Consider the following 57671-nt stretch of genomic DNA (forward strand, 5'->3'; position numbering starts at 1 on the left):
CGCGGAAATATTACTCAGATTACCTGCCGCTCAGAAACGAAACACAGTGCAACTCTGAAAATAAGGAACTCGTGAAATGGCTGTATATGACACCAACCGCACCGCCCCTGAATCGGCCATCTTGTTCGGTCGCATCGGCGCGGCAATCTGCACTGTTATCAGTGCAGTTTCTGTTTGGAACGACGCGCGCATCACCCGCAACGCTCTGTCCGCACTCAGCGATCGCGAGCTTGAGGATATTGGCCTCAACCGCGGCGAAATCGATCTGATTGCACACCGCAAAGGGTCGTTCTAACACCCTGCTCTCTCTTTCTCTCGGAGTTGGACAAAAACGCCGCGTGGGCCCCTGCCCCGCGGCGTTTTTCTATTCCGGACTGGCCCAACCCGCCTGCGGGGTTCCGGCTCAGCGCATCAGGTCCGATATCTGTGCGGCCAGCACCCTGGTCACCGGGTCAACCTGCATCAACCATGCGCCCATCGCCTCGACCGGAGTGCCAGCTTGCAGCCGCGCCACCCGCTCCTCATAGGTCACGCCGCCGACGCTGACGAACAGCAGCGCCTTGAAGACAACGAACAGCACCACAATCAGAATCAACAGGCGTGCGGGCCAGCTTCGCCGACGCCGTATAGGCGCAGCGACAAGCAACCCGTCCGGGCGCTGAACGATATCGTGGCCGCGCGACATAGCGTTGTGCTTGCGGTCAAGCCGGTCAACGCGCCGACTGAAATTCAGATCGTGTTGGGCCATGATACCCTCCGGAACGTCTGGCCCCCACCAGACTACAGGGCAAAGATCCGGCTGAATTGTGGCAGAAATGGGGCAGACGCCTCAAATGCCCCTAAAACCCGCCGCATTTACGCCTTTTTCCGAAGCAGAAGTGTCGTCCAGTCACCAATTTCTTCGCTTTTCACAAGATTGACGCCGGAACGTGCATAAACCTCGATCACGTCAGCGGCTTGTTCATTGAGAAGCCCGGACAGAATCGCATAGCCCTCCGGACGCAGATGCGCGGCCAGATCGGGGGCTAGCGCCACCAGCGGTCCTTTCAGGATATTGGCAAAGATCAGATCATAGGGCGCCAGCGCCGCAAGCTCGGGATGGTCAAATCCCGCCGCCTCGACGCAGCGCACACGCCCCTCCATGCCATTGGCGCTCAGATTGGCCTCGGCCACATCCACCGCCACCTGATCGATGTCGCTTGCTATGAAGCTGCCATCCCAGACCCGCGCCGCGGCCATCGCCAGAACGGCGGTGCCGCAACCGATATCCGCGACCTTTCCGGCCTCAAACCCGTCTTCGATCAGCCGATCCAGCGCCCGCAGGCAGCCCAGCGTGGTGCCGTGATGCCCGGTGCCAAAGGCCAGCGCCGCCTCGACCAACAGCGGGATACGATCCGCCGGAACCTTGTCGGCATCATGGCTGCCATAGACAAAGAAACGCCCGGCCTCGACCGGGGCCAACGCGCGGCGCACATGCGCCACCCAATCGGTTTCCGGCAATTGCGAGGTGACGAAATCCCCCGCCCCGAACGCCGCCGCCAACAGCGCCAGCGCGGCGGCATCGGGACAATCAGAGAAATAGCCGCCGACCTCCCACACATCAGAGCCATCATCGACCTCGAACACCCCCACACCGGTGGGGGCCGGCTCCAGCCGCTCCATCGCCTCGCCCAGCGCCTCGGCCTGGGCTTTTCCGGTCAGCGTGGTCAGTGCGGTGAATGTGGGCATCAAAGATCTCCTGCAAAGCTGCGTCCGCCCGTAGGACCCCGGCGCGGCAAGGTCAAGCGTGCCCTATTGGGCCGGGGCCGGGACAAAGCGCGCCAGAACGGTCTCGTTGCCCGGTTCCGGGTGGCGCGGGATCAGCAGCGCCAGACACAGCGAGATCATCGCCATCCCGGCGGCCAGACCGAACACCGCGCCGGGCGCAACCATCCAGAGATAACCCAGCGCCGCCGGAAGAACCACCGCGGCAATGTGGTTGATGGTAAAGGCGACAGCGGCGGTGGGCGCGATATCGGCGGGATCGGCGATCTTTTGAAAATAGGTCTTCAGCGCCAGCGCCATGGCAAAGAACATGTGGTCGATCACATACAGCGTTGCCGCCAGCACCACCCCCCAGCCGAAAAAGTAGATGCCGCCATAGGCCAAGAACACCAGAACCAGCCCGCCATATTCGAACAGCAGCGCCCGACGTTCGCCAAAGACTCCCACGGCGCGCCCCACCAAGGGGGCGAACACCATATTGGCAACCAGGTTGATCAGGAACAGCGCCGTGACCTCATGCACGTCAAAGCCGAATTTCTCGACCATCATGAACCCTGCGAACACGGTAAAGATCTGCCGCCGCGCCCCGGCCATGAATTGCAGCGCGTAGTACAGCCAATAGCGTCGGCGCAGCACCATCTTCTTGTTCTGTACGGTTTCGGACTGAAACTGGGGATACAGGAAAAACGCCAGCGCAGCGACCAGCGCGGTAAACCCGCCCGCAAAGGCATAGACCACACCATAGGTCAGGCCCAGCGGCTCCCACAACAGAACGATCAGCCCATAGGACACCAACGTCGCCCCCGACCCGGCCGCCAACAGCCACCCCAACATGCGCGGCGCGTGTTCTTTGGGCAGCCATTGCAACTGCAGCGACTGGTTCACCGTCTCGTAATAGTGAAACCCGATCGAGCTGAGCATGGTGATGGTCAGGATGCCGCCCAGCGACGGAAACTGCGCGGTCAGTGCCGTCGCCACCCCCAGCAGCACCAGCGCGACCAACCCCAGCACCTGTTCACGCATCACCATCAACACCGCGATCACCCCGATCGCGAGAAACCCCGGGATCTCGCGCACAGTGTGCAGCCAGCCGATGTCGTGGCCGTCGAACTGCGCCACCTCGATGACAAAATTGTTGAGCAGCGCCGACCAGGTGGCAAAGGCCACCGGCATGGCCACGGCCATCAGGAACAACAGCGCGACAGGGCGGCGCCAGACCGGCAGATGCCGGGCCTCGGGCAGGGGGACAATACGGCTCATGGGGAAGGCTCTTACGCCGCTTTTTCGGCCTTGGCGAGAGATCAAGCGCGTCGATCACCTGATGTGCATCAATGCAAAATGGCCGCCGATTGTGTAAAATACCGGTCGCGAACAAGGTGGAGGACGCGGTGATGGACTTGGTGGCAGTCGTGGAACGCATTGGCGAGGCGCCGACAGCGGCGCTGTTCGGGCTGATCACCGGCATCGTGTTCGGCATCGCGGCGCAACGCTCGCGCTTTTGCCTGCGCGCGGCGACGGTGGAATTTGCCCGCGGCGAAATGGGCGACAAGGTGGCGGTCTGGCTGCTGACCTTCTCGACCGCCGTGGTCTGGGTGCAGGCGGCGCAGCTATCGGGCCTGATGGACAGCGCCGACGCGCGCATGATGGCGGTGCCCGGCAGCTGGTCCGGGGCCATCGTCGGCGGGCTGATCTTCGGCGCCGGCATGGTGCTGGCGCGCGGCTGTTCGGGGCGGCTTCTGGTGCTGGCCGCCACCGGCAACCTGCGCTCGGTTGTCTCTGGGCTGATCTTTGCCGTGGTGGCGCAGATGAGCCTTTCAGGGCTGCTGTCCCCGCTGCGTGACCGTATCGCCGCGCTCTGGATCACCGAGGGCGGGCGCAACATGAACCTGTTGGCCAGCCTCGGCCTGCCCGAGTATGGCGGTCTGCTGCTGGGGGTGGGGATCGCCGTTGTCGCGCTGGTGCTGTCGCGCCGCAACCGGATCGGCGTGCAGCGGCTGATCTTTGCCTCCGGCGTCGGCTTCTCGGTGGCGCTGGGATGGGTGCTGACCTATTCGCTGGCCCAGGTCGCCTTCGAGCCGCTGCAAATCGAAAGCGCCACCTTCACCGGCCCCTCAGCGCATACGCTGATGTTCTTTCTGGAACGCAACGCGGTGCTGGAATTCGACGTCGGGCTGGTGCCCGGTGTGTTCATCGGCGCGATGATCGCGGCGAGCCTTGCCGGCGAGATGAAGCTGCAGGCGTTCGACGGCCCGGCCACCATGCGCAAGGCGATGATCGGGGCGGCGATGATGGGCTTTGGCGGCATGCTGGCGGGCGGCTGCGCCATCGGCGCAGGCGTCACCGGCGGGTCGATCTTTGCCGGCACCGCCTGGGCGGCGCTGTTCTTCATGTGGGTGGGCGCGGTGGTCACCGATTTTCTAGTCGATCAACGCGGCAGCCCGGTCCCCGCCTGACCGCGCCCGGGCCAAAGCGCCCCGCTCTTTTTCTGGCCGGAAATACTCCCGCCGGAGGCTCCTGCCCGCTGTTCCGGGCGCGACACAGGCCACGCCATCGCCGCCTGAATGGAAAACTTTAAAGAAAACTCTGCGGGTCGATATCCACGCTCAACCGCAGATCGCCCTTCAACCGCAGCGGCGCCAGCCAACGCGCCAGCGCCCCTTGCAGCGGCGCGCCCTTGGCTGCCTTGACCAAAAGCCGCACCCGGTGGCGGCCGCGAATGCGCGCAATCGGCGCGGCGGCGGGGCCAAAGACCTGCGCGCCGATTGCCCGCAACGCCCCATCATTGCGCGCCAGAACCGTGCCCAGATCAAACACCGCAGCGGCATCCGTCCCCGACAGGATAATCCCGGCCATGCGGCCATAGGGCGGCACACCGGCGGCTTGGCGTTCCGCCGCCTCGGCGCGCCAAAACCCCTCTTCGTCGCCGGCCAGAATCGCCCGGATCACCGGGTGTTCGGGCTGAAAGGTCTGCAACAGCGCCAACCCCGGCCGTTCCGCCCGCCCGGCGCGCCCGGCGACCTGTCGCATCAATTGAAAGGTACGCTCTGCCGCCCGCAGATCCGAGCCCTGCAGCCCGAGATCGGCGTCGATCACCCCCACCAGCGTCAGCTTGGGGAAATTGTGCCCCTTGGCCACCAGTTGCGTGCCAATGATGATGTCGGCCCCGCCGGCCCCGATCTCGACGATCTTTTCCTTCAACGCCCGCGCGCTGGCGAACAGATCCGAACTCAGCACCGCGATCCGCGCCTCGGGGAACAGCGCCGCCGTTTCCTCGGCCAGCCGCTCGATCCCCGGCCCCACCGGCGAAAGCTTGCCCTCGACCCCACAGGAGGGGCAGGCCTCGGGCATCGGCTTGGTCTCGCCGCATTGATGGCACATCAGCCGCTTCTGAAACCGATGCTCGACCATGCGCGCATCGCAGTGATCGCAGGCAAACTGATAGCCGCAGGCCCGGCAGATCGTCACCGGCGCATAGCCGCGCCGGTTGAGAAACAGCAACGCCTGTTCCCCCGCCTCCATCCGCGCCCGCACCGCGCCGCGCAAAGTGGGCGAGATCCATGTGCCCGGGTCCAGCTTTTCCGCACGCATGTCGATCGCGCGCATCTCTGGCAGCACCGCATCACCAAAGCGGGCGGTCAGATCCAGCCGGTCGTATTTCCCCGCCTCGGCATTGGCCCAACTTTCAAGGCTGGGCGTGGCGCTGGCCAGAACCACCCGCGCCCCCGCCATCGCCGCGCGCAACACCGCCATGTCGCGGGCATTGTACAGCACCCCATCCTCTTGCTTGTACGAGGTGTCGTGTTCCTCATCGACGATGATCAGCCCCAGATCGCGAAACGGCAGGAACAGCGCCGAGCGCGCGCCGACCACCAGTTGCGCGCCGCCCTGCCCGACCATGCGCCAGATTCGCCGCCGCTCGGTCATGGTGGCGCCGGAATGCCACTCGGCGGGTTTGGCCCCGAACCGGGCCTCGACCCGGGTCAGGAATTCGGCTGTCAGCGCGATCTCGGGCAACAGAACCAGGGCTTGGCGCCCCAGCGTCAGACATTCCGCCACCGCCTCGAGATAGACCTCGGTCTTGCCGGATCCGGTCACCCCCTTCAGCAGCGTGGTGCCATATTTTCGACTGCGCAGATGTTCGCGCAGCACCGCCGCCGCCGTCGCCTGATCCTCGGTCAAGGGCTTGCCGGGGCGTGCCGGATCCATCACCGGAAACGGCAGATCGCGCGGACTGTCCTCCTCGCGCACGGCCCCGTGTTTCACCAGCCCCTTGACCACCGAGGCGGTGACGCCCGCCATCTCGGCCAGTTCCTTGAGCGTAAAGGCCAGCCCGCCATAGGACTCCAGCGCGTCCAGCACCCGGCGGCGGGCCTCGGTCATCCGCTCCGGCTCGCCGGTGCCCCGGCGATAGATCTTGCGCATCGAGGGCGGATCGCCCAGCCCCGGCGCCCGCATCGCCAGCCGCAGCATCGCCGGCATCGGGGTCAGCGTGTAATCTGCCGCCTTGGTGAGAAAGGCGCGCATCTCGTCGCGCATCGGGGCGACATCCAGCACCCGGATCACCGAACGGATCTTTGAGCGGTCGAAATCGCCCAGCCCCGGCCCCCAGATCACGCCGGGCACCTTGCGCGGGCCCAGCGGCACCTCGACGAAATCGCCCAGCACACAGCCGCCCTGTGGCGCGCGATAATCCAGCGTCCGGTCCAGCGGCTGGGTGCTGCGCACCGCCACCAGATCGCCTTCGTCGAACATCCCCGCCCCGCTGTGATCCCGCTTGCCCGCCATACCGCTCTTTGCTGCCCTCCGGTGATCTGCGGGGGGTTCCCGCCCTTCCTCCCATGAGGTAAAGCCAACCCCGAGCAAGGCCAACCCATCAAAGGATGCCCCCATGAAATTCTTCGTAGATACTGCCGAGATCGACGCCATCGCTGAACTGAACGATCTGGGCATGGTCGACGGCGTCACCACCAACCCCTCGCTGATTATGAAATCCGGCCGCGACATCCTCGAAGTCACCAAGGAAATCTGCGATCTGGTCGACGGCCCGGTCTCGGCCGAGGTGGTCGCCATGGAGGCCGAGGCGATGATCGCCGAGGGCCGCAAACTGGCCGCGATCGCCGACAACATCGCCGTCAAGGTGCCGCTGACCTGGGACGGGCTCAAGGCCTGTAAGGTGCTCTCGGGCGAGGGCCGCATGGTCAACGTAACGCTGTGCTTTTCCGCCAATCAGGCGCTGCTGGCGGCCAAGGCGGGCGCGACCTTCATCTCGCCCTTCATCGGGCGGCTCGATGACATCAATCTCGACGGGATGGAATTGATCGAAGATATCCGCACGATCTATGACAATTACGGCTTCGAAACCCAGATCCTCGCCGCCTCGATCCGCACCGTGAACCACATCACCGACGCCGCCCGCATCGGTGCCGACGTGATCACCGCGCCGCCCGCCGTGATCAAGGCGATGGCAAACCACCCGCTGACCGACAAGGGGCTCGAGACCTTCATGAAGGATTGGGCCAAAACCGGCCAAAAAATCCTCTGACCGAACCCATCCGGCCCCCAAACAACAGGAATTTCGCGCAATTGCCGGTTTTTCAGCCCAATTGCGCGAAACCCGTGATATAAAGCGCGCAAGACCATAAGAGGCGGACATGAGCAGCAGCCCTAAACTGGAACACGACCTGCGCGCGGCGATCATCGCCAAACCCGACGCCATTCTCGAAGATCGCGATGTGATGCATGCGCTGATCGCGGCGAATGAGCGCTCGATGGGCGGCAATATCGTCGATCTGCGCGGCATCGCGATGGACCGTCTCGAGGCCCGGCTTGACCGGCTCGAGGATACCCACCGCAGCGTCATCGCGGCCGCCTATGAAAATCTGGCCGGCACCAATCAGGTGCACCGCGCCATCCTGCGCATGCTGGACCCGACCGAGTTCGAGGTGTTCCTGCGCGACCTTGGCGGCGAGGTGGCCGAAATCCTGCGGGTCGACTCGATCCGGCTGGTGCTGGAAACCGCGCAAAACGGCGAGGATCCCGCGATCCGCCGCCTCGAAGGGGTGCTGGCGCTGGCCGAACCCGGCTTTGTCGAAAGCTTCCTGACCCAGGGGCGCAACGGCCAGCCGCGCCAGGTCACCCTGCGCCAATTGCAGAAAGGCTCCGAGCGAATCTATGGCACCACGGCCGAATACATCCGCTCCGAAGCCTGCCTGCGACTCGATTTCGGCAGCGGGCGGCTGCCCGGCCTGCTGGTGATGGGGTCCGAGGATCCGCACCAGTTCACCCCGCAACACGGCACCGACCTTTTGGCCTTTTTCGCCGGCGTATTCGAACGCACGATGCGCCACTGGCTCAAGTGAGCCTGCAGATCTCGGCCGCCTGCCGCGATGCGCTGCAGGACTGGCTGAACCGGAAAAGCGCGCTGGCCGATTCCTCGGACCATACCATCGCGGCCTATCGCGCCGATGTGGCGGGCTTCCTTGCCTTCATGGCCGAGCATCGCGGCGGGCCACAGGGGCTGGCGGCGCTGGACAAGATCACCGTCACCGAAATGCGCGCCTGGATGGCGCAGGCGCGCAGCACCGGGCTTTCGTCGCGCTCGCTGGCGCGTCGGCTGTCGGCGGTGAAAAGCTTTTACCGCTGGCTGGCCGAACGTGAAGGCTTTGCCGCCACCGCCGTGCTTGCCGCGCGATCGCCCAAGTTCCAGAAGAAGCTGCCGCGCCCGCTCGATCCCGACGCCGCCCGCGCGGTGATCGACACGGTCGAATTGCAATCGCAAACGCCCTGGGTGGCGGCGCGCGACGTGGCGGTGATCACCCTGCTCTATGGCTGCGGGCTGCGGATCTCCGAGGCGCTGGGATTGAAAGGCGCCGACGCGCCGCTGCGGGCCAGCCTGCGCATCCTTGGCAAGGGCCAAAAGGAGCGCATCGTGCCGGTCCTGCCGGCCGCGCGCGATGCGGTGGATGCCTATCTGCGCCTCTGCCCGCACCCGCAAGAACACGATGCGCCGCTGTTTCGCGGCGTGCGCGGCGGCGCGCTGAACCCGCGCCTGATCCAGGGCGCGATGGCGCAGGTGCGCATGCAACTGGGTCTGCCGGCCTCGGCCACGCCGCACGCGCTGCGCCACAGCTTTGCCACCCACCTGTTGGAGGCGGGCGGCGATCTGCGCAGCATTCAGGAATTGCTCGGCCATGCCTCGCTCGCGACCACGCAGGCCTATACGGCGGTGGATACGGCGCGGCTGATGGAAGTCTACGCCCGCAGCCACCCCAAGGCGTGACGCGCGCGCCTGACCCGCACCCCCGAGTCCGACAGCCCCCCGCTGAAAAGCAAGGCCCAACCCACCCGCTTCTTCTTGGCAAAAATACTCCCGCCGGAGGCTCCGACCTCAATTCCGGCGCCAATTCCAGCGTCAATTCCGACAGTTTTCGCGCTTACAGCATTTGCGATTTGCCACAAATTGCGCCATGACGAGACCATGACACTTCAAATGCGCGCCCTCGCCGTCCATCTCTTTACCGCCACCGGAGCGATCTTTGCCATGTTGGCCATGCTCGCCGCGGTTGACCAGAAATGGAGCCTGATGTTCCTGTGGCTGGTCGTGGCCTTTGTGGTCGATGGCATCGATGGCCCGCTTGCCCGGCGTCATCACGTCAAACATTACGCCCCGGAATTCGATGGCGTCCTGCTCGACCTGATCATCGACTATCTCACCTATGTGTTCATCCCCGCCTTTGCGCTGTTCAAATCCGGGCTGATGGATGGCTGGACCGGCTGGGTGTCGATCTTTGTCATCACCTTCGCCAGCGCGATGTATTTCGCCGACACCCGGATGAAGACGCTGGACAACTCCTTCAAGGGGTTTCCCGGCTGCTGGAACATGGCGGTGCTGGTGTTTTTCGCGCTTCAGCCGAATTTCTGGGTGATCCTCGGCTTTGTCACGGCGCTGGCGGTGACGATGTTCCTGCCGCTGAAATTCGTCCACCCGGTGCGCACCGAGCGCTGGCGCGCCGTGACCTTACCGATGGCGCTGGCCTGGACCTTTTTCGCCGGCTGGGCCGCTTGGGTCGATTTTCACCCCGAAAGCTGGGCCCATTGGGGCTTGGTCGTGACCACCTTCTACCTGCTGTTTGCCGGCATCGCGCAACAGGTGTTCCCAGCCCGCGACGCGCGGGCCGAGGAATAGCGCGTTCAGATCAGAACACGTCGTCGATTTCGATATCCTTGCCCTGAAAGCTAAAGCTGTCGCCCGCCTTCAGACCGGCCATCGCCTTGTAGATCGGGCTTTCGGACGAGATCCCCATATAGGTCGTCCCGTCCACGTCGAACCGCGCGGTCGAGACGGCGACGATGAAATGGCGCCCATCAAAACACACCGCGGCACCGGGCTGCACCGTATCGGTCAGCTCGATATCCAGATTCTCGATCACATCCACCTTGGCATGGTGGGTCATGACCGGATGATGAAAGGCGGCGGCAAGGCCGACCTCGCCCGTCGAGGCGGCGAGATCACCGGAATCATGGCCCTGACGGTCATCCAGAACGGACTCCTTCATATGCGCCTCGTAATGTGAAAGCGCGGTCGCCAGTTCCCCGGACTCCAGTGACAACAGCTTGTCATACACGGACTTTTTAAGCGCGGCCCGGTCTTGTGAATTGCTCATCTTCCCTGTCCTCCAATCGGTGTTACGCCCAAAGTGGGGGGCCGCTGCGGCAAATGCAATCGGCTTTTGCCGCTCCCGCCCCCGCGTCTGCACGACCGCTCAGATCAGAAAGCCGCCCGCCCCTTCGTGGCGCAGCAGCGCAAGTTTGGTTTCCACCCCGGTGCCACCGGAAAACCCGGTCAGCTTTCCGCCCGCCCCCATCACCCGATGACAGGGGATCAGGATCGGGATCGGGTTGCCGCCACAGGCCCGCCCCACCGCCTGCGCCGACTGCCCCAGCGCGCGGGCAATCTCGCCATAGGTGCGGGTCTCGCCATGGGGAATCTCGCGCATCGCGTCACAGACCGCCTGCTGAAACGGCGAGCCGATAACCCGCAACGGCAGGTCGAACGCCTGCCCCTCTCCCGCGGCATAGGCCTGCAGCTGCGCCTTTGCCGCCAGCAACAGCGCGGTGGGCTCCCCGTCAGCGGTATCGCCCCATGTCAGACGGGTGATCGCCCCGTCCTGCTCGGTCACGGCCAACTGGCCAAATTGGGTGTCTATGATCAGGGTCGCCATGGCCACAGGGTGACGCAGCGCCGCGCATCAGGCAACCCGGAACCTGCGCATCGCACAAAGCGGCACAGACGCACACACGGGCGCGCGCGCCCCGGATCATCTCCGGGGCGCGGTTTGCTTTAGACCTCAGCCCAGCGCCTCGTCACAGCGGTGACAGACCCCCGGGTGCGGGTGCTGGCCGACATCGGGCAGGATCTTCCAGCAGCGCTGGCATTTCTGCCCCTCGGCCTTCTCAAACAGAACGCCGACGCCCGGCACATCGGGCAGGCGGAACGCCTCGTTCGGGCTGGGATCGCCGGTCAGGACGATATCCGAGGTGATGCAGATATCCTCGAAATCGACCGAGCGCAGCGCGCCCAGCACATCGGCATCGGACACATGCACCACCGGCGCCGCCTCAAGGCTGGCCCCGATCACCTTGTCACGGCGCTGGATCTCCAACGCAGCGGTGACGGCCCGGCGCATCTGCCGGATGCTGGCCCATTTCGCCGCCAGCCCCTCGTCCAGCCACTCGGCCGGGGTTTCGGGGAAGTCGACCAGATGAACCGAACTGTCCTCGCCCGGGAACCGCTCCAGCCAGACCTCTTCCATGGTAAAGACCAGGATCGGCGCCAGCCAAGTCGTCAGGCGGTGGAACAGGATGTCCAGCACGCTGCGCGCGGCGCGCCGCCGCGCGGTGTCGCCGTCGCAATACAGCGCATCCTTGCGGATATCGAAGTAGAACGCGCTCAACTCCACCGTGGCGAAATTGAACAGTTGCTGGAACACGCCCTGGAAATCATAGGCGGCATAGCCGTCGCGCACGATCCCGTCCAACTCGGCCAGACGATGCAGCACCCAGCGTTCCAGCTCGGGCATCTCTGCCGGTGCAACGCGGTCGGTTTCCGAGAAGTCATTCAGCGACCCCAGCATGAACCGCATGGTGTTGCGCAGACGGCGATAGCTGTCGGCAACCCCCTTGAGGATCTCCGGCCCGATGCGCTGGTCGGCGGTATAATCGGTCTGCGCCACCCAAAGCCGCAGGATATCGGCGCCGTATTGCTTGACGACCTCTTCCGGCACGATGGTGTTGCCAAGCGATTTGGACATCTTGATGCCCTTCGCGTCCAGCGTGAACCCATGCGTCAGCACCCCGCGATAGGGCGCGCGCCCCTTGGTGCCACAGGCCTGCAACATCGAGGAATGGAACCAGCCGCGATGCTGGTCGGTGCCCTCAAGATACAGATCCGCGATGCCATCGGGCGATCCGTCCGCCCGGTCGCGCAGCACAAAGGCATGGGTCGAGCCGCTGTCGAACCACACGTCGAGAATGTCGAACACCTGGACATAGTCCTCGGGATCATAGGCATCGCCCAGGAACCGCGCCTTGGCACCGTCCTTGTACCAGGCATCCGCGCCCTCGGCCTCGAACGCCTCGGTGATGCGCGCATTGACCGCCGCGTCGCGCAGCAGGAAATCGGGATCGGTGGGCAGCCGGTCCTTTTTCACGAAACAGCTCAGCGGAACGCCCCAGGCGCGCTGGCGGCTCAACACCCAGTCCGGGCGGCTTTCGATCATCGAATACAGCCGGTTGCGCCCGGTCTGCGGCGTGAAGGTCACCAGTTCGTCGATCGAGGTCAGCGCCCGTTCGCGGATGGTCTTACCATAGGTGTCCAGCCCGTCATCGACAACGCGGTCGATCGCGGCGAACCACTGCGGCGTGTTGCGATAGATCACCGGCGCCTTAGAGCGCCAGCTGTGCGGATAGCTGTGCTTGATCTTGCCACGCGCCAGCAGGCCGCCAACCTCGACCAGCTTGTCGATCACCGCCTTGTTGGCATCGCCCTCCTTGCCGTTCGGCTTGAGGATCATCTTGCCGCCAAAGAAGGGGAGATCGGCGCGGAACGATCCGTCTTCCATCACGTTATAGGTGATGACCTGCTCAAGCATCCCGGCATCGCGGTACAGCTCGAATTCTTCCATCCCGTGGCTCGGCGCGCAATGGACAAACCCGGTGCCCTCGTCCTCAGTGACGAAATCCGCGGCGCGGAAATCGCGCAGATCGTCCCATTCGCCGTCGGACCCTTCGGCACCGGCAAGCGGGTGGGTCAGGCTCAGCCCGGCCAGCTCGTCCACCGTCACGTCGCGGACGCGGGTATACATCCCGTCTTCCAGCCGCGCGCGGCTCATCACGTCGCCAGCCAGCTTGTCGGCCAAGATGTATCTGTCGCCGACATTGGCCCAGCTTTCGTCCGGCGTGCCGGTGACCTCATACAGGCCATAGGCAAAGTCCTTGCCGTAAACCACGGCCTTGTTCGACGGGATGGTCCAGGCGGTGGTGGTCCAGATCACCACATAGGCCCCGGCCAGATCGGCGTCGGCGGGATCAGCCACGCGGAACTTCACCCAGATGGTAAAGCTTTCCTTGTCGTGATACTCGACCTCGGCCTCGGCCAGCGCGGTCTTTTCGATCGGCGACCACATCACCGGTTTCGAGCCCTGATACAGCGTGCCGTTCATCAGGAACTTCATGAATTCCTCGGCGATCACCCGCTCGGAATGGAAATCCATCGTCAGATAGGGGTCGTCCCACTTGCCGGTGACGCCCAGCCGCTTGAACTCTTCGCGCTGGATATCGACCCAGCCGGCGGCAAAGTTGCGGCATTCCTGACGGAAATCATTGACCGGCACCTGGTCCTTGTCGAGCCCCTTGGCGCGGTACTGTTCCTCGATCTTCCACTCGATCGGCAGACCGTGACAATCCCAGCCCGGCACATAGCGCGCGTCGCGCCCGGTCATCTGCTGCGAACGCACGATGAAATCCTTGAGGATCTTGTTCAGCGCGTGGCCGATATGCAGATGGCCGTTCGCATAGGGCGGGCCGTCATGCAGGATAAAGGGCTCGCGCCCCTCGGCCGAGGCCCGCTGGCGGTCGTACACGCCAAGATTTTCCCAACGCGACAGCCACTCGGGCTCGCGCTTGGGCAAGCCCGCGCGCATCGGAAAATCGGTTTTCGGCAGGTTCAGGGTGGCTTTGTATTCGGGAGTGTCGGCGCACATTTGCGGCGTCCTTCGGAAATGTCATGTCGGAATGATGGGTTGCGGCGGTGCGAGGGCTCAACACCTGTGCCCGGCGTCTCCTCTGGATCAGAGCGCCGGGGTCGTAATTCGAATGAGGATGACGCGCGGATGGGTCATGCCCGCCTTATAGGCGGGGCCGCAGGCCGGGTAAAGTGGGCGTGAACGCATAGGTCAGACACCCCATCCATCGCCCTGCAAGCGCCTCTCACATATGGAACATCGAGCCGACGACATAGGCCAGCGCCGCCGCCACCCCGCCAATCGCCAGGGTCTCCAGCCCCGAGCGCCACCACGGCGACAGCGACCAGCGGCTTTTGAGCGCGCCAATGGCAAAGAACACCGCCGCCGTCATCCAGATCGACAGGGTAAAGGCCCCCTCCACCCCCAGTACGAAGGGCATCAAGGGCACCATGCCCGCCACCAGAAAGGCCGCAAAGGTGGCCAGCGCGGCGCGCATCGGGTGCGGATCGACCGTCGCCAACCCGTATTCCCCCTCCATCATCAGCGTGATCCAGTTTTCCCGGTCGCTGCAAATCTCGTCCGAGGCCTCCTCCAGCACCCGACCCGACAAGCCCTTGCGCGCCAGAATCTCGCGCACCTCTTGTCGCTCGCCCTCGGGAAAGCGGGCGATGTGGCGCTCCTCGACCTTGCGCAGCCGGTGCATGTCGTCCAGTTCAGCCTTGGTGCCGGAATAATTCCCCGCCGCCATGGAAAACCCATCGGCCAGCACGTTGGCCAAGCCCAGCGCCACGATGATAAGGGGCGACAGCCCAGCCCCCGCCACCCCCGCGACGATGGCGAAGGTGGTGACCGATCCGTCGATGGCGCCATAGACCACGTCGCGCAGCACCCCGCGCCCCGGCGGCGCGCCGATGCGGCGGGTGATCTCGTCCTTGCTGTGGCCATGTTCCCGCATGCTCGCTCCTCATTCCTCGCGCACAGGGCTCAGATTAGGCGCATGCCTGTGTCCCGCCTTTGCGCCAAATCAAGCCGACCCGTCACGCGAAAACACCCCGGTCAGCGCGCGGCGGACCAGCCCCCGCACCGACGGCCGGTGACGCGGCGAGAACGGCAGCGGGCGGCACACCTCCATCGCGGCCACGCCAACCCGCGCGCTCAGCGCACCATTGACCAGCCCCTCGCCGAATCGTCGCGACAGTTTGGCCAGAATGGACCCGCCCAGCACAGGCTCCAGCAGATCGTCGCCCACCGCCACCGCGCCCGTGGCCACCAGATGGGTGAACACCGCCCGGGTCAGACGCCAGCTTCCCAACAGGCCCGAGCGCCCGCCATAGATCTCGGCCACCCGCCGGATCATGCGCAGATTGAAGGTCAGCGCGGCAAACACATCGGCCAGCGCCAGTGGCACCAGCGCGGTCACCGCCGCCACTTGCCGCGCCGCCGCCTCGACCTCGCGCGCGGCAGCCTGATCAAGCGGGGCGAGCAACTCGTCCTCGACCAGCGCCAGCGCCGCCTCGGCATCAAATTGCTCCTCCACCCGGCCCTCAAGCCGCGCACGTCCCCAACGGGTCTCTTCCCGGCCCGCGTAGAAGGCGATCAGCCGCCCGGCAACGGCCCGCGCCGCCACCAGATCCGCCTCGGCCAGCGCTACATCGGCGGCCCGGCGCAGCCCATCGATCCGGCCCAACCGGCCAATCGCCGCCAGTTCGCGCACCGCCAACAGCGCCAACACCGCAAGCAAGGCCACGACCAGCGCGCTGACCACCCAGCCCAGCAGCGGCGCGCGCGCCAGCAACCCCATCACGAAATCCCAAGCCGCGACCGAGATCACCGCGCCCAGCACCGCGCCCGCCAGCCCCCAAGCCCAGCGCGCCAACCGCGAGGGCCGCCCCGCCGCCAGCCGCACCGCCCGTGCCATCGCGCCGCCCGCGCCCGCCGTATCCAACATTTCGGGGTCGACATCAGGCACCGGCGCGGCCCGCGCCACATCGGGGGTCGGCTCGCCGCTCTCCTCCAGATCGATCAGCACCGGGTGATTGGTCATCATGTTCCCTCTCTCTGCCAGAGCATGGTGATGTCCGGCAGGTTCTCGTCATTCTCCGCCCCGTCGCTGCGCGCGACCTCGACGAACCCGTTGCGGCGATAGAACCGCTGCGCGCCGCTGTTGTACTCCATCACCTTGAGCCAGAGCCGATCGCGCCCCTGTTTGGCCGCGTCGAGCAGGATCTGCCCCAGCCCCGCACCGCGCAGATCGGGCACGACATAGAGCGCACAAACCTCTGCGCCGTCACGCGCCAGAAACCCGACCACACGGCCCGCCTTCTCGGCCATGGTGACCCAGTCGTTCTCGATCATCTCGCCGCAATAGGCGATCGTCTCGGCCCCCGACCACATCCTCGGCGCCTTGTGCACTTCGACCTGAAAACTGTACAGGATATCCCCCATCGCACTGGCATCGAGCGGCCGGGCGGGACGCAGATGGACGCTCACAGCCGGTCCCCGATCAGGAACTGCGCGGCGCGATCCAGCCGAATATGCGGCGGCCCGTCCCCCGGCACGAGGCTGAGCCGTGGCGGCGCAAAGCGCATCACCCCATAGTCCGCATCCAGCCATGTCTCGGCCCCGGCATGAGCCGGCCCCAACAGGCGCGCCGGATCCTCGGGCAACTCACCGGGATAGAACGCCGCCTGCCGCCCATCCTCCAACAGCCGCCCGCGCACGCAAGACAGCTCGCGCCCCGCATGCTGGCGAACCTCTTCCGTGGTGGCGCGCAAGGACGCGATCGCCATCGCCGCCGTCTCGGCCCCGGCAAACTGCGCCCGATCGCGCGCCCCCCGGGTCAGCGCCGACATGATCGCGGTCAGGCGGGCGTGCTGGCTATGGTGCAGATGGTCCGCCTTGGTGGCGGCGAACAGAACCCGATCGACCCGTTTGCCGTGCCACAACTGGCTGAGAAACGCGTTTCGCCCCGGTCGGAACGCCGACAGGATATCGCTCATCGCCTTGGACAGATCCTCGACCGCGCGCGGCCCCTTGTGGATCGCGCCCAGCGCATCGACCAATACAACCTGCCGGTCGATGCGGGCAAAATGGTCACGGAAAAACGGCTTGATCACCTTGGACTTATAGGCGTCGAACCGGCGCTCCATCTCGCGATGCAGCGTGCCCCGCCGCGCAGATCCCTCTACCGGAACCGGCGCAAAGGTCAGCACCGGAGAGCCCTGCAGATCGCCCGGCAACACAAACCGCCCCGGCGGGATGCAATCATAGGCGCCGCTGTCACGCGCGCCGTGCAGATAGGCGGTGAAACGGCGCGCCAGATCCTGCGCCACCGCCTCGTCGTGGGGGGCGTCGGGATCGGCGGCGCGGGCGCGCTCGACAAACCCTTGGGCGTCAGCGCGATGCTCCAGCCGGTTCAGCGTGTCCTGCGCCCAGGACTGATAGCTTTTGTCCAGCAGCCCCAGATCCAACAGCCATTCGCCGGGATAGTCGACAATATCCAGATGCACCGTACGCGGCCCCTGCAACCCCGCCAGCAACCCCGACGGGCGGACCCGCAGCGACAGGCGCAGCTCGGAAATCATCCGCGTGCTGTCGGGCCAATGCGGCTCCGGTCCGCTCAGCGCGCCCAGATGCCTCTCGAAATCAAACCGCGGCACTGTCATGTCCGGCTGCGGTTGTAGGAACGCGGCCTCGATCCGCCCCTCCTGCTGCGCCACCAGACCGGGCATGCGCCCCCGGTCCAACAGGTTCGCCACCAGCGAGGTGATGAACACCGTCTTGCCCGCGCGCGACAGCCCGGTCACCCCCAGCCGGATCACCGGCTCGAACAGGGTTTCAGAAATTCGGTCGCCAACGGTTTCGACCCCGCGCACAATTCCGTCTGCCAGTGATGCGATGACCAATTCGGTCTCCTGCCGTTGCCTCGCCCTCAAGATAGGCGCGCGCGACCCCGAGGCCAAGCAGGTCTTGCCGATCCGCGCGGCGCGCGCTAACAGCCGGCCATGCCGCGTTATGCTTTGAAAATCGAATATCATGGAGCCCCCTTTGCCGGCTGGCAAAGGCAAAGGGACCAGCCCTCGGTCCAGAACGCGATCGAGACGGCATTGGCGCGGCTGGAACCGGGGCCGCATATCGTCAGCGCAGCCGGACGCACCGATGCGGGGGTGCATGCGCTGGGACAGGTGGCGCATTGCGATCTGACCAAGAACTGGGCGCCCTATCGCCTGGCCGAGGCGCTGAACTTTCACCTCAAGCCCGCGCCGGTGGCGATCGTTGCAGTGGCCCGGGTGGCCGACGACTGGCATGCGCGGTTCACGGCCACCGAGAGGCAATACCTGTTCCGCATCCTGATGCGCCGCGCCCCCGCCACCGTTGACCGAGGCCAGGTCTGGCAAGTCTCGCGACCGCTGGATGTCGCCGCGATGCAGGCGGGTGCAGACCTGTTGGTGGGGCGGCACGATTTCACCACCTTCCGCTCCACGGTCTGCCAGGCGGCAAGCCCGGTCAAAACGCTGGACTCGCTTCAGGTGGAACAGGTCGAGGGCAGCACCGGCCCCGAAATCCACTTTCACGTCCGCGCCCGCTCCTTCCTGCACAATCAGGTGCGCAGCTTTGTCGGCACGTTGGAACGCGTCGGCACCGGGTCGTGGTCGCCCGAAGATGTCCGCACCGCGCTGGAGGCCCGCAGCCGCGACGCCTGCGGCCCGGTCTGCCCGCCACAGGGGCTGTATCTGGCGCGCGTCGGCTACCCCGAAGACCCGTTCGCGCAAGCCTGAACCGGCGACGCCCCGACCTTCCTGGCCCCCGACCTTTTTCAGACCCCAATCTTTTTCTGGCTAGAAATACTCCGGGGTGCTCGAGGGGTTGGCCCCTCGATCCCCGGCCCGCCCCCCTCACCGACGCAAAAGGCTCCCCGAACCGATCACATCAATTCAAGCAGCCGCGCGGCGTTGGTCTTGATGATATCCTCGCGCAACTCGTCCTTGATCGCGATCTTCTCGAAATCGGCCAGCCAGCGCTCCGGCGTGAGCATCGGCCAGTCAGAGCCGAACAGCACTTTCTTGCGCAGGATCGAATTGCAGTATTTCACCAGAATCGGCGGGAAGTATTTCGGCGACCAGCCGGAAAGGTCAATATAGACATTGGGCTTGTGCTGGGCGACAGACAGCGCCTCTTCCTGCCACGGGAACGAGGGGTGGGCGAGGATGATCTTGAGATCGGGGAAATCCACCGCCACATCGTCGATCACCATCGGGTTGGAATATTTCAACCGCATCCCGTTGCCGCCCGGCATGCCGGAGCCAACCCCGGTCTGGCCGGTGTGAAACAGCGCGATGCCGCCCTCTTCCGCGATTGCCTCATACAGCGGATAGGCCATGCGGTCGTTGGGCCAGAACCCCTGCATGGTAGGATGGAACTTGAACCCCTTGATGCCGAAATCACGGATCAGGCGGCGCGCCTCGCGCACCCCCATCTTGCCCTTCCACGGATCGATCGAGGCGAAGGGGATCAGCACATCTGAATTCTCGGCGGCCAGTTCTGCCACCTCTTCGTTCTTGTAGCGCCGATAGCCGGTCTCGCGCTCGGCATCGACGGGAAAGATCACCGCCGCGATGTTCTGCGCGCGGTAATGCGCGGCGGTCTGCTGTACCGTGGGCGGATGGCTCCACGGGGCGCCGAAATAGCCGGCCATGGTGGATTGCAGGTCGTCATAGCCATCATCGGCATGGCAACCGCAGGGTTCCTCGGCATGGGTGTGGATGTCGATGGCGCGGATTTTTGACAGATCGATCATTCGGTGTCCTCTTCAGCTCAAACAGGAGTGGGCAGGGGCCGGGCGAAACACCGGCCCCCTCGGGCGCTCAAATCCGCGCCACGCAGGGATCTTGCGGCGCATAGAGCCGCTCCAACAGCTCCGCGCGGCGGCTCAGCACCTTGCGAAAGTTCAGGTTGCCCTTGGCCGTCATCTCGCCCTCGGGCATCGAGGGCGGTTCGGCCAGAACCATGGCGCGGGCGATGCGCGACGAACTGCCCGACATCGCGCGCGCGCGCTCGGCCAGACAGCGGTGGATCGCCGCCAACAGCTTAGGATCCTGCAACGCCCCTTCCTGTTCCGCAGTCTCGTATCCTGCGACCTCAAGCGCGGCCAGATCGGGAAAGATCATCACCCCGATTTCGTCCCGGTCGGCCCCGGTGATCACCAGATCGCTAGCCAGCGGCCCCAGACAGGCCAAGACCTCAAGTCGCAACTGCCCGGCCCGCACCCATGTGCCCGAGGTCAGCTTGAAATCCTCGGAAATGCGGCCCTCGAACCTCATGCCCATGTTGGCGTCGTCTGGTGCGACAAAGCTCATGGCGTCGCCGGTGATGAAGAAGCCCTCGTCGTCAAAGGCTTCTGCGGTCTTTTCCGGCGCGCGGAAATAACCCGGCATGATATTTGGGCCTTTGACCCGCACCTCGAACCGGGCGTCCTCCTCGGGCACCAGCTTGACCGTCACACCGGCCATCGGCACACCCACCACGCCAGAACGCTCGGTCGGTTCCTGCTGGATCATGGTCGCGGGCGCGGTTTCCGTCAGGCCCCAGGACGAAGTCATCAAAGGCACTTCGCCACGGGTCTCCATCGCCATCTGTTCAAACCCAGACCAGACCTCCTGAGGCAGCGAGGCGCCGGCGTAAAACAGCATGTCGAGATCCGACAACACCATCTTGCGCAGGTGATCGTCCTTGCGCATCGCCTCAAGCATCATCGAAAAGCCCACAGGCACGTTGAACAGCGCGGTCCCCGAAATCAGCCCCAGATTTTCAACCGTGCGGCCAAACAGCCCCTTCACCGGCTTGCCGTCGTCGATATACAGCGATCCACCATTGGCCAGCATCATGTTGAAGTTGTGCGAGCCGCCGAACACATGGTTCCACGGCAGCCAATCGACGATCCGCGGCGGGCGATCGCGCAGGAACGGCAACGACTCGGCCAGCATCGCCTGATTGGCGCACATCATCCGCTGCGTCGTCATCACCCCCTTGGGGCTGGAGGTGGAGCCCGAGGTCATCAGGATCTTGACCACCGACTCCGGCGTAACCGCAGCAAAGGCGGCCTCGACATCCACACCCCCCGCGCCCTTCAGCAGGTCAGAGAACGGCGTCGCGCCCGAACGGCCCGGGCGGGACGATACGATCTCGACCCCCTCGAAGACATCCAGCGCCAGCGCCTCGCCATAGGGACCGGCATCGACCGTATAAGCCAGCTTTGGCCCGATCAACTCCATCGCGTGGCGCAGGCGGCCATGGGCTCCGGGGATCAACGCATATTGTTCCGCCACCGGCACCACCGGGATCCCGGCATATTGCCCGGCCAGCGACAGAATGCCGTGGTCCGCCCCGTTGCCCGACAGGATCATGATCGGCGTCTGCGGCCCCAATCCACGGCCCAGCAGCGCGGCGGCCACGGCGCGAACCTTTTGCAACACCGTGCGATAGCTCAGCTCGCGCCAACCGGGACCGCTGCGTTCGGCCAGAAACACCCGCTCGGGCGCCGCCTCTGCCCACTGGTGCAACCAGTCGCCGGTGCGGTCGGCAACCGGCCCCAGCGCATCGCCCGAGCGTAGCAGGATGGTGCCGTCCGCCCGCTGTTCGCGCAAAACGTTATGCGGGCGATACCGCGATAGTGCTGTCATCGTCATGGTTCATCCTCCCCTCGAACCTCCCTCAGAGCCACGCCGGATCCGGCTCATCGCCCGGATCACGACCTGTTTCGTCTCCTCCTCCATCCCGTTCAGCATCCGCGCTTCATGACCGCGCACCGCCTCCAAGGCGCGTTCATACAGATGCCGCCCCGCCGGTGTCGGGTTCAGCGCATAGGCGCGCCGGTCACTCGGCACCCGGTCACGGCTGATCAGATCGCGACGCTCCAACTCGTCCACGATCACCACCAGATTGGCGCGCTCCACATCCAGCGCCGCGGCCAGCTGTGACTGGCGCAGGCCGGGATTGTCCACGATCAGCACCAGCGCCGAATAGGTCACCATGCGCAGCCCCAAGGGCTTTAGCGTCTGGTTCAGATCGGCCTGCACCACGTTGAAGGCGCGCTTCATGTGATAGCCGATAAAGCCGCACAGCGTGGCGTCCGAGACCTGCGGGCTCTCCTCCCCTTGCGCCACTGCGGCGATGTTCGGCGTGGGTTTCCCGGCCCCGCTGCGGCTCACTTGCCCGATCCAAAGCTGGGCGCACGTTTTTCAAGAAAGGCGGCCAGCCCTTCCACCGCATCCGGGCTGGTCTGGGTCAGCGCCGCGCACAGGCTTTCGGTAAACAGCCCCCCGGCCTTGTCCATATCCTCGATCCGGCTGAGTGCTTGGATCATCACATAGTTCGACAGCGGCGCATTGGCGGCAATCTTGGCAGCCAGATCCATCGCCATCGCCAAAGCCTCGCCCGCGCCGACCGCGTAATGCGCAAGGCCCAGCGCGACCCCCTCGTCGGCGCTGTATTTGCGCCCGGTCAGCATCATCTCGATCATGCGGTCGCCCCCCAGAATGCGCCCCACCCGGACAGAGGCGCCGCCGCCGACATAGATCCCGCGCCGCCCCTCGGGCAGTTGAAAGATGGTCGAGGGTTCCGCGATGCGCACATGGGTTGCGGTGGCCAGTTCCAGCCCGCCCCCGATCACCGCGCCCGCCAGCGCAGACACCACCGGCAGCCCGCCGTATTGGATGCGATCCATCACCGCGTGCCAGTTGCGCGAATGGCGCATGGTGCCCTCAGCATCGCGGGCGACATGTTCGCCAAGATCAAGCCCCGAGCAATAATGCCCGCCCGCCCCGGTCAGAACCGCCACCTTGGCCGCCTCGGGCGGGTGCGAGAAAAAGGCGTCGATCTCTTCCAGCAACTGGTCGCACATGGCGTTGCGTTTGTCTGGACGGTTCAGGGTCAACACGGCAATCGCGCCCTGAAGGTCGATCGAAAGCATGGGCTGGGTCATGGTATCCTCCCCGGTTGCGGCCCATCCGTGGACAGCAATGGTATATAACTGTTGTTCTTTATAACTAATAATTCGCAGAGTCGTAAAGCAAATTCACAACAAGGCGCCGCCCTCGAACAGAACGGGCCAAAAGAAAAGGCGGCCCAAGGTTTCCCCGGGCCGCCCTCTATCTGGTCTGAAACTGCTCAGAGGGTCTCGTTCGACACCGCCCCCAACGCGACCGGCGCATCGCCATCGCAGGCCCGCATCTGATGCGACGATGCAATGGCCACCGCCAAAATCCTGTTGCGCCTAGTCCGCCGGGCCGATCTTCAACGCGATCGGGTCCAGACCGTCGATACCGCCGGTGATCACATCGCCCGCCACAACCGGACCAACGCCCGCCGGCGTGCCGGTCATAATCAGATCGCCCGGCATCAGGTGATAATATTTCGACAGGTCGGCCACGACAGCGCCCACGCTGTGGATCAGCTCATGCAGATGCGCGTCCTGCTTGACCACGCCATTGACCTCCAGATGGATGCGCTGCGGGCCGATCTCGCCCAGGTCAGCCGCCTTGCTCAAAGGCGCGAACACGGCCGAGCCCTCGACATCCTTGCCCAGATCCCAAGGTCGCCGTTTGTCCTTCCCGACCTGCTGCAGATCACGCCGGGTCATGTCCAGCCCGCAGCCATAGCCATAGATCGCCGCCGCAGCCTGTTCGGCATTGGCGCGGAACACCGGGGCACCAATCACCAGAACCAGTTCCATCTCGTAATGGAAATTCTCGGTGCCCGGCGGATAGGGCAGCGTCTCGCCGCTCGCCAGTGCCGCCTGCGGCGATTTGGTGAAATAGAACGGCGCCTCGCGGTCTGGCTCTCCCCCCATCTCGATGGCATGGGCGGCATAGTTGCGCCCGACGCAAAAGATGCGCCCCACCGGGTACTGCGCCGCCTCGCCCTTGACCGGGACGGATTTCACCTTGGGCGGTTCAAACAGATATTGGGTCATGTCGCGCGTTCCTCGCAAAATTCATGTTGTTTCAGCAGCGGAGGATCCCAGACAGGATCAGGAACCCCCCCGCCCTTGTCCTTGCCCACGTCTCAGCCCAGCAGCACCGCTATCCGCCGCAGCGCCAGCTCATATCCCTGCACCCCGAACCCGGCAATAACCCCTTCGGCACGCAGCGACACATAGGAGTGATGGCGAAAGCTCTCACGCTTGTGCACGTTCGAGATATGCACCTCCAGCACCGGCCCCTCAAAGGCGTTCAGCGCATCCAGAATCGCAACCGAGGTATGGGTATAGGCCGCCGGATTGATGATGATCCCCGACGCCGCCTCGCGCGCACGGTGGATCATCTCGACAATCTCACCCTCGTGATTCGACTGATACAGCGCGGTCTCCAGCCCCAGCGCATCGCCCAACGTGGCACAGCTCTGCGCCACATCCTCCAGCGTATCGCGCCCGTAAATCTCGGGTTCCCGCTTGCCCAGCAGGTTCAGGTTGGGTCCGTTGAGGATATGGATCATCCGCGCCATGGCTGCGTCCTGTGATATGGGTCGGGGCAGACTAGGCAGGGCCGCACCAAGGCGCAACCACCCGCCTCACCCGATCAGCGCCCGCACCAGATCGCTGTCAGGCCGGGCCAGTTCCGCCACGACGGTAAAATGGTTGTGGCCCGGATCATAGTGGTCACGCACCCGCGCCCCGCCCTCACCCCAGATCTCGGCAATCATGCGGGTCTGGCGCAGGAACTCCGGACGCTCTGCCGCCCCGACCCAGAACAACGTGTCCAAATCCATGCGCGGAGCCAAAAGCGCAGCACTTTCTGCCGCCGCCTCGGCCTCGCTCAGCCGCAGAATATCGTTCATCTTGGAGCCCAACAGCGGACGCAGATCGTGCAGCCCGCTGAGCGAGACCACCCGCTCCAGCCGCGCCGCCACGTCCGCGCGCAACGGTGCATTCTCGCAGGCCATGCGCGACACCAGATGCCCACCGGCGGAATGGCCGATCAGGCGCACCGGCCCCGCCACCTCCTCCGCCGCTGCCGTGATCGCCTGCGCCATCTCGCCGGTCATCTGCGCCACCCGCCCCTCGGGCGCCAAGGTATAGCTCGGCATCGCCACCGCCCAGCCCTGCGCCAGCGGTCCGGCAGCCAGATGCGACCAGGCGCTCTTGTCGAACTTGTGCCAATAGCCGCCGTGAACAAATACGACGAGCCCGGCCGCAGCCCCCGCCGGGCGGAACAGATCGAACCGGTTGCGCACGCCAGAGCCATAGGGCAGATCCAGCTCGGCCCGCGCCGCGCTGCGCAGCACCGCCGCCTCCCCGGCCCAACGCGCCGCCATCGCCGCCGCCTCCGGCACATGGCCGGCATTGTCAAAGGCTTCGTCCCAATCAATCGGCCAAGCCGTCTGCGCCTTGATCACCCTACACCCTCACCCTGATTTTCCGCGCCACCCTAGGCGCGCAGCAATTCCCGAACAAGCGTAGCCGCGCCACTTTTTCTGGCCGGAAATACTCCGGGGAGCTTGAGGGGCTAGCCCCTCAATTCCCACTCACGTCCAACTCAACGCCGCGCATCGACCAGATGGGTCAACGCCGCACCGGTCTCGAAAAACGCCTGCCGCAGGCCAGTACATGGCTCCCCATATGCGTCCACCACGGGCACCGGCAGGCCACTGTCACCGCCGCTCAGAAGCGCCTGCGCCAGTTCGCGCCCGAACAAGGTGCCCGGCCCGATCCCGCGTCCGGAATAGCCGAACACGCTCAGCGCGCCGGGACCCAACCGCACCACCTTAGGCACATGATCCGAGGTCATGGCGATGCGCCCGCACCACTCGACCTCCAAGGGCTGCCCCGCCAGCGCCGGGAACAACCGCGCCAGCTTGCGCCGGGCCCATCCGCGATGCAGCGCCGCACCGGGGTGCCCCAGATCACCCATCGCCCCGATCACCATCCGCCCCGCAGCGTCCATCCGGAACGAGGACATGATCCGCCCGGTATCCCAGCCGCCCTCGCCCCCGGGCAGAATATCGCCCCGCAGCGCCTCAGGCAGCGGCGCGGTGGCAAGCTGAAAGAAATGCACGGCTGTAAAGGCCGGGGCCGGCATCCCGACGCCGCCCTGATGATAGGCATTGCTCGCCATCAGCAGCGCCCGCGCGCGGATCGTGCCGCCCGGCGTTTCCACCAGCCACCCGCCCTGCGCAGGACGCACCGTGCGCGCCGGGCTCTGCCCATGCAGATGCGCCCCCGCCGCGACCGCCGCCCGCGCCAACCCGCGCGCATAGGCCAGCGGCTGCAACGTGCCCGCGCGCGGATCGAACAGCGCCCCGTGAAAGGCCGCTGATCCCAGCCGGGCCCCTGCCTGCGCCGGCTGCAACAGCTCCACCGGCGCACCACTGGCCACAAGCTGCGCGTGGCGCCGCCGCAGATCGGCCATCCCGGAGCGGGAATGGGCGCAATGCAGCGTCCCGGCGCGCACCGGCTCGCAGGCGATGCCATGCTGCACGATCAGCGAGAACACCAGATCAGGCGCCCCGGCCAGCGCCGCAGTCAACCGATCCCCCGCCGCCTGCCCCATCTGGGCGCGGATATCGGCGGGTGGCAGCCACAGCCCGGCGTTGACCAGCCCCACATTGCGGCCCGATCCGCCGTGGCCGATCTCCTTGGCCTCGAGCAGCCGCACCTCGGCCCCCGCCTGCGCCGCATGCAGCGCCGCCGAGACGCCGGTAAACCCGCCGCCGATCACCACCAGATCCGCCTGCGCATCGCCCTGCAGCGGCGGCGCCTGCACCGCCTCGCCGCAGGTCTGCGCCCAAAGCCCCTGCTCCGCCGCGCTCATACCCCCCGCCCCGCAAGGTTCACCGCCGCAGCGACGATGTCCTCACGGCTGGGTAGCGGCGCGGCATAGGCCGGGCCGGTGGCGATGAAACTGTCCTGCGCCGTCAGCCGTGCCGCCGAAATGCCCTGTTCTGCAAACAGCGTCATCAGCGCCTCTGATACATTGCCCGACTTGCGGCATTCATCCACCACCAGCACCTGCGCGCATCCCGCCACCGCCGCCAGCAGCGCCGCCTCGGGCAGGGGCGCCAGCCAGCGCAGGTCGATCACCCGCACCGCCAGCCCCGCCGCCGCGATCTCCGGCAGCGCTTGGCGCGACAGGAAATGCCCGTTGCCATAGGTGACGATGGCCAGATCGGCCCCCTCACCATGCACGCCGACCTCGCCCAATGCGATCCGCGCATCCGGCGCCGGATAACGGCTCAGCCAGCCACCGTCCCCCGGCTCATGCAGATCCCGCATCGGATACAGCGCGATCGGCTCCAGAAACACCACCACGCGGTTTTCCTCCCGCGCCAGCCGCACGGATTCGCGCAACATCATCGCCGCCTCGGCCCCGGTGGAGGGGCAGGCAAGGATCAGCCCAGGAATATCGCGCAGCACCGCCAGCGAGTTGTCATTGTGGAAATGCCCGCCAAAACCTTTCTGATAGCCCAGCCCGGCGATGCGCAGCACCATCGGGTTGCTGAACTGCCCATTGGAGAAAAACGGCAGCGTCGCCGCCTCGCCGCGGATCTGGTCTTCGGCATTGTGCAGATAGGCCAGAAACTGGATCTCGGGCAGCGGCAGAAACCCATTATGGGCCATCCCGATCGACAGCCCCAGAATCGATTGCTCGTCCAGCAGCGTGTCGATCACCCGGTCCGACCCGAACCGCGTCTGCAACTTCTGCGTCACCCCATAGACCCCGCCCTTGCGGCCCACGTCTTCGCCCATCAGCACGACGTCGCCATGTTCCAGCATCAGATCGGCCAGCGCCCAGTTGATCAGGCGCGACAGGATCTGCGGCTCGTCCTGCGCCTTCAGATCGCTGCCGAACACCGCCGCGCGTGCCTGCGCCGAGGGCCCGTTGGTGGCCGCGCAAGCGCGCGACGGCGGGACAATGCTCGCCATCACCTCGGCGGCGGTTTGCAGATGCGGCCGCGTCACCGCCTCGCGCGCGCGCGCCTCGACCAGCGCACAGCTGTCTTCATAGATCGCCAAGGCCTGATCGGGCTGCAACGCCCCGGCCTGCGCCAGCAACCGCACCGAATGAAGCAGCGGATCATTGGCCTCATCCGCCTCGACCTCGGCCTTGCTCAGATAGGTTGTCGGCACATCCGCCCCGGCATGGCCATAAAGCCGCACGGTGCGCAGATGCAAAAACGCTGGCTTGCGACGGCGGCGCACATACTCGGCCGCCTCCCGCGCCACCGCATGGGCTTCATACAGATCCAGCCCATCCGCCTTGAAATACCGAATCCCGGGTCGATGACCCATCGACGCCTCGATCCAGCCCGTCGGCGTCTTGACCGAGATGCCGATGCCATTGTCCTCGCACACGAACAGCAGCGGCAGCGGCCCCCCCTGCACCGAGGTCCAGCCAGCGGTGTTGATCGCCCCCTGCGCAGTGGAGTGGTTGGCCGAGGCATCGCCAAAGGAACACATGGCGATGCCGTCCACGGCCAGCTCCCGATGCTCCGGCGGCCGCCGCCGCGCCAATCCCAGCGCATAGGCCGCCCCCACCGCCTTGGGCAGATGACTGGCAATGGTCGAGGTCTGCGGCGGGATCATCAACGCCTTGGAGCCCAACACCTTGTGCCGCCCGCCCGAGATCGGATCCTCAGACGAACAGGCAAAGGACAACAGCATGTCCCAGACCATATCCTGCCCCGGAACCTGATCCGCCCGCGCAAGCTGGAACGCCGCATCGCGGTAATGCAGGAACGCGATGTCATCTGGGCGCAGCGCATGCGCCACCGCCGCCATCCCCTCATGCCCGGAAGAGCCGATGGTATAAAATCCCTGACCGGCCCGCTGCATCGCCCGGCTGGTGCGGTCAAGCGCCCGGCTCAGGCATTGCGCCCGAAACAGCGACACCGCCGCCTCACCCGACAGCCCCGCCCGCGGGGACGGCCCCTCGGGGAAATCCTGTGCCGCCACGCGGGACAGGAAATTGCGATGAACGATCTCGGCGCGATCCATGCGGGCCCCTCTGCTTTTCCCATTCTTGCACCGGGCACATCAGCACAAGTTCAGCGGAGATAAAAGCGCAGAGAAAAGCACAGAGAAAGGCGGCGAAGTCGGGCAGCCGCCTGCGCGCCCCGCGAAACCGGCCGCCCCCCATGCTTCTTCTTGGCAAAAATACTCCCGCCGGAGGCTCCGGCAACAGCCAAGCCGGGCTCACACGTCGAGCGAACGCGCGATCAACTCCTTCATGATCTCGTTGGTGCCACCATAGATCATCTGCACCCGGCTGTCGGCATAGAGCCGCGCAATGGGGTATTCCATCATGTAGCCATAGCCACCGAACAGCTGCAGGCATTCATGCACCACCTCGTTCTGGGTCTGGCTGCCCCAGTATTTCGCCATCGATGCGGTGGCGGCGTCCAGCTCGCCGACCTCCAGCCTTGTGATGCAATCATTGACGAAACTGCGCAACAGTTCGGCCTTGGTCTTCATCTCGGCCAGCTTGAACCGGGTGTTCTGGAAATCCATCACGCGTTGGCCAAAGGCCTTGCGCTCCTGCACGTATTTCACCGTTTCGGCAATGGCGAAATCGATCACCCCCAAAGCAGTCAGTGCGATCAGCAACCGCTCCCACGGCAGTTGTTTCATCAGCTGATAAAACCCCTGCCCTTCCTCATTGCCCAGCAGGTTGGTCATCGGCACCTTGACGTCCTCAAAGAACAGCTCGGCGGTGTCGTTGGCCTTCATCCCCAGTTTTTTCAGGTTGCGCCCCCGACGGAACCCCTCGGCCCCCTCGGTTTCCAGCGCGATCAGCGACACCCCCTTGGCGCCCGCCCCCTTGGCGGTCTTGGCCACCACGATGATCAGATCGGCGGTATGCCCATTGGTGATAAAGGTCTTGGAGCCGTTCAGCCGATAGGAATTGCCATCCTTCTCCGCTGTTGTCCGCACCGCCTGCAGGTCGGACCCAGTGCCCGGCTCGGTCATGGCGATGGCCGCCACCATCTCGCCGGTGACCAGTTTCGGCAGCCAACGCGCCTTTTGCTCCTCGGTGGCGAAACTCACCAGATAGTGCATCACGATGGACTGGATCGAAAACCCCCAGCCGCTGTCGCCGCGCGCGCCCTGTTCATAAACGGCGATGGCATCAAAGCCGATCCCGCCACCCGAGCCGCCAAATTCCTCGGCGATCGCACCGCCCATGATCCCGGCCTCTCCGGCCTTGGTCCAAAAGGCGCGATCGACCAGACCCTGTTCGACCCAGCGATCAATATTGGGCACCAGTTCGGCGTCATAGAACCGGCCAACGCTGTCGGCGAACATGCCGTGTTCGTCCTGCGCCCAGCCAGACGTTTTGGTGATAAGGCTCATCAGCCGCTCCTCCCAGAATGCGATTTCAACCCCGATCCTAGGCGGTGGCCGAGCAAAGGCAATCCGCCCGCACCGCCCGCTACGCAACGTCCCGGAGAGTCTGCCGCCGCGTCAGTGTGGGCGCAGCGCCGCCTCGACCCCGGCGGCACAGAAGGTCACCAGATCCTCGGCCACTGCGGTCGCCTCCTGCTCCCCGGCCAGCGCAGCGATCCGCCAGCCAGAGGTCACATGCGCCAGCATCGCCGCGACGGAATAGACGAACCCGGTGGCGACAGCCCGGCGCGGCACACCGGGGTGCAGCGCCGCTATCTCGTCGATGAACCGCCCCATGGTCGGATCGAACCACTCTGCCGCCAGCCCCCGCCAGCGCGGATCGGCCGAAACATGGGCCACCAGCCGCGCATAGGCCAGCCATTGCGGCCCGCCCTCGCGCGCCATGCGGACATAGGGCTCAAGGAAACAGCAAACCACATCGCGCAGCGCCATCGGCCCCGCCGCCTTGCGCGTTGCCAAGGCCTCCAGCCGCAGCTGCGACAACTCTTGCGCGCGACGCGCCACGGTACGGTGAAACAGCTCTTCCTTGCCGCCACCGTGGTGATGCACCAACCCCGCCGGCACCCCTGCTTCTGCCGCGATGTCGCGAATCGTCGCACCATCGAAGCCGTGCTGGGAAAAGACCCGTTCCGCGGCGTCAAGAATGCGGGTCTTGGTCTGCAAGGATCGCTGCGAAGGCGCCCTTTTCCGTTGTTTTTCCACGCGAATTCTCCGGTGTGCAGAGGCATATTGCTTTATTTTGGTCACATGTTCAATATAACAACCAGCACGGGAGGAAACATGACAGGAACACGCGACAGGTTCGCCCTTATCGGGGCCGGGCCAATGGGGCTGGCTGCCGCCAAGGTACTGGCCGAACAGGGCATCCCGTTTCAGGGGTTCGAAGTGCATTCAGATGTCGGCGGGCTCTGGGACATCACCGGGCCGAAATCGACGATGTATGATTCCGCACATCTGATTTCATCCAAAACGATGACGGAATTCACCGATTTCCCGATGCGTGAGGGGGTGGCCGATTACCCCTCGCATCGCGAACTGAAGCAATATTTTCAGGACTTCGCGCGGGAATTCGACCTCTATCGCCGCTATTATTTCGGCGCCGAGGTGCGCGAGGTTACGCCGCTCGGCGGTCCCGGCGATGGCTGGCGCATCAGCTGGCACGATGACGAGGGGGCGCACAGCGATACCTTCGCGGGCGTGCTGATCGCCAATGGCACCCTGTCGGAACCCAACATGCCCGACTTCCCCGGCCAGTTCGACGGCGAGCTGATCCATTCCTCGGCCTATCACAGCGCCAGCCAGTTCGACGGCAAGCGGGTGCTGATCATCGGCGCCGGCAACTCGGGCTGCGACATCGCGGTGGATGCGATCCATCACGGGGAAAGCTGCGATCTGTCGATGCGGCGCGGCTATTACTTCGTGCCGAAATACGTCTTTGGCAAACCCGCCGACACCATGGGCGGGCTGATCAAGCTGCCGATGTGGCTCAAGCGGCGGATCGACGGGCTGATCCTGAAATGGTTCGTCGGCGATCCCCAACGCTATGGCTTTCCGAAACCCGACTACCAGCTTTATGAGAGTCACCCCGTGGTCAATTCGCTGGTGCTGCACCACGCCGGTCACGGAGATCTTTCGATCCGCCCCGACATTGCACGATTTGATGGCAAAACCGTACAGTTCAAAGACGGCAGCGCCCATGACTACGACATGATCGTCGCCGCCACCGGCTACAAGCTGCACTATCCCTTCATCGACAAGGCGCTGCTGAACTGGCAAGGCGACGCGCCGCATCTTTTCCTCAACACCATGCACCCCACCCGCGACGACCTGTTCGTGCTGGGCATGGTCGAGGCCTCGGGCCTTGGCTGGCAAGGACGCCATGAGCAGGCCGAGATGGTGGCTAGCTATCTTGCCGGGCTGCGCGACGGCAGTGCCGAGGCCCGCGCGCTGCAGGCGGAAAAGGCGGCCGGGTTCGACCGGGCGACCGGCGGCATGGCCTATCTCGATCTACCGCGCATGGCCTATTACGTGGACAAGGCCACCTATCGCAAGGCGGTCACCGGCTGGATCGCGCGGCTGCGCCGTGGTCAGGGGCAGGGACGGGGGCAGGGACGGGCGGCATGAGTGGCATCGACGAGATCACGCTGAATTTCAGCCCCGCTTCGCTGACGCTGTTGAACGCCATCCTTGCGGTGGTGATGTTCTCGATCGCCATCGACCTGAAGCCAGAGGATTTTCACCGCCTGCGCCGTGCGCCCAAGGCCTTGATCATAGGTCTGTTTTCGCAATTCATCGTGTTGCCGGTGCTGACCTTCCTGATGGTTCTGGCGATTCAGCCGCGCCCCTCGATCGCACTGGGGCTAATTCTGGTCGCGGCCTGCCCGGGCGGCAATATCTCCAACTTCATCACCCATCGCGCCGGCGGCAATACCGCCCTCTCGGTGTCGATGACCGCAGTCGCCACCGTGGGCGCGATCCTGCTGACGCCGGTCAACATCGCGCTTTGGGGCGGGCTTTACGGCCCTACCCGCGACATCCTGCGCGAAATCGCGATCGACCCGGTTCAGGTGGCGCTCACCGTCGGCCTGATGCTGGTGCTGCCGCTGGTGCTGGGGGTGCAGTTGAACATGCGCCACCCGGCGCTCGCGGCCCGGTTGCACCGCCCGCTTCAGGCCCTGTCGATGGCAATTTTCATCGCCTTTATCGTGCTGGCGCTGGCGGCGAACTGGGCGTTCTTCCTTGGCTATGCCGGGGCGGTTGTGGGTCTTGTGGTCCTGCACAACGCGCTGGCATTGGCGGGCGGCTGGAGCGTGGCCACATTGGCCCGCCTGTCCCCCTATGATCGTCGCGCCGTGACCTTTGAGACCGGGATTCAGAATTCCGGTCTGGGTCTGGTGCTGATCTTTGCCTTTTTCGGCGGCTTGGGCGGCATGGCGGTGGTGGCCGCGCTCTGGGGGATCTGGCACGCGATCTCGGGCATCGTGCTGGCCGCGCTGATGGCGCGCAGCGAGGCAGCGCGATGACCCGAATCCTGATCACCGGTGCCGGCGGCATGGTGGGCCGCACCCTGCTGTCCGAACTGGCGGGCACTGCGCATGAGATCATCGCAACCGATCTGAGCGCCCCGGCAGAGCTGCCGGAAAATGCACGCTTCACCCGCATGGATGTCACCGGCGATGATCCGGCGCAGGTGATCGGTGCTGAGCGGCCCGAGGTCATTCTTCACCTCGCCTCCATCGTCACCCCGCCCCCCGGCGCCGGGCGCGCACTCGCCTATCAGGTGGATGTGGAAGGCACGCGCAAGGTGCTTGCCGCCGCAGTAGCGGCTGGCACGCGGCGGTTGGTGGTCACCTCTTCCGGAGCCGCCTATGGCTATCACGCCGACGCCCCCGCCTGGCTGCGCGAAAGCGATCCGCTGCGCGGCAACCCGGAGTTCCCCTATTCCGATCACAAGCGACAGGTCGAAGAGATGCTGGCAAAGGCCCGCCGCGACCAGCCGCAGTTGGAACAGGTGGTGCTGCGCGTCGGCACGGTGCTGGGGACCGGCACCGACAACCAGATCACCGCGCTGTTTCGCAAACCCCGGCTGCTGGCCATCGCCGGCTGCGACAGCCCCTTTGTCTTTATCTGGACACCGGATCTGGCCCGCATCCTGCTGCGCGCCGCCACCGACGGGCCGCCGGGGATCTACAACGTGGCGGGTGACGGCGCGTTGAGCATATCCGACATCGCCCGTCGCCTTGGCAAGCCGGTGCTGCGCCTGCCCGCCTGGAGCCTGAAGGTGGCGCTGACCATCGCCCATCCGCTGCGGCTTTCGCGCTATGGCCCGGAACAGGTGCGGTTCCTGCAATATCGCCCCGTGCTGGCCAATGACGCGCTAAAACAAGACTTCGGCTATATCCCGGAAAAGACCAGCGCCGAGACCTTCGAGGTCTGGAAGTCATGGGCCGGGCTATGAGATACGCGGTGATCTCGGGCGGGGCCGGCGGGCTGGGCCGCGCATTGGCGGCGCAATTGCAGGCCGAAGGCTGGGCCGTCGCCCTGCTCGACCTCACGACCGAGGGGCTGGAGCAGACTCCGCAACAGCTTCCCCTCGCCTGCGACCTGACCGAGCCCGTCAGCCTGTCGGCGGCCATGACGCGGGTGATCGACTGGAGCGGCGGCGCGGTCGATCTTGCAATCTACAACGCCGGGGTGACCCAGATCGGCGGGTTCGCCGAAAGCGATGCCGACAGCCATCGGCGGGTGTTCGAGATCAACTATTTCGCCGCCGTCGCAATGGCCCGCGCCCTGCTGACCCCGGTGCGCGCGGCGCGGGGCACGCATCTGGCTATCTCCTCGGTCGCCGGGTTTTCGCCGCTGTATCATCGCACCGCTTATGCCGCCTCGAAACATGCGCTCAACGGGTTCTTCAGCTCGCTGAGGTCCGAAGAGCGGGTCCACGGCGTTCATGTCGCCATCGCGGCCCCGTCGTTCGTCGCAACCAATATCGGCAACGAGCAGCGCCGCGCTGATGGCATTGCGCGGCCCGGATCAGCCACAGACGGCATGGATTACATGACCCCGGACCGGGCCGCCGTGGACATCCTGCACGGGCTTGAACGGCGCCGCGACTTCATCCCCGTGGGCCGGGTCGCGCGGCTCGCGTGGTGGATCAACCGGCTATCGCCGCGCCTGTTCCAGCGGCTGATGGAGCGCAACATCGGCGGCACCTGATGCCCCGCCGCCGGTGGACATGAGTATTTGCAACAAGAAGAAGCGGGGACGGCCTTCTTCTTGGCCAAAATACTCCCGCCGGAGGCCTCGTGGCGGGCGCAGACCGCCGCGATCGCCGCCCTCAAGGCCGGGCTTTCCGATCGCCATAGGGGCCGCTAAGGTCGCGGCGAACGGGCGCGGCCCGGCAAAGAACGAAGCGAAAGGATTAGAGAATGGCAAAGATTGCGTTTCTGGGGCTGGGCGTGATGGGCTATCCGATGGCCGGGCATCTGCAAAAGGCCGGGCATGAGGTGACGGTCTATAACCGGACCAAAGCCAAGGCCGACAAATGGGCGGCCGAACAGGGCGGCACAGCGGCCCCGACCCCGCGCGAGGCCGCTGCGGGTGCCGATTTCGTGATGGCCTGTGTTGGCAATGACGACGATTTGCGGGCGGTCTGTACCGGCGCGGACGGGGCCTTTGCCGGGATGAAACCGGGGGCCATTTTCGTCGATCACACCACGGTATCGTCCAAAGTCACCACCGAAATGTACGCTTTGGCCAAGGCCGCCGGGCTGGGTTTCGTCGACGCGCCGGTCTCGGGCGGTCAGGCGGGGGCCGAAAACGGCGTGCTGTCGATCATGTGCGGCGGCGAGGCGGCGCAGTATGGTGCCGCCGAACCGGTGATGCAGGCCTATGGCCGCACCATCAAGCGGCTGGGCGAGAGCGGCGCCGGGCAGCTGACCAAGATGGTCAACCAGATCTGCATTGCGGGTCTGGTGCAGGCGCTGAGCGAGGGGATCAATTTCGCCGAAAAGGCCGGGCTTGATGGCCGCGCGGTGATCGATGTGATCGCCGGCGGGGCCGCCGGATCGTGGCAGATGGCGAACCGGCACGAGACCATGCTGGACGACAAGTTCGAGCATGGCTTTGCGGTGGACTGGATGCGCAAGGATCTGGGTATCTGTCTGGCCACTGCAGATGAGATCGGGGCCAGCCTGCCGGTCACCGCGCTGGTCGATCAATTCTATAAGGACGTGCAAGCCATGGGCGGCAACCGTTGGGACACCTCCAGCCTGATCAAACGGCTAAAATAGACCCGCCACCAAGGCCCTTCGAAAACGGAAATGCCCGGGCAATCGCCCGGGCATTTTTGCATTCAGCGTTTCGATCAGTCCTTGAACACCCGATAGATCGCCGGGATCACCAGCACCGTCAGCAAGGTCGAGCTGAGCAGCCCGAACAGCAGCGAGATCGCCAGCCCCTGAAAGATCGGGTCAGCCAGGATCACCACCGCCCCGATCATCGCCGCGATCGCGGTCAGCAGGATCGGTTTGAACCGGATCGCACCGGCGGCGATCAGGGTTTCGACCAGCGGCGTATCGGGGCCGCCTTCGTGGCGAATGAAGTCCACCAGCAGGATCGAGTTGCGCACGATGATCCCGGCCAGCGCGATGAAACCAATCATCGAGGTCGCCGAGAACGGCGCCGAGAACAGCCAGTGACCGCCGATGATGCCAAGGAAGGTCAGCGGGATCGGCGTCAGGATCACCAGCGGCAGCCGGAACGAGCCGAACTGCGCCACCACCAGAATATAGATCGCCAGCAGCGCCACCGCAAAGGCCGCCCCCATATCGCGGAAGGTGACCCAGGTGACCTCCCACTCGCCATCCCAAAGCAGGGTGACGTGGCTTTCGTCCTCGGGTTGGCCATGCAGCGACACCGTGGGCTTGGTGCCCTCGGCCCAGTCCTGCCGGTCCAGCGCCTCGTCCACCGCCAGCATGCCGTAAAGCGGGGCCTCGAAACTGCCGGCAAGCTCGCCCAGCACCATTTCGGCGGCGCGTCCGTTGTGACGGTAGATCGGGAAAGACGCCCGCTCTTCGCGGATCGAGACCACATCACCCAGTTCGACCACCCCGCGGGCGCCGGGCAACACATTGGCCGGGATCGGTGTGGTGAGGAACCGCTCGTCCACCACCCGGTCCGCCTTGTCGCGCTCCACCCGGATCGGGATCGGGCGGCGCCCCTCGCCGCGATGGGAATAGCCCACCGTGGTACCACCGTTCAGGATCGCGACGGTCGAGAACACATCCGATTCCTGAACCCCAAAGAACTCCATCTGGTCAGAGTTGATGGTGACGCGCAGCCGCCGGCTCTGTTCGCCAAAGCTGTCATCCACATCGACGATGAACGGCACCTCTTCAAAGGCGGTGCGGATCTGGCGGGCGGCCTTGCGCCGGGTGTCCGCATCGGGGCCATAGACCTCGGCCAGCAGGGTCGCCATCACCGGCGGGCCGGGGGGCGGTTCAACCGTCTTCAGGCTGGTGCCCGCCGGTACGTCCAGCGCAGTGATCCGCGCGCGGATGTCCAGCGCGATGTCGTGGCTGGTGCGGTCCCGGTCGCCCTTGGGCAGCAGGTTGATCTGCACGTCGCCCAACTCGGCACGTTCGCGCAGGTAATAGTGGCGCACCAGCCCGTTGAAGTTGAACGGCGCCGTGGCCCCCGCATGGGTCTGGATCGAAATCACCTCGGGCAGCTCCAGCACCGCGCGCGCAACATCCTGCGCCACCGCGTCGGTTGCCTCGACCGAGGCGCCCTCGGGCAGGTCGATCATCACCGCCAGTTCCGACTTGTTGTCGAACGGCAGCAGCTTGACCGTCACGTCCTTGGTATAGAACGCCACCATCGAGCCAAAGCTGAGCCCGGCCGTGATCAGCAGGAACAGCCCAGAGCGCATCCGGGTCTTCAGCAGCGGTCGCGCAACCGCGGTATAGATCTTGCCCAACCGGCCGCCGGGGCTGCCCGCCGCGTCGTGATGGACCGGCGCACCGCCGGCGATCTTGAGCATCAGCCAAGGCGTGATGATCACCGCGACGAAGAAGGAAAAGATCATCGCCGCCGAGGCATTGGCGGGGATCGGGCTCATGTAGGGGCCCATCATGCCGGACACGAACAACATCGGCAGCAACGCCGCGACCACGGTCATCGTGGCGACGATGGTGGGGTTGCCCACCTCGGCCACGGCGCGGATCGCCTTGGTGGCGCGGTCGGCCTTGTCGGGCATGCCCCAGTGGCGCGAGATATTCTCGATCATCACGATGGCATCATCCACAAGGATCCCGATCGAGAAGATCAGCGCAAACAGCGACACCCGGTTCAGGGTATAGCCCATGATCCACGCCGCAAACAGCGTCAGCAGGATGGTGACGGGGATCACCACGGCGACCACGATGCTTTCGCGCCAGCCGATCGCGAACAGCACCAGCGCCACGATCGAGACCGTCGCCAGCCCAAGGTGGAACAGCAGTTCGTTGGCCTTTTCATTGGCCGTCTCGCCATAGTCACGGGTAATCTCGACCGCCACGCTTTCGGGGATCAGGCTGTCTTCCAGCAGGTGCACGCGATGCAGCACCTGCTCGGCCACGACCACCGCGTTGGCCCCGGCACGCTTGGCCACGGCCAGCGTCACGGCGGGGGTGCGGCGGATGGTGCCATCCGCGTCCCGGGTCAGGTTCGAGACGATCTTGTCCGAACTGTCGGCGATAAAGCTGATATCGGCCACGTCGCGCACATAGACCGGGCGACCGTCCCGCGCGGTCAGCAGCAGATTGCCAATCTCGGCGGGCGCGCGCAGGGTTTCGCCAGCCACCAGCGGAATCTGCTCGCCGCCGTCGCGCACCGTTCCGGCGGCAAAGGCGTGATTGGCGGCCTCGACCTTGCCGGACAGCTGTTGCAACGTCACCCCGAACAGCGCCAGCCGGTCGGGATCGGGGGCGATGCGGATCGCCTCGGGGCTTTCCCCGACAAGATAGGTCAGGCCGACATCCTGAATCTTGGCCATCTCGACCTGAAGCTGGCGGGCGACACGGGTCAGGTCATTGGCGGTCATCGCCTCGGCACCGGGTTTCGGCGACAGGGTCAGCGCCACGATGGCGACGTCATCGATGCCACGCCCGACGATCAGCGGCTCGGCGATGCCGACCGGGATCCGGTCGAAATTGGCGCGCACCTTGTCATGCACGCGCAGGATGGCGGCATCGGCCGAGGTGCCGACCAGAAAGCGGGCGGTGACCATGGCGTAGTCGTCCATCGACTGGGAATAGACATGTTCGACGCCGTTGATGGCCTTGACGATGGTCTCCATCGGTTCGGTCACCAGCTTGACCGCGCCCTCGGCGCGCAACCCCGGTGCCTGAATGTGAATATCGACCATCGGAACCGAGATCTGCGGCTCTTCCTCGCGCGGCAGGCTGACCAGCGCCACCATCCCCACCGCCAGCGAGGCAAGGATCATCAGCGGAGTCAGTGGCGAACGGATGAAGGCGCGGGTCAGCCGGCCGGCGATGCCAAGCCCCTGCTTGCCATACTCACTCATGGTCAGACACCAGCACGTCGCCAGCGCTCAACCCGCTGAGAATCTCGACCATCGGCATATCGTCCAGTGGATAGCTCTCGCCCAGAACCACGGCGCGCTGTACCGCTGCGCCACCGGGGCCGCGCACCGTGACGAAATCCAGCCCCATGCGGGTCTGAACCCTCTCGGTCGGCACCATCAGCGCCTCGCGCTTGCCCACCGGCAGGCTGACCAGCACACGGGCGTTGACGAATTCGCTGCTCATTCCCTCGACTTCGACATCGGCGATGACGCGGCCGTTCTCGATCTGCGGATAGACCTTGGCGAGCCGCCCGGGCTTGCTTTCGCCGTCGGCCCCGATGCGGATCTCGATCCCTTCACGCAGATACGCAGCATGGCGTTCCGGCACCGCGAGGCGCAGGAAGAAGCCGCCGCCGCCGATCTGGGCAATGGCCTCGCCCGGCATCACGACCGAGCCACGCGTCACCGGCACTTCGATCACCTTGCCAGCCATGGGGGCGAGAACAGCCCCCTCTTTGGCCTGTTCCTCGATCACGTTCTTGCGGGCGCGGGTCGCCGCAATCTGGTTTTGAAACACGTCGACCTGCGTGCGCAGGGCATCCAGCCGTTGCGCCGTGGTAACACCGCGCGCCAGCAGATCCTCGCCGCGTTTCAATTCGGTCTCGGCATTGTCAAGCTGCGACAGCAGCGCGTCGATCTCGCCCTGAACCGACGCGAGTTGCAGGTTCAGCTTGGGGTCGTAGATGTCGGCGATCACCTGACCCTCGGTGACGGTGCTGCCTTCGGTCACATCGACCGAAACCAGCGTGCCGCCGATCCGTGAGCGGGCCGGGATCATGTCGCGCGCCTCGACGCGGCCAAACACGGCCTTCCATTCGGTGATTTCGCGCGGCTCAACCGCCTGTTCGGACGCGGCAAGGGCCAGTCCTGCCCCGAAAACCACCAGCGCTGACGCCAAAATAAAAGTCCGCATCGCTTATCCTTACTACCGCCGCATCGGGAAAATACAGATGCACATTGGCGAATGTTTTGCAATCCCGCCGCTGCGGCACAGGTAGGCGCGCGCGCATACGCCGCGCCCGCCCGGGCCGGGATCACTTGGTCAGAATCAACTTGCCCGCCCGGGTGATGCGCAGGGTATAAATCTGCTCGCCCAGCGCAATATAGGCAAGCCGCCCGCCGCCGGTCAATTCTTCGGCGCGATGGGCAGGCAGCGCCAGCACGGTGTCGGGGCCAGCAGTGGTGAGAGAGTGACAGGTCATGGTCTGGTCCTTGGTTCGGTTTCGAAACGCTCGTTCACCGCATTCACGGACAGGCCGCACCACTGCGCGAGATCACCTCGTTCGCGGGGCATAGGCTCCCTCTGCCGTCGGGGCGGGTACAGGGTATCGGCTGGGCTTTGCATCGGCATGGTCCCGTGTTCTGCGGATGGCTGACCCGGCACGACGCGGGTTGGCTGGAGGCCTAATACCTGACCAAAAGACTCACCTCTGTCAACCTGATCGTTTTGCTAAGTTAAAGACCGACAACTCCCCTCGCGCCGTTCTGCTCGTCCCGTGGTCATACCCGGCGCGCGATGCCCACCCATTTCCTGTGTTGTGGCGGTGCGGCGGTTCGCTCGGAAAATTCAAATTCGCTTTCACAAAGCCCGATTTCCTTTTACTCCCATGCCAACACCACCACGCTATCCGAGACCGAAGGAGAACGCCTTGACACAAGAGACTTGCCTGATGGCCCCCGCCGGGATGATCCCGGCGCACCTAGAGGCCCCGATGCAGGCCCTGAGCCGTGTTGCGTCGGATCTGGCACAGACCATTGCCCGCGGACCGCTGGAGGGCGCGCTTGGCGTCGAGGTTGGCAGCAACTCTGACGGCGACAACCAAAAGGCGCTGGACGTGATGGCGGACGAGGCCTTTGCCGCCGCCCTGCCCGGCACCGGGGTGCGCTGGTACGCCTCGGAAGAACAGGAAACCGTGCAGGAAATCGACACCGACGGCGCATTGGCGCTGGCGATCGACCCTTTGGACGGCTCTTCCAACATCGACGTGAACGTCACCATCGGCACGATCTTTTCGATCCTTCCGGCGCTGGAGGGGGCCGATGAAAGCTTTTTGCGCTCGGGGCGCGATCAGATCGCGGCGGGCTATTTCATCTATGGCCCGATGACCGCGCTGGTCGTCACCTTTGGCGACGGCGTGTTCAGCTTTGTGCGCGACCCGCAGACTGGCCGTTTCGTTCAGGTCGGCGACAGGATGAAAATCCCGGCAACCTCGTCGGAATTTGCCATCAACGCCTCGAACTACCACCAGTGGTCCAAGCCGGTGCGCGCCTATATCGACGATTGCCTGCTGGGTCTTGAAGGGCCGCGCGCCAAAAACTTCAACATGCGCTGGGTTGCCTCGCTGGTGGCGGAAGCCCACCGCATCCTGACGCGCGGCGGTATCTTCCTCTACCCCTCCGATTCGCGCCCCGGGTATGAGCAGGGCCGGCTGCGCATGGTTTATGAATGCGCCCCCATCGCGATGCTGGTCGAACAGGCTGGCGGGCGCGCCACCACCGGGCCAAAACCGTTGCTGGATCAGCGCCCCGATCAGTTGCACGCGCGCACCCCGCTGATCTTTGGCACGCCGGAAAAGGTGGATCGCGTCACCGCCTATCACGAGCGCGCCGAATAAAGGGCGCGGGGCCGCGCGGGGGGCTTGCCCCTCCGGCCCCCGCCGCCTGCTGCCTGCCCATCCTTCCCGCCCCGATCTCTCCCTGCCCCACCTGTATTTCCGCCGTTGTCATTCACATATTTGAATGCAACCATACCTTCGCCCCACACCGGGGAGAGGAGGAGGACATCATGGATATCACCCGGCGGACATTCCTGCATGGCGCAGGCGCGGGGCTGGCACTGGGCGGGCTTGGCGCGCCGCGTGTCTGGGCCGAAACCAGCCTGACATTCGGCACCCTGCAGGTTCAGACCCTGTCGGACGGCCATCTTGTCCTGCCGCCAGATTTCATCTTTGGCCCGATGCCGCAGGCCGAGCTTGCGCCGCTGCTGGCCGAGCGCGGCATCGACCCACTCAGCCCCCTCACCCCCGATTGCAACGTGACCCTGCTGCGCGACGGGGCGCGGTTGGTGCTGTTCGACACCGGCGCGGGCAATGCGTTCCAACCCACCGCCGGCGAGTTGCTCACCGCGCTGGATGCCGCCGGCGTTGCGCCTGAGGAAGTGACCCATGTGGTCTTTACCCATGGCCACCCGGATCACCTCTGGGGCGTGCTGGACGATTTCGACGACCCGCTTTTTGCCGAGGCGGCACATATGATGGGCCGTGCCGAATGGGACTATTGGTACAACCCGGAAACCGTGAACACGATCGACAGCGGGCGCACCGCCTTTGCCGTCGGCGCCAAGCGGCGGCTGGCGATGCTGGAGGATGCGATCACCCTGTTCGACGACGGTGAAGAAATCCTGCCCGGCATCGCGGCCCGCGCCACCTTTGGCCATACCCCCGGCCATATGGCGTTTGAGCTGCGCTCCGGCTCGGACTCGGTGATGGTGGTGGGCGATTCCATTGCCAACCACCATCTAGCCTTTGCCCGGCCCGGCTGGAACTCTGGCTCTGATCAGGATCAGGAGACCGCCGCAGCCACCCGCACCCTGCTGCTGGACCAGTTGGCCCATGAGCAGACCCGCCTGATCGGCTTTCACCTGCCCGACGGCGGGTTGGGCCGGGCCGAACGCGACGGCGACGGGTATCGCTTTGTGCCCGAGACTGCCTGAGGTTAGAAAGACCAGACCGCGTATCGGCCCGCGACAGGCGGCACGCTCAACTGTGAGAGGACACCATGACCGCAATCATCTTCGACCTTGATGGCACATTGGTGGACAGCGCGCCCGACATTCAAGCCGCCGCCAACAAGATGCTGGCAAGCGAGGGCCGCGCCCCGCTGGACCTGCCCACGGTGATCGGCTTTATCGGCAATGGCCTGCCCAAGCTGGTGGAACGCGCCATGCGTGCCCGCGATCTGCCAATGGACCGACATGCGGATTTAAGTGCCCGCACGCTGGCCTTTTACGATGCCGAAAGCACCACGCGCACCCGGCCCTATCCGGGGCTGGACGAGGCCTTGGACACGCTCAAGGCGCAGGGCTTCGCCTTGGGCATCTGCACCAACAAGCCCGCCGCTCCGGCGCGCGACATCCTTGCCCGGTTCGACCTCGCCCGGCATTTCGAGGTGGTGATCGGCGGCGACACGCTGCCGGTCAAGAAACCCGACCCCGCGCCGCTGCGGGCCGCCTTCGCGGCGCTGGGGCAAGACGGGCTTTTTGTTGGCGATAGCGAGGTCGACGCCGAAACCGCCGAACGCGCGCACGTTCCCTTTCTGCTGTTCACCGAAGGCTATCGCAAACAGCCCGTCGAGGCGCTGCCGCATCTGGCCAATTTCAGCCAGTTCAACGCGCTGCCCGATCTGGTTGCACAGGCGCTGACGCGCACGGCGGTCTGACCCCGTCTAGGCGATCTGATCCACCCGCCCGGCCTCTGCCCGGATCATGTCGGCGGCCCTTTCCGCGATCATGATGGTGGGGGCGTTGGTATTGCCGCCGGTCAGCGTCGGCATCACCGAGGCATCCACCACCCGCAGCCCCTGCATCCCGCGCAGCCGCAGCTGCGGATCGACCACCGCCATCTCATCCACCCCCATCTTGCAGGTGCCGACCGGGTGATAGATCGTATCGGCGCGGGCACGGATATGGCTTTCCCATTGCGCATCGCTCATCCCGTCGCGGATGCCGAACAGCTCTTTCTCCTGATAGGGGGCCATCGCCGGGGCCTGCAGGATCGCGCGCGCCATCTTCGCCCCCTTGATCGTGGTCTGCAGATCGCGCGGATCGGACAGGAATTGCGGGTCGATCGCCGGGGCCGCCAGCGGATCATCGCTCGCCAATGTTACGCTCCCCCGGCTGAAGGGGCGCAGCGCACAGACATGGCAGCTGAAACCATGGCCCAGATGCAGCTTGCGCGCATGATCATCGACGATCGAGATCACGAAATGCAGCTGGATATCGGGCCGGTCCAACCCCGGATCGGTCTTCAGGAACCCCGCCCCTTCCGCAAAGGGTGTGGCCACCATGCCGCCCCCGTCCCGGCGCCAGCGCAGAATGTGTTTGAGCATGGCGAGGCTCGCCCCCACCCCGATGCCGAAGTTGTCCGTGTCGCGGCTCTTGCTGGATAGGATGAAATCCAGATGGTCCTGCAGGTTGCGCCCGACACCGGGCAGCTCGTGCACCAAATCAATCCCGTGCAGGCGCAGATCATCCGCCGCCCCGACCCCCGAAAGCTGCAACAGCTGCGGCGAATTGAAGGTGCCGCCGCACAGGAGCACCTCGCGCCTTGCTGTCACTGCCTTCTCCTGCCGCCGCTGCCGATAGAGGATGCCGGTCGCCCGCTTGCCCTCGAACAGGATGCGGGTGGCATGGGCGCGGGTGATCACCGTCAGATTGGGCCGGTCCATCACCGGATGCAGATAACCCGCCGCCGCCGAGCAGCGCTCGCCATTGCGCGCCGGATCGTGGAACTGGGTCACCTGATAAAGACCCACCCCCTCGTTGTCGCCCCGGTTGAAATCGGCGCTGCGGCGGTGCTGCATCTCTGTCGCCGCCTCGACAAAAGCCCGGCTGATCGGGCGCGGATCCTTCTGATCCGACACCTGCAACGGCCCGGCACCGCCATGAACCGCATCGGCCCCATTCTCGTTGTTCTCCGCGCGGCGGAAATAGGGCAGCACCTCGTCCCAGGACCAGCCGTCACAGCCCAGATCGGCCCAGCCGTCATAATCCGAGCGATGCCCGCGCACATAAAGCATGGCGTTGATCGCGCTCGACCCGCCCAGCGCCTTGCCGCGGGGTTGATAGCCGCGCCGCCCGTTCAGCCCGGCTTGCGGCACTGTCTGATAGGCCCAGTTGCTGATCTTGCCATACCCCGGCAGCATCGCCACCACGCCCGCCGGCGCGCGGATCAGGATGTGCTTGCCCGCTCCGCCCGCTTCCAGCAGACAAACGCTGGCGCTGGGATCCTCGCTCAGCCGCGCCGCCAGAACAGACCCGGCGGAGCCGCCGCCAACGATCACATAATCGAATTCCATGACGCCCTCCCCTGCGCTTTGGCCCCAGCAAGAGGGACCATCGTGCCACCCGTCCAGAAAAACGTGGCGTCAGCCCGGCGCACGCCGCACAGCAGACCCAGCCCCCGCCCCGACGGATCCGGCACCGCGCCAAAGCTTGCCCAAAGGCGCGCGCAGGCGGGGTGCGGAGTGGTCTTGTGTCAACGCCGCCCCGGCGCAGAGCCAAAAACATCGTTACGTCACGACCCCGCGCGACGCCGGGACGGCGTTGACAGGATTCCGCCCGCCCTGTTCAACTCCGCGCCAACGCCCAGCCCGTCCCCGACCCGACCGGAGGCAGGCGGCCAGACCTCTGGGAGGAGACCGATATGACCGAAACAGCCTATATCTATGACGCCATCCGAACCCCGCGCTCCAAGGGCAAGCGGGACGGCAGCCTGCACGAGGTGAAACCCGTCAATATGGTGAGTGGTCTGCTCAGCGAGATGCAGCGCCGCCATGACCTTGATACTGCCCGCGTCGACGACGTGATGCTGGGCTGCGTCACCCCGGTGATGGAACAGGGCGCGGTGCTGCCCAAGATCGCGCTGCAAAAGGCTGGCTGGGACGAATCCGTGCCCGGCGCGCAGCTCAACCGTTTTTGCGCCTCTGGCCTCGACACCTTCAACACCGCCGCCGCCAAGATCGCGTCGGGCTGGGAGGATATGGTCTGTGCCGGTGGCTATGAATGCATGTCGCGCGTGCCGATGGGCTCTGACGGCGGCCCCTTTGCCGAAGACCCGGAAACCGTGATCCAGACCGGTTTCGTGCCGCAGGGGATCGGTGCCGACCTGATCGCAACGATCGAGGGCTGGTCGCGCGATGACGTGGACGCCTTTGCGCTGGAAAGCCAGAAGCGCGCCGCGCAGGCCCGCGACGCAGGCTGGTTCGACCGCTCGGTCGTGCCGATGCGCGACGAGAACGGCGTGATGATTCTGGAACGCGACGATTTCATCAAGCCCGACACCGACATGCAAAAGCTCGGTGCGCTGAAGCCCTCCTTCGCCATGCCCGGCGCACTGGGTTTCGACGACGTGGCGCTGGCGAAATACCCGGAGGTCGAGCGCATCAATCACGTGCACACCCCCGGCAACTCCTCCGGGATCGTGGATGGCGCCTCGCTGGTCCTGCTGGGCAACGCACAGGTGGGCAAGGATCTGGGGCTGACCCCGCGCGGCCGGGTGGTTTCCATCGCGCTGACCGCGACCGATCCCACCATCATGTTGACCGGCCCCGGCCCGGCCTCGCAAAAGGCGCTGGCCAAGGCCGGGCTGAGCCTCGACGACATCGACCTCGTGGAAATCAACGAGGCCTTTGCCTCGGTCGCGCTGCGGCTGCAACGGGATCTGAACGTGCCGGACGAGAAGCTGAACGTGGTGGGCGGCGCCATCGCCATGGGCCACCCGCTGGGCGCGACCGGTGGCTGCCTTGTCTCGACCATGCTGGACGAGTTGGAGCGGCGAAATCTCAAGCGCGCATTGATCTGCATGTGCGTCGGCGGCGGCATGGGCATCGCCAGCATCATCGAACGCGTGTGAGGGGGGAACGAGCATGAGCGATTACACCTACGACAAAGATCAAGACGGCATCGTCACCATCACGCTGGATATGGAGGGCCAGTCGGCCAACACCATGAACAGCCGCTATATCCAGATGATGGAAGAGATCCTCGGGCGGCTTCAGGGCGAAGACGGGCTGAGCGGGGTTGTCTTTGCCTCGGCCAAGAAAACCTTTTTCGCGGGCGGCGACCTGAACATGCTGCGCGCGATCGAGCGCGCCGACGAAGAGACCTTTCGCTTTGTCGAAGCCAACAAGGCGCCGTTCCGCGCGCTGGAAAAACTGCCGGTGCCCGTCGTCGCCGCGATCAATGGCGCGGCGCTGGGGGGCGGGTACGAGCTGTGCCTCGCCTGCAATCACCGCATCGTGGTGAATGATCCCAAAGCCATCGTCGGCCTGCCCGAGGTCACGCTGGGGCTGTTGCCCGGCGCTGGCGGGGTGGTGCGGCTGACCGCGCTGCTGGGTCTGGAAAAGGCGCTGCCGCATCTGCTTGAGGGCAAGCCGGTCAAGCCACAGGCGGCGCTGGAACAGGGCATGGTCGACGAGATCGTCGAGACCCGCGAGGCGCTGGTCCCTGCCGCCAAGGCCTGGATCAAGGCCAATCCCGACGCCCATACCCAGCCTTGGGATCAAAAGGGCTTTCGCTATCCCGGGGGCGACACATTGCACCCACGCGTGCGGCAAACCATCGTCGCCACCCCGGCCATGCTGTACAAGCGCACGCGCGGCCTGATGCCCGCCCCGGAAAAGATTCTGGATATCGCAGTGAACTCCATGCGGATCGCTTTTGACCCGGCGCTGCGCACCGAAAGCCGGGGCCTCTGCACGCTGCTGGTCACCCCGCAGGCCAAGGCCGCCATCGGCACCTTCTTCTTCGGGATGCAAGCGATCCAGTCAGGCAAGGTCCGCCCCAAGGGCGAGACATGGCGCGCCACATCCTCTGCCATCCTCGGGGCCGGTATGATGGGCAGCGGCATCGCCTGGGCCCATGCCTCGGCCGGGCTGCCGGTGGTGCTGAAGGACATGGAGATGGACAAGGCCGAAAAGGGAAAATCCTATTCCGCCGCCCTCACCGACAAGCGGGTCAAGCGCGGTCGCATGAGCGCGGCGCAGAAAGCAGCGCTGCTGGCGCAGATCACGCCAACCAGTGATGACGCCGCCTATGCGGGCGCCGACATCATCATCGAGGCGGTGTACGAGGATATCGACCTCAAGGAAAAGGTGATCGGCGCCACCTTCGGGCAACTGTCCGACAGCGGCATCTATGGCTCCAACACCTCGACCCTGCCGATCTCCGTGCTGGCCGAATTCTGCCCCGATCCCAGCCGCTTCATCGGGCTGCATTTCTTCAGCCCGGTCGACAAGATGAAGGTGGTCGAGATCATCATGGGCGAAAAGACCAGCCAGGACACCCTGCGCAAGGCCTATGATTACGTCCAGCAGATCGGCTACATGCCCATCGTGGTCAATGACAGCCGGGGTTTCTTCACCTCGCGCGTGTTCGGCACCTATCTGGACGAGGGGCTGGCGCTGTTGCGCGACGGCATGTCTCCGGTTGCGCTTGAACGCGCAGGCTGGATGGCCGGCATGCCGGTGGGGCCGCTGGCAGTGCATGACGAAACCTCGCTGGTGCTGTCGCAAAAGGTGCGCAAGACACACGAGGCGCTGGATGCCCGGCTGGGGGGCGAAAGCGGCTTTGGCGCCGACAACACCGCCTCGCGCGCGATTGTCGATGCGATGATCGAACAGGATCGCGGCGGGCGCCACTATGGCGGCGGGTTCTATGACTATGCCGCCGACGGCTCCAAATCGCTGTGGTCCGGGCTTGACCAATTCGCCAGTGGCAAGGGCGGCATCGCGGTGCAGGAGGCCATCGACCGCCTGCTCTATCGTCAAGCGATCGAGACCCTGCGTTGCCTCGACGAGGGGGTGTTGAACACGGAAGTGGAGGCCAATCTGGGCGGCATCTTCGCGATCGGCTTCCCGGCCCATACCGGCGGCGCGATCCAGTTCATCCGTGGCGTCGGCATCGACCAATTTGCCGCCCGCGCCGCCGAACTAGCAGCCAAGCACGGCCCCCGTTTCACGGTGTCGCAAAGCGCGCTGGACAGACTGCGCGGCGATCAGGTGCAAGCGGCATGAGCGGCCCGCTCAAAGGGTTGCGCGTGGTGGAAATGGCCGGCATCGGCCCCGCCCCGCTGGCCGGTCAGCTGCTCGCCGATCTGGGGGCCGAGGTGGTGCTGATCGCCCGCAAATCGGCCGCCGCCGACCCCACCGACATCAACAATCGCGGCAAACGCTCTGCCGCGCTGAACCTCAAGACGCCCGAGGGGATCGAGGCGGCGCAGCACCTGATCGCGCGCGCCGACGTGCTGATCGAAGGGTTCCGCCCCGGCGTGATGGAGCGGATGGGGCTGGGGCCAACAGATTGCCACGCGCGCAATCCCGGCCTGATCTTTGCCCGCATGACCGGCTGGGGCCAGACCGGCCCGATGGCGCAGATGGCGGGGCACGACATCAACTATCTCGGCCTCACCGGGTTGCTCCACGCCACCGGCAAGGCCGATGACGTGCCCACCCCGCCGCTCAATATCGGCGCCGATTACGGCGGCGGCACCATGTTCCTGGTGTTCGGCATCATGGCCGCCCTGTTTGAGCGCCAGACCTCTGGCAAAGGCCAAGTGGTGGATGCCGCCATGGTCGATGGGGCCTCGGCGCTGATGGGGCTGATCCATACATGGATCGCCCGTGGGCACTGGAGCGAGGCGCGCGAATCCAACCTGCTGGATGGCGGCGCCCCGTTCTACCGCGCCTATGAATGCGCCGACGGCAAGTTCCTCTCGGTTGGCCCGTTGGAGCCGCAATTCTTCGCCGAACTTGTCCGCCTTGCTGGCCTGCCCGAGGATCACAAGACAAGCCAGATGGACGCCGCGACATGGCCCGAGCGCCGCGCCGAATATGCCCGCGTCTTTGCCCGCAAAACCCGCGACGACTGGGCCGCGATCTTTGCCGAAAGCGATGCCTGCGTCGCCCCGATCCTGACATGGTCCGAGGCCCCCGCGCATCCCCATCTTGCCGCACGCGGTACGTTCACATCCGTGGATGGCGTGACCCAGGCCGCCCCCGCCCCGCGGTTCGACCGCACCCCCGCCGCCCCGCCGGGCCGCCCCGCCGCACCGGGGGCCGATACCGAAGCCCTGCTGGCCGAGGCCGGCTGCGATGCCGACACGCTGGTGCGCCTGCGCGCCGCCGGTGCCCTGACCTGAACTCGAAAGGCCATGACATGACCGACACTGCCCTGACCATCACCCGCGACGGCGCCATCGCCACCGTCACGATGAACCGGCCGCAAGCCTTCAACGCCCTCAACACCGCCCTGCGCGATGCGCTGCGCCGCGCCGTCTGCGAGCTGGAGAATGACGCCGCCGTGCGCGTGGTGATCCTGCGCGGTGCCGGGCGTGGCTTCTGCGCCGGGGCCGACCTGACCGAGGGGCTCAATCCCCCCGTGCACCAACAGATCGAAACCGAATACCGCCCGATCCTCACCGGCATCGCGGCCTCGTCGAAGATCTGGATCGCGCAGGTGCACGGCTCTGCCGCCGGGATCGGGGCTGCGCTGGCGCTGAATTGCGATCTGGTGTGCATGGCCGAGGACGCCACGCTTTATCTGGCCTTTGCCGCGATCGGGTTGATCCCCGACGGTGGCAATGTCTGGTTGCTGGAACGCGCAATGGGCCCACGTCGCGCCCTGCAGGCGATCCTTGAAGGGGGCAAGATCCCAGCGCAAGAAGCGCAGGATCTGGGGCTGGTGAACGAACTCCACCCGGCCGAGACGCTCGATGCAGCAACCCAAGCCATGGCCGATCGCATCGCCACAGGCGCCCCGCTCGCCGCCGCCGCCGCCAAACGGCTGATACGGCGGATGGACGGACTTTCCTATGGCGACGCGATCAGCGCCGAGGCCATGGAACAGACCCCCCTGAGCAACAGCGCCGATTTCATCGAAGGCGTCATGGCCTTTCGCGAAAAGCGCAAGCCGGTGTTCAAAGGGCGCTGAGCCCCTCAAAGGGGCGCCGCATTCCTGCACCGCCCCGTCTTTCCGGCAGCTCTTTTTCTGGCCCGAAATACTCTCGGGGGGAGCGGCCCCCGGGCCGCGAGGGGGCAGATAGCCCCCTTTCTGAGGCGGGGGCAGACAGCCCCCGCTCCCCGCTCACCGCACCTCAGAACCCGAGATATTTCTGCCGCACCTCGTCGTTGGCCTCCAGCTCGGCGCTGCTGCCTTGCCATTCCACCCGTCCACGCTGGATGACGAAATGCCGGTCGGCGATGCGCAACAGATCCTTGAGGTTCTTGTCGACCACAAGGATCGACATGCCCTGCGCCGCGATCTCGCTCAGCGCATGCCAGATCTTCTGCCGCACCAGCGGGGCCAGCCCCTCGGTCGCCTCGTCAAGGATCAACAGCTTGGGGTTGGTCATCAGCGCTCGCCCGATCGCCAGCATCTGCTGCTCGCCCCCGGACAGCAGGTTGCCCATCGAGGAAATCCGCGTCTCCAACTCGGGAAACAGCGCAAAGACCTTCTCTACCGTCCAGGGGTCGGGGTGGCCCAGATGGTTGCTGGCGGTGGCGATCAGGTTCTCCATCATCGTCAGGTTGGGAAAGATCTGGCGCCCCTCGGGCACCAGACCCAGCCCCAGATTGGCGGTCTTGAAGCTCGCCTGCCCGACCAGCTCCTGCCCGTCGAAGGTGATCGAGCCGCCGCTTGGCTTCACGATCCCCATGATCGAGTTGATGGTGGTGGTCTTGCCCATGCCGTTGCGCCCCAGCAGCGTTGCCACCTGCCCCGCCTCCAGCCGCAAATCGACGCCGAACAGCGCCTGACTGGAGCCATAATGTGTGGTCAGTTTGTCGAGTACCAGCATCGGTTATTCCTCGCCCAGATAGGCATGCTGCACCGCGTCATTGCTGCGGATCTCGTCCGGGGTGCCGGTGGCAATGATGTGACCATAGACCAGCACCGAAATCCGGTCGGCCAAGGCAAAAACCGCATCCATGTCATGTTCGATCAACAGGATCGAATGTTTGCCCTTGAGGTCGCGCAACAGCGTCACCATCTCGGCGCTTTCCTCGATGCCCAGCCCGGCCATCGGCTCGTCCAGCAACATCAGATCCGCCTGCGCCCCCAGCGCGATGGCGATTTCCATATGGCGATGCTCGCCATGGCTCAGCGCCCCCGTCGGCAACTCCGCCTTGTCGGCCAGCCCGACCCGCTGCAACAGCGCCATCGCCTCGCGCCGCAGTGGCGCGATCTTGCGCGCCGCCCGGATGAAGCGAAACGAATGTCCGTCCCGCGCCTGCACCGCCAAGGCGATATTGTCGATCACGCTCATCTCCAGGATCAGCGAGGTGATCTGGAACGACCGCGTGATGCCCAGATGCGCCCGCGCATAGGGTTTCATCCCGGTGATGTCGCGCCCCTTGAACCGGATCCGCCCGCTGTCGGGCGTCTGCGTCCCGCAAAGCTGGCTGATCAGCGTCGTCTTGCCCGCTCCGTTGGGACCGATCACCGCGTGCAGCTCTCCGGCCTCGACGCTCAGGTTCAGATCATCGGTCGCCTTGATGCCGCCGAAACTTTTGTTCAGCCCTGCGATGTCCAGAACAACGCTCATTCCCGATCCTCCCCGCGGCCGCGCAGCATCCCCATCAATCCCCCGCGCGCAAACAGCACGACGGCCATCAACATCAACCCGAACGGCAGGTGCCAGTAGATGGTGAACGACGACAGGGCTTCCTCGGCCACGATAAAGACAATGGCCCCCAGCACCGGCCCCAGCGTGGTCGCCGCACCGCCGAGGATGACCATGAACATCAATTCGCCCGAGCGCGACCAGTCCATCATCTCGGGGCTGATGAAAGTGGTGAAATTGCCCAGCAGCGCCCCGGCAAAGCCGCTCATGGCGCCCGAGATCACATAGGCCGTCAGCCGATAGGCATAGACGTTGAAGCCCAGCGTCACCATGCGCTCCGGGTTGCCCTTGGCCCCTTGCAGCACCATGCCAAAGCGGGATCTGACGATCATCCGCACCAGCAGCATCGCCACCACCAACGCGACATAGGACAGCCCGAACAGGTGCAGCGGGTTGTCGAGGTTCACGACCGGCAGTTCTGAGCGGGTATCAATCACCAGCCCATCGTCGCCACCATATTCTTCGATCGACACGATCAGGTAATAGATCATCTGCGCGAACGCCATGGTGATCATGATGAAATAGACGCCCTTGGTGCGCAGACAGATCGCCCCCGTCACCAAAGCAAAAAGCGCACAGACCGCCACCGCCAGCGGGATCTGCACCAAGCCGCTGGTGGTGGCGAGAAAATCCAGCCCGCCATACAGCCAGTGATGCGCCGGGATCCCCACCGCATAGGCCCCCAACCCCACAAAGGCGGCGTGCCCAAAGGACACCAGCCCGCCATAGCCCAGGATCAGGTTCAGACTGACCGCCGCAATGGCAAGGATCGCCAGCCGCGTGGCCAGATCAAGGTAATAGGGATTGCCCGTCAGGTAGAACACCGGCGGAAGAACGGCCAACAGGGCCATGACAGCGAGCGTCAGCCAGCTGCGGCGGGTCAAAGAGATCATCAGCGCGTCCTTGGCGGAAACAGGCCCTGCGGGCGCAGGGACAGAACAAGCGCCATGATGATATAAATCAGCATGGCCGAAACAGCGGGCGCCGAGTTTTCGGCAGCGTCCGAGGACATGAACAGCTTGAACAGGTCATCCAGAAACGACCGCCCCATGGTGTCGATCAGCCCGATCATCAACGCCGCGATGAACGCCCCCTTCATCGACCCGATGCCGCCCACGATAATGACGACAAAGGCGGTGATGATGATGTTGTTGCCCATCCCGATCGAGGCTTCGGTGATGGGGGCAATCAGCATCCCGGCCAGCCCGGCCAGCATCGCGCCCAGCGCAAAGACCAGCGCGAACAGGGTCTGGATGTCGATCCCCAGCGCCGAAACCATGGTCCGGTTCGACGCCCCCGCCCGGATCAGCATGCCCAGCCGGGTATGGTTCACCAGCCAGAACAACCCGGCGGCGGCACCCAGCCCGGCCCCGATGATCACCAGCCGGAAGGTCGGGATCACCAGCGTCTCGCTCATCGCGATCTGTCCCTGAAGCCAGCCGGGCAGCGGCACGGCAATCCCCGCCGGCCCCCAGATCAGATGCGCCAGCGTGTCCAGCACAAGGATCAGGCCAAAGGTGCCCAGCACCTGATCCAGATGGTCCCGGTCATACAGCGGGCGGGCGACAAAACGCTCGACCAGAAATCCGAGCACCCCGGTCAGCGGCAGCGCCACCAGCACCGCCAGAACGAAGCTCCCGAACAGAAAGGTCAGCGAGGCGCAGATGAACGCGCCCATCATATAAAGCGAGCCATGCGCGAGGTTGACGAAATCGAGGATCCCGAACACCAGCGTCAGCCCCGAGGCCACAAGGAACAGCAGCAAGCCAAGCTGCACCCCGTTCAACGCCTGAATAATCAGCAGAGAAAAGTCCAAACCAAACCCCGTGTCTAATGGGGACCGGACGCGACACCGTCCGGCCCGATCAATGTCAGGAGATCAGCTCACATCTTGCAATCGGCAGCATAGCTGTCGATGTGATCCTCAAAGACCGTCTCGACCACCTTGGTGGTCCAGACCCCATCCGCATCAACCACCGCTTCGCGCAGATAGAAGTTCTCGACCGGGAAGTTGTTGGTGCCAAATTTGAAATTGCCGCGCACCGAGTCGAAATCAGCCGCTTTCAGCGCCGCGCGCAACGCATCCTTGTCGGTGGTGTTGCCGACCTTGGCGACCGCGCTGGCGATCAGCATGATCGCGTCATAGGACTGCGCCCCGTAATAAGACGGGTAAGCGCCGTACTTGGCCTTGTAGTCGGCCACGAATTTCTTGTTCGCGGCATTGTCCAACGTCGGATCCCATTCCTGCGTGGTGCGCGACCCCAGAACCCCGGTCAGATTGGCCGCTTGCAGCTTGGGCAGCGAAAGCGCGTCCACCGTGAACACCGAATACAGCGGCAACATATCCTTCAACCCGGCCTGATCGTATTGTTTCATGAATGCCCCGCCCGCAGCGCCGGGGTAGAACACAAAAAGCCCATCCGCGCCGCTCGCCTTGGCCTTGGCCAGTTCGGCCGAGAAATCGAGCTGCGCATCCGCACCCCATTTGGTCAGATCCTTGCCGACGATTTCGCCCTTGAACGTGCGCTCCACGCCAGAGACCATATCCTTGCCCGCGGCATAGTTCGGCGCCATCACATACAGCGATTTGACCCCCTGCCGGTTCAGCACCTCGCCCATCGCCATCGGCGTCTGGTCATTCTGCCACGAGGTCGAGAAAAAGTTCTCGTTGCACAGCTTCCCGGCGATCTGGCTGGGGCCCGCATTGGCCGAAATCAGGAACTTGCCCGCATCCAGCGCCGATTTGCGTGAGGCCAGCAGTACGTGGCTCCAGATATAGCCGGCGACGAAATCCACATTGTCCTGTTTCACCAGCTTGTCAGTGGCCTGCTTGCCGGTCTCGGGCGCGAAACCATCATCGGCAAAGATCACCTCCAGATCCAGATTGCCCGCCTTGCCGCCCAGATGCTCCACCGCCAGATTGACTGAATTCTGCATGTCCTTGCCGATCACCGCCGCGCCCGTGGTCAGCGTGGTGACAAAACCGATCTTCACGGTTTCAGCCCAGGCCGCCGTGCTCATCAGGCTCGCAGCAAGTGTCAGTGTCAAAAATGTCTTCATATTCCCCTCCCAGGTGAATGCGCGACTTCGCCACGCTTATCTTGTTAACCTTTTGTGCCCGCTCCGGAGCCTTCAATCAACGTTTTTCCTCCCATCCTCAGCATATCGGCGCCGGGCTTTCGGTCAATCTTGCTGACCCCGCCCGCGACAGAGCCTGCACAAACCCGCCCCCGGTCACCCGGATATGCAAATCCGATAAGGTGCGCCGCCGCTGAATTGCGGTATAAAGCCCCGGGTGCCCCCGCCCCCCCCTGCAAGACACATCACAAAACAGAAAAACCACAGACATGCCAAACCCAGACTTCTCGATGGATATCCAGATCAGTTTCGGCCATTGCGACCCGGCCGGGATTGTCTTTTATCCGAACTACTTTCGCTGGTTCGACCGCTGCTTTCACACCTATCTTCAGAAAACCGCCGGCGGCCACCGGCGGCTGTGCAACGTGTTGGACGCCAAGGGCATCGGCCTGATGGACGTGCACGCCAATTTCGTCTCTCCGGCGATGGACGGCGATATGATGACACTGGACATGAGCATTCTGGACTGGGGCAACAAATCCCTCACCCTCGGGTATCTTGGCCGCATCGGTTCACGCGCCGTGCTTGAGGGGACCGAGTTGCGCGGCATGTTCGTGATGCGCGAGGGCCGTTTGCGCGCCGGTGAGATGGCCCCGCTGCGCGCCTTGCTCGACGCCGGGCTGCCCGAGACGCCCTCGACATAAGCAGCCCGACCTAAGCGGCCCGGTCACGCCGCTCACGGCCTTGTTGGCCCGCGAGCGATTGAACCCCCATCCGTTCGCGTATAGGCAATCCGTACACAGGTTAAGGACGGGCAATGGCTTTCTCCCCCAACTCCTACTACTGGAAAGGCTTGCGCGACGGGGCGCCCTTTGTGCTGGTCGCCGGTCCGTTCGGCATGTTGTTCGGGGTTCTGGCGACCGAAGCCGGGCTTGATCTGACCGAAACGATGGTGCTGACCGCCACGGTTTTCGCCGGGGCCGCACAGCTCACCGCGCTGCAACTGCTACAGGAAAACGCGCCGATCTTCATCATTCTGGCCTCGGCGCTGGCAGTGAACCTGCGCATGGCGATGTATTCGGCCTCGCTCACCCCCTATCTGGGTGGGGCACCGCTTTGGCAGCGCGCCTTCGCCGCCTATCTGATCGTGGATCAATCCTATGCCTGCTCCATCGTCCGGTTCGAGACCGAGCCGGACCTGAGCATCTCCCAGCGCATGCGCTACTATCTCGGATCGGTCACGCTTGTGACCCTCTGTTGGTACAGCTTCACCTTCGTGGGGGCCTTGCTTGGCGCGCAGATTCCGAAAAGCTGGGCGCTGGATTTCGCCCTGCCTATCGCCTTTCTGGCGATGGCGATGCCGATGCTGCGCACCCCGGCGCATGTGGCCGCCGCGCTCGTCTCGGTGATCGTGGCGCTGCTGGGCGCGGGGCTGCCGTATAACCTTGGCCTGATGCTCGCGGGGCTGGCCGGCATGATGACCGGCGCCCGCGTCGAAGTGCAGTTGCGAAAGAAGGGAACATGGACATGACGCCGGAACAGACAGGGTTCGACACCAGCACCCTGTGGATCATGATCGCCGGGCTGGCGGTGGGCAGCTTTGCGCTGCGCTTCCTCTTCATCGGGCTGGTGGGCGACCGACCGATGCCGGACTGGCTGAT

The 57671-nt window shown here is 65.1% G+C and carries 53 protein-coding genes (1 of these 53 cut by a window edge); 22 read left to right on the forward strand and 31 right to left on the reverse strand.

Translation table 11 applies throughout. The features are described 5' to 3' along the window. Positions 1-76 precede the first annotated feature (76 nt). Positions 77-295 (forward strand): DUF1127 domain-containing protein, encoded by a 219-nt coding sequence (locus tag E1B25_RS06615; protein WP_132827975.1) that lies wholly within the window; start codon positions 77-79, stop codon positions 293-295. A 108-nt stretch (positions 296-403) separates the two neighbouring features. On the opposite strand, the gene E1B25_RS06620 is transcribed toward E1B25_RS06615, so the two are convergent. From E1B25_RS06620 to E1B25_RS06630, 3 genes are all read right to left on the reverse strand, one after another. After that, positions 404-748: a hypothetical protein gene (locus E1B25_RS06620; RefSeq protein WP_132827976.1), complete on the reverse strand. Its 345-nt coding sequence runs from the start codon at positions 746-748 to the stop codon at positions 404-406. Between the two features lie 107 nt (positions 749-855). After that, positions 856-1728, reverse strand: a complete 873-nt coding sequence (locus E1B25_RS06625) for a 50S ribosomal protein L11 methyltransferase (RefSeq protein ID WP_132827977.1) — start codon at positions 1726-1728, stop codon at positions 856-858. 63 nt (positions 1729-1791) lie between these two features. Next, positions 1792-3024: an MFS transporter gene (locus E1B25_RS06630; protein WP_132827978.1), complete on the reverse strand. Its 1233-nt coding sequence runs from the start codon at positions 3022-3024 to the stop codon at positions 1792-1794. A 131-nt stretch (positions 3025-3155) separates the two neighbouring features. Between E1B25_RS06630 and E1B25_RS06635 the strand changes: the two genes are divergently transcribed. Next, entirely contained in the window at positions 3156-4217 is a 1062-nt protein-coding gene (locus E1B25_RS06635; protein ID WP_132827979.1) for a YeeE/YedE family protein, read from the forward strand. A gap of 118 nt (positions 4218-4335) precedes the next feature. Here E1B25_RS06635 and E1B25_RS06640 read toward each other — a convergent pair whose 3' ends face one another. Beyond that, positions 4336-6549: a primosomal protein N' gene (locus tag E1B25_RS06640; protein WP_245510629.1), complete on the reverse strand. Its 2214-nt coding sequence runs from the start codon at positions 6547-6549 to the stop codon at positions 4336-4338. A gap of 103 nt (positions 6550-6652) precedes the next feature. Here E1B25_RS06640 and fsa point away from each other — a divergent pair, with 103 nt between their 5' ends. The 4 genes from fsa to E1B25_RS06660 all read left to right on the forward strand — a co-directional run bounded on the left by fsa (position 6653) and on the right by E1B25_RS06660 (position 9949). Beyond that, entirely contained in the window at positions 6653-7306 is a 654-nt protein-coding gene (gene fsa, locus E1B25_RS06645) for a fructose-6-phosphate aldolase (RefSeq protein WP_132827980.1), read from the forward strand. Between the two features lie 109 nt (positions 7307-7415). After that, on the forward strand, positions 7416-8123 hold the full coding sequence (locus tag E1B25_RS06650) for a DUF484 family protein (protein ID WP_132827981.1): 708 nt from the start codon (positions 7416-7418) through the stop codon (positions 8121-8123). Then, positions 8120-9043 carry a tyrosine recombinase XerC gene (locus tag E1B25_RS06655; RefSeq protein WP_132827982.1) on the forward strand — a complete coding sequence of 308 codons (924 nt, stop codon included), beginning with the start codon at positions 8120-8122 and terminating at the stop codon, positions 9041-9043. The genes E1B25_RS06650 and E1B25_RS06655 overlap by 4 nt, the downstream gene beginning before the upstream one ends. Positions 9044-9241: 198 nt before the next feature. Next, positions 9242-9949, forward strand: coding sequence for a CDP-alcohol phosphatidyltransferase family protein (locus tag E1B25_RS06660; RefSeq protein ID WP_132827983.1), 708 nt, complete (start codon positions 9242-9244; stop codon positions 9947-9949). A 10-nt stretch (positions 9950-9959) separates the two neighbouring features. Here E1B25_RS06660 and E1B25_RS06665 read toward each other — a convergent pair whose 3' ends face one another. From E1B25_RS06665 to E1B25_RS06695, 7 genes are all read right to left on the reverse strand, one after another. Beyond that, on the reverse strand, positions 9960-10427 hold the full coding sequence (locus E1B25_RS06665) for a hypothetical protein (protein WP_132827984.1): 468 nt from the start codon (positions 10425-10427) through the stop codon (positions 9960-9962). Positions 10428-10526: 99 nt separating this feature from the next. Further along, complete coding sequence (locus tag E1B25_RS06670) at positions 10527-10985, reverse strand: methylated-DNA--[protein]-cysteine S-methyltransferase (RefSeq protein ID WP_132827985.1); 459 nt, start codon at positions 10983-10985, stop codon at positions 10527-10529. Positions 10986-11111: 126 nt separating this feature from the next. Further along, a complete protein-coding gene (gene ileS, locus E1B25_RS06675; RefSeq protein ID WP_132827986.1) occupies positions 11112-14024 on the reverse strand; it encodes an isoleucine--tRNA ligase in 2913 nt (970 codons plus the stop codon). A gap of 226 nt (positions 14025-14250) precedes the next feature. After that, complete coding sequence (locus E1B25_RS06680) at positions 14251-14961, reverse strand: VIT1/CCC1 transporter family protein (RefSeq protein ID WP_132827987.1); 711 nt, start codon at positions 14959-14961, stop codon at positions 14251-14253. Between the two features lie 69 nt (positions 14962-15030). Then, positions 15031-16050, reverse strand: coding sequence for a YcjF family protein (locus tag E1B25_RS06685; RefSeq protein ID WP_132827988.1), 1020 nt, complete (start codon positions 16048-16050; stop codon positions 15031-15033). Continuing rightward, on the reverse strand, positions 16050-16496 hold the full coding sequence (locus E1B25_RS06690) for a GNAT family N-acetyltransferase (protein WP_132827989.1): 447 nt from the start codon (positions 16494-16496) through the stop codon (positions 16050-16052). Before E1B25_RS06690 ends, E1B25_RS06685 begins: the two co-directional genes overlap by 1 nt. Continuing rightward, the gene (locus E1B25_RS06695; RefSeq protein ID WP_132827990.1) at positions 16493-17911 is read right to left on the reverse strand and encodes a YcjX family GTP-binding protein; all 1419 of its coding nucleotides are present in this window, start codon (positions 17909-17911) and stop codon (positions 16493-16495) included. The genes E1B25_RS06690 and E1B25_RS06695 overlap by 4 nt, the downstream gene beginning before the upstream one ends. Positions 17912-18010: 99 nt before the next feature. Between E1B25_RS06695 and truA the strand changes: the two genes are divergently transcribed. Next, positions 18011-18784: a tRNA pseudouridine(38-40) synthase TruA gene (truA, locus tag E1B25_RS06700; protein WP_132827991.1), complete on the forward strand. Its 774-nt coding sequence runs from the start codon at positions 18011-18013 to the stop codon at positions 18782-18784. Between the two features lie 146 nt (positions 18785-18930). Here the strand turns inward: truA and E1B25_RS06705 are convergent, their stop codons facing one another. From E1B25_RS06705 to E1B25_RS06755, 11 genes are all read right to left on the reverse strand, one after another. Continuing rightward, a complete protein-coding gene (locus E1B25_RS06705; RefSeq protein ID WP_132827992.1) occupies positions 18931-19803 on the reverse strand; it encodes an amidohydrolase family protein in 873 nt (290 codons plus the stop codon). Positions 19804-19870: 67 nt separating this feature from the next. After that, positions 19871-21691 carry a feruloyl-CoA synthase gene (locus E1B25_RS06710; protein ID WP_342635586.1) on the reverse strand — a complete coding sequence of 607 codons (1821 nt, stop codon included), beginning with the start codon at positions 21689-21691 and terminating at the stop codon, positions 19871-19873. Positions 21692-21694: 3 nt separating this feature from the next. Beyond that, positions 21695-22213 (reverse strand): MarR family winged helix-turn-helix transcriptional regulator, encoded by a 519-nt coding sequence (locus tag E1B25_RS06715; protein WP_245510630.1) that lies wholly within the window; start codon positions 22211-22213, stop codon positions 21695-21697. After that, positions 22210-22986, reverse strand: a complete 777-nt coding sequence (locus E1B25_RS06720; RefSeq protein WP_132827993.1) for a crotonase/enoyl-CoA hydratase family protein — start codon at positions 22984-22986, stop codon at positions 22210-22212. Before E1B25_RS06720 ends, E1B25_RS06715 begins: the two co-directional genes overlap by 4 nt. 291 nt (positions 22987-23277) lie before the next feature. Then, positions 23278-23976 carry a fumarylacetoacetate hydrolase family protein gene (locus E1B25_RS06725; RefSeq protein ID WP_132827994.1) on the reverse strand — a complete coding sequence of 233 codons (699 nt, stop codon included), beginning with the start codon at positions 23974-23976 and terminating at the stop codon, positions 23278-23280. Positions 23977-24068: 92 nt separating this feature from the next. Further along, positions 24069-24506, reverse strand: a complete 438-nt coding sequence (gene aroQ, locus E1B25_RS06730) for a type II 3-dehydroquinate dehydratase (RefSeq protein WP_132827995.1) — start codon at positions 24504-24506, stop codon at positions 24069-24071. Positions 24507-24572: 66 nt separating this feature from the next. Then, complete coding sequence (locus E1B25_RS06735) at positions 24573-25397, reverse strand: alpha/beta hydrolase (protein ID WP_245510631.1); 825 nt, start codon at positions 25395-25397, stop codon at positions 24573-24575. A gap of 140 nt (positions 25398-25537) precedes the next feature. Further along, positions 25538-26812, reverse strand: coding sequence for an NAD(P)/FAD-dependent oxidoreductase (locus E1B25_RS06740; RefSeq protein ID WP_132827996.1), 1275 nt, complete (start codon positions 26810-26812; stop codon positions 25538-25540). Beyond that, positions 26809-28995, reverse strand: a complete 2187-nt coding sequence (locus E1B25_RS06745; RefSeq protein WP_132827997.1) for a dehydrogenase E1 component subunit alpha/beta — start codon at positions 28993-28995, stop codon at positions 26809-26811. The genes E1B25_RS06740 and E1B25_RS06745 overlap by 4 nt, the downstream gene beginning before the upstream one ends. A gap of 198 nt (positions 28996-29193) precedes the next feature. Beyond that, positions 29194-30351 carry an acyl-CoA dehydrogenase family protein gene (locus E1B25_RS06750; protein WP_132827998.1) on the reverse strand — a complete coding sequence of 386 codons (1158 nt, stop codon included), beginning with the start codon at positions 30349-30351 and terminating at the stop codon, positions 29194-29196. 111 nt (positions 30352-30462) lie between these two features. Then, positions 30463-31068 carry a TetR/AcrR family transcriptional regulator gene (locus E1B25_RS06755; protein WP_245510632.1) on the reverse strand — a complete coding sequence of 202 codons (606 nt, stop codon included), beginning with the start codon at positions 31066-31068 and terminating at the stop codon, positions 30463-30465. A 117-nt stretch (positions 31069-31185) separates the two neighbouring features. Between E1B25_RS06755 and E1B25_RS06760 the strand changes: the two genes are divergently transcribed. The 5 genes from E1B25_RS06760 (at position 31186) to E1B25_RS06780 (ending at position 36197) form a co-directional block, all read left to right on the forward strand. Then, a complete protein-coding gene (locus E1B25_RS06760) occupies positions 31186-32529 on the forward strand; it encodes a flavin-containing monooxygenase (RefSeq protein WP_132828000.1) in 1344 nt (447 codons plus the stop codon). Then, positions 32526-33428: a bile acid:sodium symporter family protein gene (locus E1B25_RS06765; protein WP_132828001.1), complete on the forward strand. Its 903-nt coding sequence runs from the start codon at positions 32526-32528 to the stop codon at positions 33426-33428. Before E1B25_RS06760 ends, E1B25_RS06765 begins: the two co-directional genes overlap by 4 nt. Next, positions 33425-34363: an SDR family oxidoreductase gene (locus E1B25_RS06770; RefSeq protein ID WP_132828002.1), complete on the forward strand. Its 939-nt coding sequence runs from the start codon at positions 33425-33427 to the stop codon at positions 34361-34363. The genes E1B25_RS06765 and E1B25_RS06770 overlap by 4 nt, the downstream gene beginning before the upstream one ends. Beyond that, positions 34360-35121: an SDR family NAD(P)-dependent oxidoreductase gene (locus tag E1B25_RS06775; RefSeq protein WP_132828003.1), complete on the forward strand. Its 762-nt coding sequence runs from the start codon at positions 34360-34362 to the stop codon at positions 35119-35121. Before E1B25_RS06770 ends, E1B25_RS06775 begins: the two co-directional genes overlap by 4 nt. Positions 35122-35333: 212 nt before the next feature. Next, positions 35334-36197, forward strand: coding sequence for an NAD(P)-dependent oxidoreductase (locus E1B25_RS06780; RefSeq protein ID WP_132828004.1), 864 nt, complete (start codon positions 35334-35336; stop codon positions 36195-36197). Between the two features lie 74 nt (positions 36198-36271). On the opposite strand, the gene E1B25_RS06785 is transcribed toward E1B25_RS06780, so the two are convergent. The 3 genes from E1B25_RS06785 to hemP form a co-directional block, all read right to left on the reverse strand. Then, the gene (locus E1B25_RS06785) at positions 36272-39475 is read right to left on the reverse strand and encodes an efflux RND transporter permease subunit (RefSeq protein WP_132828005.1); all 3204 of its coding nucleotides are present in this window, start codon (positions 39473-39475) and stop codon (positions 36272-36274) included. Next, a complete protein-coding gene (locus tag E1B25_RS06790; protein ID WP_132828006.1) occupies positions 39468-40448 on the reverse strand; it encodes an efflux RND transporter periplasmic adaptor subunit in 981 nt (326 codons plus the stop codon). Before E1B25_RS06790 ends, E1B25_RS06785 begins: the two co-directional genes overlap by 8 nt. Positions 40449-40569: 121 nt before the next feature. Further along, a complete protein-coding gene (gene hemP, locus E1B25_RS06795; RefSeq protein WP_132828007.1) occupies positions 40570-40737 on the reverse strand; it encodes a hemin uptake protein HemP in 168 nt (55 codons plus the stop codon). 468 nt (positions 40738-41205) lie between these two features. Here hemP and E1B25_RS06800 point away from each other — a divergent pair, with 468 nt between their 5' ends. From E1B25_RS06800 to gph, 3 genes are all read left to right on the forward strand, one after another. Beyond that, positions 41206-42150: a class 1 fructose-bisphosphatase gene (locus E1B25_RS06800; protein ID WP_132828122.1), complete on the forward strand. Its 945-nt coding sequence runs from the start codon at positions 41206-41208 to the stop codon at positions 42148-42150. A 170-nt stretch (positions 42151-42320) separates the two neighbouring features. Next, positions 42321-43247 (forward strand): MBL fold metallo-hydrolase, encoded by a 927-nt coding sequence (locus E1B25_RS06805; RefSeq protein ID WP_132828008.1) that lies wholly within the window; start codon positions 42321-42323, stop codon positions 43245-43247. Positions 43248-43312: 65 nt separating this feature from the next. Continuing rightward, a complete protein-coding gene (gene gph, locus E1B25_RS06810; RefSeq protein ID WP_132828009.1) occupies positions 43313-43972 on the forward strand; it encodes a phosphoglycolate phosphatase in 660 nt (219 codons plus the stop codon). 6 nt (positions 43973-43978) lie between these two features. Here gph and E1B25_RS06815 read toward each other — a convergent pair whose 3' ends face one another. Further along, positions 43979-45610, reverse strand: coding sequence for a GMC family oxidoreductase (locus E1B25_RS06815; protein ID WP_132828010.1), 1632 nt, complete (start codon positions 45608-45610; stop codon positions 43979-43981). A gap of 347 nt (positions 45611-45957) precedes the next feature. On the opposite strand from E1B25_RS06815, the gene E1B25_RS06820 reads away from it, so the two are divergent. The 4 genes from E1B25_RS06820 to E1B25_RS06835 are packed head-to-tail and all read left to right on the forward strand — an operon-like array spanning position 45958 to position 51242. Next, positions 45958-47166 (forward strand): acetyl-CoA C-acetyltransferase, encoded by a 1209-nt coding sequence (locus E1B25_RS06820; RefSeq protein ID WP_132828011.1) that lies wholly within the window; start codon positions 45958-45960, stop codon positions 47164-47166. A gap of 13 nt (positions 47167-47179) precedes the next feature. Beyond that, on the forward strand, positions 47180-49327 hold the full coding sequence (locus E1B25_RS06825; protein ID WP_132828012.1) for a 3-hydroxyacyl-CoA dehydrogenase NAD-binding domain-containing protein: 2148 nt from the start codon (positions 47180-47182) through the stop codon (positions 49325-49327). After that, positions 49324-50451 (forward strand): CaiB/BaiF CoA transferase family protein, encoded by a 1128-nt coding sequence (locus tag E1B25_RS06830; RefSeq protein ID WP_132828013.1) that lies wholly within the window; start codon positions 49324-49326, stop codon positions 50449-50451. Before E1B25_RS06825 ends, E1B25_RS06830 begins: the two co-directional genes overlap by 4 nt. Positions 50452-50468: 17 nt before the next feature. After that, positions 50469-51242, forward strand: coding sequence for an enoyl-CoA hydratase/isomerase family protein (locus tag E1B25_RS06835; RefSeq protein WP_132828014.1), 774 nt, complete (start codon positions 50469-50471; stop codon positions 51240-51242). Between the two features lie 163 nt (positions 51243-51405). Here E1B25_RS06835 and E1B25_RS06840 read toward each other — a convergent pair whose 3' ends face one another. From E1B25_RS06840 to E1B25_RS06860, 5 genes are all read right to left on the reverse strand, one after another. Further along, positions 51406-52107: an ABC transporter ATP-binding protein gene (locus E1B25_RS06840; protein ID WP_132828015.1), complete on the reverse strand. Its 702-nt coding sequence runs from the start codon at positions 52105-52107 to the stop codon at positions 51406-51408. 3 nt (positions 52108-52110) lie between these two features. Beyond that, entirely contained in the window at positions 52111-52854 is a 744-nt protein-coding gene (locus E1B25_RS06845; RefSeq protein WP_132828016.1) for an ABC transporter ATP-binding protein, read from the reverse strand. Further along, positions 52851-53825 (reverse strand): branched-chain amino acid ABC transporter permease, encoded by a 975-nt coding sequence (locus E1B25_RS06850; protein ID WP_165937564.1) that lies wholly within the window; start codon positions 53823-53825, stop codon positions 52851-52853. The genes E1B25_RS06845 and E1B25_RS06850 overlap by 4 nt, the downstream gene beginning before the upstream one ends. Then, positions 53825-54748, reverse strand: a complete 924-nt coding sequence (locus tag E1B25_RS06855) for a branched-chain amino acid ABC transporter permease (protein WP_132828017.1) — start codon at positions 54746-54748, stop codon at positions 53825-53827. The genes E1B25_RS06850 and E1B25_RS06855 overlap by 1 nt, the downstream gene beginning before the upstream one ends. 68 nt (positions 54749-54816) lie before the next feature. After that, a complete protein-coding gene (locus tag E1B25_RS06860) occupies positions 54817-55992 on the reverse strand; it encodes an ABC transporter substrate-binding protein (protein WP_132828018.1) in 1176 nt (391 codons plus the stop codon). Between the two features lie 287 nt (positions 55993-56279). Here E1B25_RS06860 and E1B25_RS06870 point away from each other — a divergent pair, with 287 nt between their 5' ends. From E1B25_RS06870 to E1B25_RS06880, 3 genes are all read left to right on the forward strand, one after another. Then, on the forward strand, positions 56280-56714 hold the full coding sequence (locus E1B25_RS06870; protein WP_132828020.1) for an acyl-CoA thioesterase: 435 nt from the start codon (positions 56280-56282) through the stop codon (positions 56712-56714). Positions 56715-56827: 113 nt separating this feature from the next. Next, positions 56828-57541 carry an AzlC family ABC transporter permease gene (locus E1B25_RS06875; RefSeq protein WP_132828021.1) on the forward strand — a complete coding sequence of 238 codons (714 nt, stop codon included), beginning with the start codon at positions 56828-56830 and terminating at the stop codon, positions 57539-57541. Next, a protein-coding gene (locus E1B25_RS06880) for an AzlD domain-containing protein (RefSeq protein ID WP_132828022.1) crosses the window boundary here: on the forward strand, positions 57538-57671 show its start. The gene runs 208 nt beyond the window's last position; only the first 134 of its 342 coding nucleotides appear in the window; it begins with the start codon at positions 57538-57540; its stop codon lies beyond the right edge, outside the window. The genes E1B25_RS06875 and E1B25_RS06880 overlap by 4 nt, the downstream gene beginning before the upstream one ends.

It is taken from the genome of Antarcticimicrobium sediminis (genome assembly GCF_004348975.1).
In the GTDB taxonomy this organism is placed as follows: Bacteria; Pseudomonadota; Alphaproteobacteria; order Rhodobacterales; family Rhodobacteraceae; genus Antarcticimicrobium; species Antarcticimicrobium sediminis.

Coding starts and splice junctions, on each gene's coding strand:
- E1B25_RS06615 (WP_132827975.1), top strand. CDS start 77: ATGGCTGTATATGACACCAACCGCACCGCCCCTGAATCGGCCATCTTG.
- E1B25_RS06620 (WP_132827976.1), bottom strand. CDS start 748: ATGGCCCAACACGATCTGAATTTCAGTCGGCGCGTTGACCGGCTTGAC.
- E1B25_RS06625 (WP_132827977.1), bottom strand. CDS start 1,728: ATGCCCACATTCACCGCACTGACCACGCTGACCGGAAAAGCCCAGGCC.
- E1B25_RS06630 (WP_132827978.1), bottom strand. CDS start 3,024: ATGAGCCGTATTGTCCCCCTGCCCGAGGCCCGGCATCTGCCGGTCTGG.
- E1B25_RS06635 (WP_132827979.1), top strand. CDS start 3,156: ATGGACTTGGTGGCAGTCGTGGAACGCATTGGCGAGGCGCCGACAGCG.
- E1B25_RS06640 (WP_245510629.1), bottom strand. CDS start 6,549: ATGGCGGGCAAGCGGGATCACAGCGGGGCGGGGATGTTCGACGAAGGC.
- fsa (WP_132827980.1), top strand. CDS start 6,653: ATGAAATTCTTCGTAGATACTGCCGAGATCGACGCCATCGCTGAACTG.
- E1B25_RS06650 (WP_132827981.1), top strand. CDS start 7,416: ATGAGCAGCAGCCCTAAACTGGAACACGACCTGCGCGCGGCGATCATC.
- E1B25_RS06660 (WP_132827983.1), top strand. CDS start 9,242: ATGACACTTCAAATGCGCGCCCTCGCCGTCCATCTCTTTACCGCCACC.
- E1B25_RS06665 (WP_132827984.1), bottom strand. CDS start 10,427: ATGAGCAATTCACAAGACCGGGCCGCGCTTAAAAAGTCCGTGTATGAC.
- E1B25_RS06670 (WP_132827985.1), bottom strand. CDS start 10,985: ATGGCGACCCTGATCATAGACACCCAATTTGGCCAGTTGGCCGTGACC.
- ileS (WP_132827986.1), bottom strand. CDS start 14,024: ATGTGCGCCGACACTCCCGAATACAAAGCCACCCTGAACCTGCCGAAA.
- E1B25_RS06680 (WP_132827987.1), bottom strand. CDS start 14,961: ATGCGGGAACATGGCCACAGCAAGGACGAGATCACCCGCCGCATCGGC.
- E1B25_RS06685 (WP_132827988.1), bottom strand. CDS start 16,050: ATGACCAATCACCCGGTGCTGATCGATCTGGAGGAGAGCGGCGAGCCG.
- truA (WP_132827991.1), top strand. CDS start 18,011: ATGCCGCGTTATGCTTTGAAAATCGAATATCATGGAGCCCCCTTTGCC.
- E1B25_RS06705 (WP_132827992.1), bottom strand. CDS start 19,803: ATGATCGATCTGTCAAAAATCCGCGCCATCGACATCCACACCCATGCC.
- E1B25_RS06710 (WP_342635586.1), bottom strand. CDS start 21,691: ATGACGATGACAGCACTATCGCGGTATCGCCCGCATAACGTTTTGCGC.
- E1B25_RS06720 (WP_132827993.1), bottom strand. CDS start 22,986: ATGACCCAGCCCATGCTTTCGATCGACCTTCAGGGCGCGATTGCCGTG.
- E1B25_RS06725 (WP_132827994.1), bottom strand. CDS start 23,976: ATGACCCAATATCTGTTTGAACCGCCCAAGGTGAAATCCGTCCCGGTC.
- aroQ (WP_132827995.1), bottom strand. CDS start 24,506: ATGGCGCGGATGATCCATATCCTCAACGGACCCAACCTGAACCTGCTG.
- E1B25_RS06740 (WP_132827996.1), bottom strand. CDS start 26,812: ATGAGCGCGGCGGAGCAGGGGCTTTGGGCGCAGACCTGCGGCGAGGCG.
- E1B25_RS06745 (WP_132827997.1), bottom strand. CDS start 28,995: ATGGATCGCGCCGAGATCGTTCATCGCAATTTCCTGTCCCGCGTGGCG.
- E1B25_RS06750 (WP_132827998.1), bottom strand. CDS start 30,351: ATGAGCCTTATCACCAAAACGTCTGGCTGGGCGCAGGACGAACACGGC.
- E1B25_RS06760 (WP_132828000.1), top strand. CDS start 31,186: ATGACAGGAACACGCGACAGGTTCGCCCTTATCGGGGCCGGGCCAATG.
- E1B25_RS06765 (WP_132828001.1), top strand. CDS start 32,526: ATGAGTGGCATCGACGAGATCACGCTGAATTTCAGCCCCGCTTCGCTG.
- E1B25_RS06770 (WP_132828002.1), top strand. CDS start 33,425: ATGACCCGAATCCTGATCACCGGTGCCGGCGGCATGGTGGGCCGCACC.
- E1B25_RS06775 (WP_132828003.1), top strand. CDS start 34,360: ATGAGATACGCGGTGATCTCGGGCGGGGCCGGCGGGCTGGGCCGCGCA.
- E1B25_RS06780 (WP_132828004.1), top strand. CDS start 35,334: ATGGCAAAGATTGCGTTTCTGGGGCTGGGCGTGATGGGCTATCCGATG.
- E1B25_RS06785 (WP_132828005.1), bottom strand. CDS start 39,475: ATGAGTGAGTATGGCAAGCAGGGGCTTGGCATCGCCGGCCGGCTGACC.
- E1B25_RS06790 (WP_132828006.1), bottom strand. CDS start 40,448: ATGCGGACTTTTATTTTGGCGTCAGCGCTGGTGGTTTTCGGGGCAGGA.
- hemP (WP_132828007.1), bottom strand. CDS start 40,737: ATGACCTGTCACTCTCTCACCACTGCTGGCCCCGACACCGTGCTGGCG.
- E1B25_RS06800 (WP_132828122.1), top strand. CDS start 41,206: ATGGCCCCCGCCGGGATGATCCCGGCGCACCTAGAGGCCCCGATGCAG.
- E1B25_RS06805 (WP_132828008.1), top strand. CDS start 42,321: ATGGATATCACCCGGCGGACATTCCTGCATGGCGCAGGCGCGGGGCTG.
- gph (WP_132828009.1), top strand. CDS start 43,313: ATGACCGCAATCATCTTCGACCTTGATGGCACATTGGTGGACAGCGCG.
- E1B25_RS06815 (WP_132828010.1), bottom strand. CDS start 45,610: ATGGAATTCGATTATGTGATCGTTGGCGGCGGCTCCGCCGGGTCTGTT.
- E1B25_RS06820 (WP_132828011.1), top strand. CDS start 45,958: ATGACCGAAACAGCCTATATCTATGACGCCATCCGAACCCCGCGCTCC.
- E1B25_RS06825 (WP_132828012.1), top strand. CDS start 47,180: ATGAGCGATTACACCTACGACAAAGATCAAGACGGCATCGTCACCATC.
- E1B25_RS06830 (WP_132828013.1), top strand. CDS start 49,324: ATGAGCGGCCCGCTCAAAGGGTTGCGCGTGGTGGAAATGGCCGGCATC.
- E1B25_RS06835 (WP_132828014.1), top strand. CDS start 50,469: ATGACCGACACTGCCCTGACCATCACCCGCGACGGCGCCATCGCCACC.
- E1B25_RS06840 (WP_132828015.1), bottom strand. CDS start 52,107: ATGCTGGTACTCGACAAACTGACCACACATTATGGCTCCAGTCAGGCG.
- E1B25_RS06845 (WP_132828016.1), bottom strand. CDS start 52,854: ATGAGCGTTGTTCTGGACATCGCAGGGCTGAACAAAAGTTTCGGCGGC.
- E1B25_RS06850 (WP_165937564.1), bottom strand. CDS start 53,825: ATGATCTCTTTGACCCGCCGCAGCTGGCTGACGCTCGCTGTCATGGCC.
- E1B25_RS06860 (WP_132828018.1), bottom strand. CDS start 55,992: ATGAAGACATTTTTGACACTGACACTTGCTGCGAGCCTGATGAGCACG.
- E1B25_RS06870 (WP_132828020.1), top strand. CDS start 56,280: ATGCCAAACCCAGACTTCTCGATGGATATCCAGATCAGTTTCGGCCAT.
- E1B25_RS06875 (WP_132828021.1), top strand. CDS start 56,828: ATGGCTTTCTCCCCCAACTCCTACTACTGGAAAGGCTTGCGCGACGGG.